The organism is Paenibacillus sp. NPDC058898 (genome assembly GCF_049316025.1).
Taxonomy (GTDB): Bacteria; Bacillota; Bacilli; order Paenibacillales; family Paenibacillaceae; genus Paenibacillus_AQ.
On sequence record NZ_JBMOSM010000008.1, the window covers coordinates 142,421 to 200,091 of the forward strand.

Annotated in this window: 52 protein-coding genes (1 of these 52 cut by a window edge); 25 read left to right on the top strand and 27 right to left on the bottom strand. The window is 50.0% G+C overall.

What is annotated here, in order from left to right; all coding sequences use genetic code 11:
- The first annotated feature begins 443 nt into the window (after positions 1-443).
- Both ACOZB4_RS21725 and ACOZB4_RS21730 read left to right on the top strand, forming a co-directional pair.
- Positions 444-1,457, top strand: a complete 1,014-nt coding sequence (locus tag ACOZB4_RS21725; protein WP_379408610.1) for an ABC transporter ATP-binding protein — start codon at positions 444-446, stop codon at positions 1,455-1,457.
- Positions 1,454-2,458: an ABC transporter ATP-binding protein gene (locus ACOZB4_RS21730; RefSeq protein ID WP_379408606.1), complete on the top strand. Its 1,005-nt coding sequence runs from the start codon at positions 1,454-1,456 to the stop codon at positions 2,456-2,458. The genes ACOZB4_RS21725 and ACOZB4_RS21730 overlap by 4 nt, the downstream gene beginning before the upstream one ends.
- A gap of 130 nt (positions 2,459-2,588) precedes the next feature.
- Here ACOZB4_RS21730 and ACOZB4_RS21735 read toward each other — a convergent pair whose 3' ends face one another.
- The 3 genes from ACOZB4_RS21735 to ACOZB4_RS21745 all read right to left on the bottom strand — a co-directional run bounded on the left by ACOZB4_RS21735 (position 2,589) and on the right by ACOZB4_RS21745 (position 5,235).
- Positions 2,589-3,911, bottom strand: coding sequence for an FtsW/RodA/SpoVE family cell cycle protein (locus ACOZB4_RS21735; RefSeq protein ID WP_379408597.1), 1,323 nt, complete (start codon positions 3,909-3,911; stop codon positions 2,589-2,591).
- A gap of 1 nt (position 3,912) precedes the next feature.
- Positions 3,913-4,242 (bottom strand): PadR family transcriptional regulator, encoded by a 330-nt coding sequence (locus tag ACOZB4_RS21740; protein WP_379408593.1) that lies wholly within the window; start codon positions 4,240-4,242, stop codon positions 3,913-3,915.
- A 468-nt stretch (positions 4,243-4,710) separates the two neighbouring features.
- A complete protein-coding gene (locus ACOZB4_RS21745; protein WP_379408588.1) occupies positions 4,711-5,235 on the bottom strand; it encodes an NAD(P)H-dependent oxidoreductase in 525 nt (174 codons plus the stop codon).
- Positions 5,236-5,398: 163 nt separating this feature from the next.
- Here ACOZB4_RS21745 and ACOZB4_RS21750 point away from each other — a divergent pair, with 163 nt between their 5' ends.
- The 7 genes from ACOZB4_RS21750 (at position 5,399) to ACOZB4_RS21780 (ending at position 12,154) form a co-directional block, all read left to right on the top strand.
- Positions 5,399-6,100 (top strand): dihydroorotate dehydrogenase electron transfer subunit, encoded by a 702-nt coding sequence (locus ACOZB4_RS21750; RefSeq protein ID WP_379408583.1) that lies wholly within the window; start codon positions 5,399-5,401, stop codon positions 6,098-6,100.
- Positions 6,081-7,013, top strand: a complete 933-nt coding sequence (locus tag ACOZB4_RS21755) for a dihydroorotate dehydrogenase (protein WP_379408578.1) — start codon at positions 6,081-6,083, stop codon at positions 7,011-7,013. The genes ACOZB4_RS21750 and ACOZB4_RS21755 overlap by 20 nt, the downstream gene beginning before the upstream one ends.
- 157 nt (positions 7,014-7,170) lie before the next feature.
- Complete coding sequence (locus ACOZB4_RS21760; protein ID WP_339269722.1) at positions 7,171-8,079, top strand: FMN-binding protein; 909 nt, start codon at positions 7,171-7,173, stop codon at positions 8,077-8,079.
- 49 nt (positions 8,080-8,128) lie between these two features.
- Positions 8,129-10,012: an FAD-dependent oxidoreductase gene (locus ACOZB4_RS21765; protein WP_076322467.1), complete on the top strand. Its 1,884-nt coding sequence runs from the start codon at positions 8,129-8,131 to the stop codon at positions 10,010-10,012.
- Between the two features lie 119 nt (positions 10,013-10,131).
- Entirely contained in the window at positions 10,132-10,569 is a 438-nt protein-coding gene (locus tag ACOZB4_RS21770; protein WP_098741555.1) for a hypothetical protein, read from the top strand.
- A 32-nt stretch (positions 10,570-10,601) separates the two neighbouring features.
- Positions 10,602-11,603 (top strand): polyprenyl synthetase family protein, encoded by a 1,002-nt coding sequence (locus ACOZB4_RS21775; protein WP_379408565.1) that lies wholly within the window; start codon positions 10,602-10,604, stop codon positions 11,601-11,603.
- 287 nt (positions 11,604-11,890) lie between these two features.
- Positions 11,891-12,154 carry a hypothetical protein gene (locus ACOZB4_RS21780; protein WP_422759642.1) on the top strand — a complete coding sequence of 88 codons (264 nt, stop codon included), beginning with the start codon at positions 11,891-11,893 and terminating at the stop codon, positions 12,152-12,154.
- 59 nt (positions 12,155-12,213) lie between these two features.
- Here the strand turns inward: ACOZB4_RS21780 and ACOZB4_RS21785 are convergent, their stop codons facing one another.
- Genes ACOZB4_RS21785 through ACOZB4_RS21805 form a run of 5 tightly spaced genes read right to left on the bottom strand, consistent with a single transcriptional unit; the run spans position 12,214 to position 15,649 of the window.
- A complete protein-coding gene (locus ACOZB4_RS21785) occupies positions 12,214-13,005 on the bottom strand; it encodes an energy-coupling factor transporter transmembrane component T family protein (protein ID WP_076322470.1) in 792 nt (263 codons plus the stop codon).
- Positions 13,006-13,041: 36 nt separating this feature from the next.
- Positions 13,042-13,899 (bottom strand): ATP-binding cassette domain-containing protein, encoded by an 858-nt coding sequence (locus ACOZB4_RS21790; RefSeq protein WP_379408556.1) that lies wholly within the window; start codon positions 13,897-13,899, stop codon positions 13,042-13,044.
- Positions 13,848-14,723, bottom strand: coding sequence for an energy-coupling factor transporter ATPase (locus tag ACOZB4_RS21795; protein ID WP_076322472.1), 876 nt, complete (start codon positions 14,721-14,723; stop codon positions 13,848-13,850). The genes ACOZB4_RS21790 and ACOZB4_RS21795 overlap by 52 nt, the downstream gene beginning before the upstream one ends.
- A 16-nt stretch (positions 14,724-14,739) precedes the next feature.
- The gene (locus ACOZB4_RS21800; protein WP_098741549.1) at positions 14,740-15,285 is read right to left on the bottom strand and encodes a Gx transporter family protein; all 546 of its coding nucleotides are present in this window, start codon (positions 15,283-15,285) and stop codon (positions 14,740-14,742) included.
- Positions 15,269-15,649 (bottom strand): NusG domain II-containing protein, encoded by a 381-nt coding sequence (locus tag ACOZB4_RS21805; RefSeq protein WP_127593981.1) that lies wholly within the window; start codon positions 15,647-15,649, stop codon positions 15,269-15,271. Before ACOZB4_RS21805 ends, ACOZB4_RS21800 begins: the two co-directional genes overlap by 17 nt.
- A 159-nt stretch (positions 15,650-15,808) precedes the next feature.
- Here ACOZB4_RS21805 and ACOZB4_RS21810 point away from each other — a divergent pair, with 159 nt between their 5' ends.
- The 6 genes from ACOZB4_RS21810 (at position 15,809) to ACOZB4_RS21835 (ending at position 24,139) form a co-directional block, all read left to right on the top strand.
- Positions 15,809-16,873: an FAD:protein FMN transferase gene (locus ACOZB4_RS21810; RefSeq protein ID WP_379408542.1), complete on the top strand. Its 1,065-nt coding sequence runs from the start codon at positions 15,809-15,811 to the stop codon at positions 16,871-16,873.
- Between the two features lie 22 nt (positions 16,874-16,895).
- The gene (locus tag ACOZB4_RS21815; RefSeq protein WP_379408537.1) at positions 16,896-17,645 is read left to right on the top strand and encodes a Crp/Fnr family transcriptional regulator; all 750 of its coding nucleotides are present in this window, start codon (positions 16,896-16,898) and stop codon (positions 17,643-17,645) included.
- Between the two features lie 586 nt (positions 17,646-18,231).
- On the top strand, positions 18,232-21,036 hold the full coding sequence (locus ACOZB4_RS21820) for a glycoside hydrolase family 3 protein (RefSeq protein WP_379408534.1): 2,805 nt from the start codon (positions 18,232-18,234) through the stop codon (positions 21,034-21,036).
- Between the two features lie 274 nt (positions 21,037-21,310).
- Complete coding sequence (locus ACOZB4_RS21825) at positions 21,311-21,844, top strand: RNA polymerase sigma factor (RefSeq protein WP_098741543.1); 534 nt, start codon at positions 21,311-21,313, stop codon at positions 21,842-21,844.
- Positions 21,831-23,477, top strand: coding sequence for a DUF4179 domain-containing protein (locus ACOZB4_RS21830; protein ID WP_379408527.1), 1,647 nt, complete (start codon positions 21,831-21,833; stop codon positions 23,475-23,477). Before ACOZB4_RS21825 ends, ACOZB4_RS21830 begins: the two co-directional genes overlap by 14 nt.
- 215 nt (positions 23,478-23,692) lie before the next feature.
- The gene (locus ACOZB4_RS21835; RefSeq protein ID WP_379408523.1) at positions 23,693-24,139 is read left to right on the top strand and encodes a carboxymuconolactone decarboxylase family protein; all 447 of its coding nucleotides are present in this window, start codon (positions 23,693-23,695) and stop codon (positions 24,137-24,139) included.
- Here ACOZB4_RS21835 and ACOZB4_RS21840 read toward each other — a convergent pair.
- A complete protein-coding gene (locus ACOZB4_RS21840; protein WP_379408519.1) occupies positions 24,108-25,007 on the bottom strand; it encodes a sigma-70 family RNA polymerase sigma factor in 900 nt (299 codons plus the stop codon). The genes ACOZB4_RS21835 and ACOZB4_RS21840 overlap by 32 nt on opposite strands.
- Before the next feature lie 304 nt (positions 25,008-25,311).
- On the opposite strand from ACOZB4_RS21840, the gene ACOZB4_RS21845 reads away from it, so the two are divergent.
- The 3 genes from ACOZB4_RS21845 to ACOZB4_RS21855 are packed head-to-tail and all read left to right on the top strand — an operon-like array spanning position 25,312 to position 27,663.
- A complete protein-coding gene (locus ACOZB4_RS21845; RefSeq protein WP_076322482.1) occupies positions 25,312-26,187 on the top strand; it encodes a GGDEF domain-containing protein in 876 nt (291 codons plus the stop codon).
- Positions 26,188-26,231: 44 nt separating this feature from the next.
- Entirely contained in the window at positions 26,232-26,375 is a 144-nt protein-coding gene (locus ACOZB4_RS21850; protein WP_379408515.1) for a hypothetical protein, read from the top strand.
- Positions 26,368-27,663 (top strand): glycosyltransferase family 2 protein, encoded by a 1,296-nt coding sequence (locus tag ACOZB4_RS21855; RefSeq protein ID WP_379408512.1) that lies wholly within the window; start codon positions 26,368-26,370, stop codon positions 27,661-27,663. The genes ACOZB4_RS21850 and ACOZB4_RS21855 overlap by 8 nt, the downstream gene beginning before the upstream one ends.
- A 118-nt stretch (positions 27,664-27,781) precedes the next feature.
- On the opposite strand, the gene ACOZB4_RS21860 is transcribed toward ACOZB4_RS21855, so the two are convergent.
- The gene (locus tag ACOZB4_RS21860) at positions 27,782-28,006 is read right to left on the bottom strand and encodes a DUF896 domain-containing protein (protein WP_339269695.1); all 225 of its coding nucleotides are present in this window, start codon (positions 28,004-28,006) and stop codon (positions 27,782-27,784) included.
- A gap of 325 nt (positions 28,007-28,331) precedes the next feature.
- On the opposite strand from ACOZB4_RS21860, the gene ACOZB4_RS21865 reads away from it, so the two are divergent.
- Together ACOZB4_RS21865 and ACOZB4_RS21870 are read left to right on the top strand one after the other, a co-directional pair.
- On the top strand, positions 28,332-29,687 hold the full coding sequence (locus tag ACOZB4_RS21865; RefSeq protein ID WP_379408508.1) for a sodium-dependent transporter: 1,356 nt from the start codon (positions 28,332-28,334) through the stop codon (positions 29,685-29,687).
- Positions 29,688-29,723: 36 nt separating this feature from the next.
- A complete protein-coding gene (locus ACOZB4_RS21870) occupies positions 29,724-31,055 on the top strand; it encodes a glycosyltransferase family 2 protein (protein WP_379408505.1) in 1,332 nt (443 codons plus the stop codon).
- An 889-nt stretch (positions 31,056-31,944) separates the two neighbouring features.
- Here ACOZB4_RS21870 and ACOZB4_RS21875 read toward each other — a convergent pair.
- The 14 genes from ACOZB4_RS21875 to ACOZB4_RS21940 all read right to left on the bottom strand — a co-directional run bounded on the left by ACOZB4_RS21875 (position 31,945) and on the right by ACOZB4_RS21940 (position 51,702).
- Positions 31,945-33,105 (bottom strand): GntR family transcriptional regulator, encoded by a 1,161-nt coding sequence (locus ACOZB4_RS21875; RefSeq protein ID WP_379408501.1) that lies wholly within the window; start codon positions 33,103-33,105, stop codon positions 31,945-31,947.
- A gap of 274 nt (positions 33,106-33,379) precedes the next feature.
- Positions 33,380-34,267 carry a carbohydrate ABC transporter permease gene (locus ACOZB4_RS21880; protein ID WP_379408499.1) on the bottom strand — a complete coding sequence of 296 codons (888 nt, stop codon included), beginning with the start codon at positions 34,265-34,267 and terminating at the stop codon, positions 33,380-33,382.
- Positions 34,268-34,277: 10 nt separating this feature from the next.
- On the bottom strand, positions 34,278-35,228 hold the full coding sequence (locus tag ACOZB4_RS21885; RefSeq protein ID WP_379408494.1) for an ABC transporter permease: 951 nt from the start codon (positions 35,226-35,228) through the stop codon (positions 34,278-34,280).
- 104 nt (positions 35,229-35,332) lie between these two features.
- The gene (locus ACOZB4_RS21890; protein ID WP_379408491.1) at positions 35,333-36,970 is read right to left on the bottom strand and encodes an ABC transporter substrate-binding protein; all 1,638 of its coding nucleotides are present in this window, start codon (positions 36,968-36,970) and stop codon (positions 35,333-35,335) included.
- Positions 36,971-37,163: 193 nt separating this feature from the next.
- A complete protein-coding gene (locus ACOZB4_RS21895) occupies positions 37,164-38,813 on the bottom strand; it encodes a sensor histidine kinase (RefSeq protein WP_379408489.1) in 1,650 nt (549 codons plus the stop codon).
- Entirely contained in the window at positions 38,782-39,534 is a 753-nt protein-coding gene (locus ACOZB4_RS21900) for a response regulator transcription factor (RefSeq protein ID WP_422759643.1), read from the bottom strand. The genes ACOZB4_RS21895 and ACOZB4_RS21900 overlap by 32 nt, the downstream gene beginning before the upstream one ends.
- Positions 39,535-39,797: 263 nt before the next feature.
- Complete coding sequence (locus tag ACOZB4_RS21905) at positions 39,798-42,023, bottom strand: glycogen debranching protein (RefSeq protein ID WP_379408479.1); 2,226 nt, start codon at positions 42,021-42,023, stop codon at positions 39,798-39,800.
- 28 nt (positions 42,024-42,051) lie between these two features.
- Positions 42,052-42,894, bottom strand: a complete 843-nt coding sequence (locus ACOZB4_RS21910; RefSeq protein WP_379408476.1) for a carbohydrate ABC transporter permease — start codon at positions 42,892-42,894, stop codon at positions 42,052-42,054.
- A 14-nt stretch (positions 42,895-42,908) separates the two neighbouring features.
- Positions 42,909-43,805, bottom strand: a complete 897-nt coding sequence (locus ACOZB4_RS21915) for a carbohydrate ABC transporter permease (RefSeq protein ID WP_076322493.1) — start codon at positions 43,803-43,805, stop codon at positions 42,909-42,911.
- A gap of 59 nt (positions 43,806-43,864) precedes the next feature.
- Positions 43,865-45,160 carry an ABC transporter substrate-binding protein gene (locus ACOZB4_RS21920; protein ID WP_076322494.1) on the bottom strand — a complete coding sequence of 432 codons (1,296 nt, stop codon included), beginning with the start codon at positions 45,158-45,160 and terminating at the stop codon, positions 43,865-43,867.
- Positions 45,161-45,180: 20 nt separating this feature from the next.
- Complete coding sequence (locus ACOZB4_RS21925; RefSeq protein ID WP_379408465.1) at positions 45,181-47,511, bottom strand: glycoside hydrolase family 65 protein; 2,331 nt, start codon at positions 47,509-47,511, stop codon at positions 45,181-45,183.
- 148 nt (positions 47,512-47,659) lie between these two features.
- Positions 47,660-48,670 (bottom strand): LacI family DNA-binding transcriptional regulator, encoded by a 1,011-nt coding sequence (locus ACOZB4_RS21930; protein WP_076322496.1) that lies wholly within the window; start codon positions 48,668-48,670, stop codon positions 47,660-47,662.
- A 298-nt stretch (positions 48,671-48,968) separates the two neighbouring features.
- On the bottom strand, positions 48,969-50,987 hold the full coding sequence (locus ACOZB4_RS21935) for a bifunctional diguanylate cyclase/phosphodiesterase (protein WP_379408456.1): 2,019 nt from the start codon (positions 50,985-50,987) through the stop codon (positions 48,969-48,971).
- Positions 50,988-51,363: 376 nt separating this feature from the next.
- On the bottom strand, positions 51,364-51,702 hold the full coding sequence (locus tag ACOZB4_RS21940) for a winged helix-turn-helix transcriptional regulator (protein WP_379408452.1): 339 nt from the start codon (positions 51,700-51,702) through the stop codon (positions 51,364-51,366).
- Positions 51,703-51,906: 204 nt separating this feature from the next.
- Between ACOZB4_RS21940 and ACOZB4_RS21945 the strand changes: the two genes are divergently transcribed.
- Genes ACOZB4_RS21945 through ACOZB4_RS21955 form a run of 3 tightly spaced genes read left to right on the top strand, consistent with a single transcriptional unit; the run spans position 51,907 to position 53,500 of the window.
- Positions 51,907-52,083: a hypothetical protein gene (locus ACOZB4_RS21945; protein WP_379408448.1), complete on the top strand. Its 177-nt coding sequence runs from the start codon at positions 51,907-51,909 to the stop codon at positions 52,081-52,083.
- A gap of 2 nt (positions 52,084-52,085) precedes the next feature.
- Entirely contained in the window at positions 52,086-52,907 is an 822-nt protein-coding gene (locus ACOZB4_RS21950) for a hypothetical protein (RefSeq protein ID WP_379408444.1), read from the top strand.
- Positions 52,907-53,500: an NAD(P)H oxidoreductase gene (locus tag ACOZB4_RS21955; protein WP_379408801.1), complete on the top strand. Its 594-nt coding sequence runs from the start codon at positions 52,907-52,909 to the stop codon at positions 53,498-53,500. The genes ACOZB4_RS21950 and ACOZB4_RS21955 overlap by 1 nt, the downstream gene beginning before the upstream one ends.
- 223 nt (positions 53,501-53,723) lie before the next feature.
- On the opposite strand, the gene ACOZB4_RS21960 is transcribed toward ACOZB4_RS21955, so the two are convergent.
- Complete coding sequence (locus ACOZB4_RS21960) at positions 53,724-55,115, bottom strand: DUF5808 domain-containing protein (protein WP_379408441.1); 1,392 nt, start codon at positions 55,113-55,115, stop codon at positions 53,724-53,726.
- A gap of 9 nt (positions 55,116-55,124) precedes the next feature.
- Positions 55,125-55,508: a GntR family transcriptional regulator gene (locus tag ACOZB4_RS21965; RefSeq protein ID WP_379408437.1), complete on the bottom strand. Its 384-nt coding sequence runs from the start codon at positions 55,506-55,508 to the stop codon at positions 55,125-55,127.
- Between the two features lie 187 nt (positions 55,509-55,695).
- On the opposite strand from ACOZB4_RS21965, the gene ACOZB4_RS21970 reads away from it, so the two are divergent.
- Positions 55,696-56,109: a DUF2500 domain-containing protein gene (locus ACOZB4_RS21970; RefSeq protein ID WP_379408434.1), complete on the top strand. Its 414-nt coding sequence runs from the start codon at positions 55,696-55,698 to the stop codon at positions 56,107-56,109.
- Between the two features lie 357 nt (positions 56,110-56,466).
- Here ACOZB4_RS21970 and ACOZB4_RS21975 read toward each other — a convergent pair whose 3' ends face one another.
- Entirely contained in the window at positions 56,467-57,414 is a 948-nt protein-coding gene (locus ACOZB4_RS21975; protein WP_379408432.1) for a phosphotransferase enzyme family protein, read from the bottom strand.
- A gap of 179 nt (positions 57,415-57,593) precedes the next feature.
- On the opposite strand from ACOZB4_RS21975, the gene ACOZB4_RS21980 reads away from it, so the two are divergent.
- On the top strand, positions 57,594-57,671 hold the beginning of the coding sequence (locus ACOZB4_RS21980; protein WP_127594012.1) for an AbrB family transcriptional regulator. Its footprint extends 186 nt past the window's final position; the window shows 78 of its 264 coding nt (coding positions 1-78); it begins with the start codon at positions 57,594-57,596; its stop codon lies beyond the right edge, outside the window.

Below are 57,671 nucleotides of genomic sequence, written 5' to 3' on the forward strand. Positions count from 1 at the left end.
GCTATTTGGGAGCCAATCCGGACACACGATCCGTTAATGTACCCAAAATCACGATTTTAGCCAACTATTTCTCGCAATAGCGGATCTCATGTCCTTGTACTTCCACTAACATGCAGAAAATAAAGTAATAGCGGAACTACAGTCCTCAAATATCGCTAATCAAGACCAATCTAGCTATTTGAGAAGTGCATGAGGACGCACGCACTCGATTTACTGAAAACAAGCTAGTTTTGTGCCCATGCGGACGTAAGATCTGTAATTTACAGAAATCGAGCTGTTATTGAGACCTTAGGGTCGGAGAATTCACGGTTTGCTGCAAAAACGAGCTGTTTGGGAGTCACGCGGACACACGATAAGCTATTTACCGAAAATCGATCCATTTTGGAGTCCGTACGGACGCATGATTCCAAGACCAAATTGAAAGCGAAGGGAGCTTAGACAAGATGGAACAGCACACATCAAGTTTGCTTACGATCAAGAACCTGCAAACCTCTTTTTTCACCGAACTGGGCGAAGTGAAAGCTGTGGATGATATCAGCCTTACCGTACGCAAGGGGAAGACGCTCGGCATCGTGGGCGAATCCGGTTCAGGCAAAAGCATACTGTCCCTCTCCATCCTGCGGCTGATCTTTCATCCGGGACGAATCGTCGGTGGCCAAATCCTATATAACGGTGTGAATCTGCTCCAACAATCCGACCGGCAGATGCGCAAAATAAGGGGCAATCAGATCTCGATGATATTCCAGGAGCCGATGACATCGCTCAATCCGGTCTTCACCGTCGGCGATCAGATCGCGGAGGCCTACCAAATCCACGAGAATCTGAGCAAAAAACAAGCGATGGACAAAGCCGTCGAGATGTTGAAACTGGTCGGCATTCCATCCCCGGAAAAAAGAGTCCGACAGTACCCCTTCCAGCTGTCCGGCGGTATGCGCCAACGTGTCATGATTGCCATGGCCCTGGCTTGCAATCCGGATCTGCTCATTGCAGATGAGCCGACCACGGCGCTGGACGTGACCATTCAGGCTCAAATTTTGGAGCTGATGAAGGAGCTGCAGCGGAAGCTGCAGATGTCGATTATTTTTATCACCCATGACCTGGGTATCGTTGCGGAAACCTGCGATGAGGTAGCGGTCATGTACTGCGGAAAAGTGGTGGAGTATACCGATGTGCGCACCCTCTTCAAGCATCCGAAGCACCCCTACACCATCGGCCTGATGAACTCGCTGCCACGGCATGATATCGATAAGGAAACGCTGGAGCCGATTAAAGGCTCTGTTCCAAGCCCATATGACCCACAGGAAGGCTGTCGCTTCGCCCCCCGCTGTCCCCATGCAGCCAAGCTGTGCTATGACAAACTGCCGGAGCTTCATGCGCTGGATGATAACCAACAAGTCAGGTGCTGGAAATACACCGATCAATGGGAGCTGGAAAGCGAGGTGAACGTTCTGTCATGAGCAAAGAGTTGTTAACCGTCAAAAACCTCAAGCAGTATTTCCCGATCAAGGGCGGCATCCTGGGCCGTGCCGTCAACGTCGTAAAAGCTGTGGATGATATTTCATTCTCCGTACATGAGGGAGAAACTGTCAGTATCGTGGGCGAATCCGGCTGCGGCAAATCAACCACGGGCCGGGCCATCCTGAGGCTGGACGAACCAACCGCTGGAGAGGTGGTGTTCGAAGGCACCGATCTGCTTTCCCTAAATAAAGCGCAAATGAACCGAAGGCGTAAAGACCTGCAGATGATTTTTCAGGACCCCTATGCTTCGCTGAATCCTAGAAAAACAGCGCTGCAAGTCCTAGAAGAAGCGATGGACATTCAAAACGTCGTTCCCAAAAAGGATCGGCGGGGCCGGGCCATCGAACTTCTGGAAACGGTCGGCCTGGCCGCCTATCAAGCCGATCGGTACCCGCATGAATTCAGTGGCGGACAGCGGCAGCGGATCGGAATTGCTCGCGCCTTGTCCGTGAATCCCAAGCTGATCATCAGCGATGAAGCGGTCTCTGCGCTTGACGTATCTATCCAGGCACAGGTGCTCAATCTGATGAAATCACTGCAAACCGAATTCAAGCTGACCTATCTGTTCATCTCCCATGATCTTGGGGTCGTTCGGCATATTTCCGACCGGATTATCGTGATGTACCTGGGGACGATTGTGGAAATCGCGGATAAGCACTCCCTCTTCCGGCGCCCGCAGCATCCTTACACCCGCGCTCTGCTGTCGGCCATCCCGACGCTGGATCCCGAGCGCAAGAAGGAACGCATCATTCTCAAGGGAGATGTTCCGTCCCCGATCAACCCGCCTTCCGGCTGCCGGTTTCATACCCGCTGCATGTATGCCACGGATTTCTGCCGGTCCGAGGCCCCGCTGCTTCGGGTAGTCGATGAGCGCAGAGGCCATCAGACGGCCTGCCACTATATCGAAGAAATCGCATCCGGTGCGCTGGAGAAGGTGTAACTTATACGCCACCGAACCGGATAACGACACCTCTCTATAAACGAGAAAAAAGCGAGAATCAAACTCTCGCTTTTTCTTTTGCAAAACTTTATCCTGCTAACCGGAATTGAAAGATGATCTTCAGCCTCAACTAGGCCACCTTCATAGGAGCCGCTTCTCCCACATCGCTTGGGATCATGTTTTTGCGTCTGTAGATGGAGAGGAGTAGGCCGACCATGGCAAAATCCAGCATGTTGTTGACGCCGCCATACGAGATAAAAGGAAAGTCCAGGCTGATAACGGGGACCATACCCAATCCCATAATGATCGGCATGAGCAGGCGCAGGCCCAACACAACGATGACACCTGTCACGATATTTTTCCCGTAGGAATCGTGAAGTACATTGGATATACTCCACACTCTGGCTAGGAACAAAAGAACGACCATTCCAACCACAATGCCAAACATCCAGCCGAAGCAATATATCAGATAGGGGTATATGGAGTCGCTATAAACGTACGGGATTCCCGGATTCGCTGCAGCAAAGCCTTGACCGAACCAACCCGCAGAAGAAACGGCATCCGCGATGACCCGCATGAAATAACCACCGTCTCCCTCACGGTCTGCGAGCCCCTCAAATCTCCACATGAGGTATATTCTTTTTGTAAACAAGATATAGGCCAATCCAATGAACGGCAGCAGCGTTAGCATCGCAAATTGTTTAATATTCCTTTTTGTCGTCCAGGTCAGTACCAGGAATCCTAGCAAATAGATGAACATATATACCATCGAACCGCTCATACTGTATAGTACGATCGGCAGCAAACCCCGATACAGGATGTGAAATACACTTTCCCATACCCCCCACTGAGTCGCAGGCTTCATGCCTGCCAAGGCGATAAGGAGAAGAAAAACAGATGCTACACCGAGCATCGGGATCATGATTGGACCGAAATCCAGGAATATCGTTAGTCCATTGACGTCAACACCCCGAATCAACGTAAGTCCCATCAGGCACAGCGTGATAAAAAACAATATCCCGGAGTATTTCTTTAGCTTTCTGTAGTCCAGGAAATAGAAACCGATAAGAAGGATCAGTCCTATACCGAAGAACCACGCTTTTCTAATAAAAAAGTCCGACAATATTTCTGTACCCGAATAATCAACGCTCAGTGCCCCGAACAACCCAATCATCGAGAGCAGGGCCAGCAGGACAAGCAGCTTCCAATCCAACTGAGGCCGATGAGCCAAATGAAGGCTTTTGCCGATATCTCCCGGATCCCCCATTTGTTTCACCGCTTCCTGCACCGCCGGCTCCTCCGCATTGCCCTCCAGCATCAGAAGCTCCGTCCGCTCCTCGATATGGCCGAGCAGCTCTTCGCGGATTTCCGGATGCATGGCTCTTGCGCGTACCTGCCTGCACACCCGGGTCAGGAAGTCTTGAACAACCTTGTATTCTTCAACCGGTCGCACGCTAGCTTCCCTCCCCGATGACCGTATCCACCGCCGTACGGAACTTGACCCACTCCTTGGTCTTCTCTTGGAGCTGCTCCCTGCCGCGCTCGGTAATCCGGTAATATTTCCGTTTGCGTCCATCATGCTGGCTCCAGCAGGAATCCAGCCAACCTTCCGCCTCCAGCGTGTGCAGAATCGGGTATAACGTGCCTTCCTTCATCAGGAACACCCCATCCGAGCTTTGCTCAATCTCCTTGATCAGCTCGTACCCGTACATTTCCCGCTTGTTCAACACGGTAAGCAATAATATGACGGTGCTGCCTTTCAGCAGCTCTTTGTTAATGCCCATTCCTCTATCACTCCAATACCTAGATAATCTATGTATCGTAAATCTATGTATATGAGTATAAAATATGCGTCTCCACAATGCAACGAATGTTTTCGGATCATATAGCGATTCATGCATCTACCTTCTAATCAACAAATCGTAGCGCTCGTCGCACCTACCTTTCTATGAGAACAGCAGCGTAGCCTATAAACAGAAGCACAGCAGTCCCAGAGGAATTACCCTGATCGCTTGGAATATGCCAAAATCTGCGGAAATTTGCCAGTACACCGAAAAGCCCGGCAGCTACTACCGCCAGGCTAATTTAACAGCGATTCAGTTTTCCCTTTTCACGAATGGATAAACACGCTTGAATCGTTCATAATTTCGCGTGGAACAACATGCCTCTGGGAAACGGCCGAATTCGTGAATATTAATTCGAAACATCACTTCAGCAGCTGCACGCTTTAAATAGCAACCCTTACCTGGATCTCACCACTCCGTTACGTGCAACGCAAAATCCTCCGCATGTCGCCGCAGCTCTTCATCCGTCAGTTGCATGGCATTATGAACGGTAAATACCGGTAAGTAAATCGCGCCTACCAGGCTGGCCGTCACCTCATAGGGCCGGGTTAGCTCTTCCACCGTGTAGCGGTTGTATCCTTCGCTGCCGTAGGCCTCCGCGACTCCGCCGGTCGTAATGGCTACGCCCCACTCTTTTCCCTGGAGCTTGTCTCCGCCCGGACCATACGCCCATCCGAAGGTCAGCACCTCGTCGAACCAGTGCTTCAGAAGGGGCGGCGAACTGTACCACCAGAAAGGGAATTGAAACACGATGCGGTCATGCTGGAGCAGCAATTGATGTTCGGCCTCGATATCGATATGTCCATCCGGATAACGCTGATAGAGGTCATGCACCGTCACCTCATGATTATGTCTCACCGTCTCGGTTAGTTCGCGATTGATCCGTGATCCCTCATGCAGACCCGGATGTGCAACGATCACCAGTGTTCTCATGTATGATCCCCATCCCTTTTTGTCTCGTGTATGTATACAAAAGGTATCAAGCCCTGACAACGTCCGAATATGAGAAATGTCACAGGTAGCGTTATCGGTCTGTGATACTGTATCAAGGAACATAGCGGGCGGAAAAAGTACGCCAAGGGAGGAGAATGAGAACGTGGCCCTTGTTATTCAAAATGTCAGACTGGCCCATCACATATATCGACTTACCGTTCAAGGCAGCTATTCGGCACGAATGGGGCAGTTCTTCATGCTTCGCTGCTGGGATACCTATCCCGTGCTGTCACGACCGATCAGCGTTCATAACCTGACGGAGGACTCCGTTTCCTTCTTGTATCGCGTGCATGGAACAGGCACATGGCTGCTATCGGCGCTTCAAGCGGGTGACAAGATTCAGCTGGAGGGACCTTTTGGACAAGGATTCCCTGAGCCCCAAGGCCGGACGGCACTGGTAGGAGGCGGCATTGGAGTAGCCCCGCTGCTGCTGGCAGCTAAGGAAATACCTGATGCCAGCGTATATCTGGGATACACCAGCGTCCCTTTCGGAGTCACCGGATTCCACGAAATAAGCCGCAATGTCACCGTCAAATCCGGCGGCACCATTGTAGATGCAGTGGACCCAAGCCGCTATGACACGATATTCGCATGCGGACCGGTTGGCATGATGCACAGTCTGGCCCAAAAAACGGAGAGTACTAACGCCAAGCTTCACGTCTCCATCGAGAAGCGAATGGGCTGCGGCATCGGGGCATGCAACAGCTGCACGTTAACCTCCGCTGGCGCAAGCCGCAAGGTATGCACCGATGGCCCCGTATTTCCGGCGAAGGAGGTGAACTGGAATGATCTCCATCGATTGTGAACTGGCGGGCGTCCCGCTGGCGAATCCGATTTTGGCGGCATCGGGCACGTTTGGATTCGGCAAACCGTATGCGGATCTGTATCCGCTTCGCAAGCTTGGAGGCATTGTCTCCAAAGGACTGACCCTGACTCCACGAATCGGCAATTCTGGAACAAGGCTTTATGAAACGCCATCCGGCATCATGAACAGCATTGGCCTTGAGAATCCGGGCATCCACGCTTTTCTAGAGCATGAATTATCCGAGATGACCTCACACGGGACTGCAGTCATCGTCAATCTTGGCGGCGGCACCATACGGGAATATACGGAGGGCGCCGAGCTGCTTACCGAAGCCAGCCTCAAGTTACGGTCATCCGGCAAACGAGCTGTCGACATGATTGAGCTCAACATCTCCTGCCCCAACATCAAGGAAGGCGGGCTGGCCTTCGGCGTTGAGAATGAGCAGGCTCAAGAGGTGGTTCGCGCAGTCCGGAAAGCGACCACGCTGCCTCTGCTTGTTAAACTCTCTCCCGGTGCAAGGGATTTAAAGGAAATGGCCCGCATGTGTGAAGCTGAAGGCGCTGATGGTCTTTCGCTCATCAATACGATCCAAGCGATGGCGATTGATATACGGGAGCGACGAAGCGTATTTGACAGAGCCTACGCCGGGCTGTCCGGGCCGGCAATTAAACCGATCGCGCTCCGCATGGTCCATCAGGTGGCACGGTCGGTATCCATCCCGGTCGTTGGAATCGGCGGCATCAGCAGCGCCGAGGATATCCTCGAATTCATCATGGCAGGCGCCGCTGCTGTACAGATCGGGACCTACAATTTCATCAACTTGCGGGCCGGTGATACCCTGGCCGAAGAATTGATTGAATTGATGGAAAGCGAAGGCATCCATTCGCTGGATGACATTCGAGGCATTATCTGACCTATGATCCTTCGTATAAATCAACAGGATCACCTCGAACATGAAGCACCGACACTATTTGTGATTTTTTTCACCGATAACTATTCTTTTTAAGAATAAAATGAACTCAAGAACAATATTTGTGAAGTAATTCACAAAATCATAGGAGGAAATCAGAATGAAAAGGACACTCTCTCTATCCCTCTCCGTCATGTTGATGTTTGCGCTGCTTGTCGGCTGTGGAGGCAACGGTGACAAAGAGCCGGTTAATACGGACAAACCAGCAGAGAGCCAAAACACGGATAACACAAGTAATGCGGAACAGCCTGCACAAGAAGGAACCCTGCAGGACGGCTTATATTACGCTGAAGGCGAGTTTGCCGAAGACTCCGGCTGGAAAGAACTCGTTGCGATTAAGGTCGAAGGCGGCAAGATTGTCAGCGCCAACTGGAACGGGCTTCATAAGGACGGCGGCTTGGACAAGAAGACATTTTCCGAAAAAGGCTTCTACGGTATGAAGGAAAAAGGCGGCGCTCAAGCAGAATGGCATGAGCAGGCAGCCAAAATGGAGGAGTACCTGGTGGCTCAGCAGTCGGTTGAAGGCTTGGCCTTAAACGACGAAGGCCGCACGGATGCGGTATCCGGGGTATCGATCCATGTCAACGGATTTACAGAACTGGCAGCAAAAGCGCTGGCAGCGGGACCTGTTGAAGCAGGACCATACAAAGACGGCAGCTATCACGCAGAAGCGGCTGATTTCGACGCTAAGTCCGGCTGGAAAGAAACCGTCGACGTTACCGTTATTAACGGAAAGATCGCCACGGTCAGTTGGAACGGCATTCATAAAGATGGCGGTACCGATAAAGTTACCCGTTCCAAATCCGGTGAATACGGCATGAAGAACGGCGGAGCTCAATCCGAATGGCATGAACAGGCTTACCAAGCCGAGCAGTATTTGATTGAAAAGCAAGATCCGCAAGCAATCGTAACGGCTGAAGACGGCAAAACCGATGCAATCTCCGGTGTGTCGATCCACGTCAACGGATTGGTAGAGCTGGCAACGAAAGCGCTCGAAGGCGCCAAATAAGAACAAGAGTGATAGATAGAAGACAACTATTCCTTGAGGGGAGATTCGCATGAAACAGATTATCGTGCTGGGCGGCGGATATGGCGGTATACTTACCGCCAAGAAGCTGGCTAAACGACTGCGCAAACAGAAAGATTTGCGGATAACACTCATCGACCGCAAGCCGTATCATACACTGCTGACCGAGCTGCATGAAGTGGCCGCGAATCGGGTCGAAGAAGATTCCATCAAAATCGATCTGAAAAAAGTGTTCTCCGGATTCCGGAATGTAGACGTGGTGCTGGATGAAATCGGCGGCATTGACTTTGACGGTCAAACACTCCGTGGAGAGAAACAAACCTATAACTATGATTATCTGGTCATCGGAACAGGCAGCAAGCCAACCTTCTTCGGCATACCGGGCGCAGATCAACACGCCTTTACCTTATGGTCGTATGATGATGCGGTCCGCTTGAAGGAACATACCCTGAATATGTTCCGAAAAGCAGTACTGGAGCGCGACCCGCAGGTCCGCAAAGAAATGCTGACCTTTGTCGTGGTCGGCGGTGGATTCACCGGGGTCGAAATGATCGGCGAGCTGGCCGAATTCACTCAACAATTATGCAAAGAGTTCTACGTCGATCCAAGCGAGGTTACACTTCATGTCGCCGACATGGTCGACAAGATCCTGCCGATCCTGCCCGAACCGTTAATCCGCAAAGCCGAGAAACGACTGCGTAAAATGGATGTCAATATCATCACAGGCTCGAAGATTACAGAAGTTAAACCGGACGGTGTTACCGTCGGCGGCAATGACATCAAATCCCGTACGGTTATCTGGACCGCGGGGGTTGAGGGTTCCGACGTAGTTGGCAATATGGATGTCGAGCAAAAAGGCCGCAAGCGTATTTTGACCAACGACAAGCTTCAAGTTCCTGCCCATCCGAACGTTTATGTCGTCGGGGACAATATTTTCTACATTCCTGAGGGCGCGGCTGCACCCGTACCTCAAATGGTAGAAAATGCGGAACTCGCAGCCCCAGTCATCGCACATAACATTGTGGCTGAACTATTGAACAAACCGATGAAATCCTACAAACCGACGTTCCACGGAACGATGGTCTGTATCGGCAGCCGCTACGGCGTAGCTAACGTGGGTGTTCCTGGCCACATGTTCAGGCTCAGCGGCTTCATGGCTATGCTGGTCAAACATATGATCAATATGCTCTATCTGTTCCAGGTTTGCGGCTTCAACAAGGTATACCATTACCTGCTGCATGAATTCTTCCATGTTCGGAACAATCGCAGCTTCGTGGGGGGACATTTTGCCAAACGGTCTCCGAATTTCTGGCTCGTTCCGCTGCGGATTTTTGCCGGATGGATGTGGCTCTCTCAGGGATGGGATAAAATCCACAAGATTATTGAGGATCCAAATAAGGTGTTCCTTATTCCTGCCAAAGCAGCCGATGGCGTAAGCGCAGCGTCTGCTGCCGGCGCCGATGCTGCCGGAGCAGCCGGAGCTGGAGCGGCTGACGCGGTCTCCGCCGCCTCCGCTTATACCGCAGAAGCGGTATCCGCCCTGCCGGTTCCGGGTTTCATGAAATCCATTGTCGATTGGTCGATGGACCTGATGTTTTACACCGGCGACGGCGGCTATACTTCGCTCGCCTATGTGTTTCAGACCTCGATGGTCCTGGCTGAGCTGATCGTCGGCATCCTGCTGATCGTCGGATTGTTCACGGCACCTGCAGCCGTAGCTAGCGTTGCCATGGGCGCGATGGTTTGGGTATCAGGTATGGCACCTAACGAAATGCTGTGGTATCTGGCAGCTGGGATCGCCTTAATCGGCGGATCGGGCAGCACGTTCGGACTTGACTACTATGTATATCCTTGGCTGAAGAAGGTATGGAAACGAATTCCGATCGTAAGGCGATGGTACGTGTATACGGACTAATCCTTCACCATTCGAGAGAATCGGCTTGTCATATCATGCTTGCCGATTCGGTTCATAGGCCGTTCTGCCGTCATTCACACTCTTAATCAACACGAGCCTTCCGGAAGGAGTCAATAACGATGGATATGAAGCTATTACAGGATACGATCGACCTGCTTCGGTCGCATATCGATTCCGGAACGGATATCGATTGGATGGAGATGGATAACAGGCCGGTGAGGGACATTGCCGATATGCTCAACGCTTATGAACTGGCCTATTCCCGGAAAATGACGGTGCTGGCATGCTGCATCCTGATTCATTCCGCTCTAAGTAAGCACGGCAAGCTGCAGGCACAGGACAACGAGAGATTGACGCGCATGCTGCTGGACGGCGATTATTTAACCGGGCTTATGTACCGGATTGCCGTCAAACGGAAGGAATGGAAGCTGCTGTCCCGGCTTCTCCCCTTTCATAAACGCATGCAGCTGAATCTAATGAAGAACGTTTCACCCGAAATCCTGCTTAAAGAGCTAAAGCGCGAAATCCGCAGCTATCTGGAGCAACGGAGCGCGTAAGGAGCCATCTGGGAAAGGAGCGATGATGCAAAATGAACATTCATAACCAAATGGGAGTGGATCTCGCTTCCTTCGACAATCTGCTCCGGGAGGTGGTCACCTCAGACCGTGACCTCACTCCTCCCTCTGTTGTGCTGAGCAGCGTCATAGATCTCATTGACGCCGGCGGCAAGCGGCTGCGTCCGCTCATGGTCGTGCTCGGCAGCCGTTTCGGGGAAAGCGGGCATGATCCAGCCGTAATGAAAACCGCCGTGCTGCTTGAATATTTACACATGGCCTCGCTGGTACACGATGACATCATCGATCAATCCGATATGCGGCGAGGGCTACCGACCCTGCATGAAACTACGGATGTCCAGACGGCCGTGCATATCGGCAATTACATGATTGCCCGTGCCATCGAATGGGCCGCAGGTAATCCGAATGACGAGTCAGACAGTAGTGATGGCGTCTCCGAGGAGGATGCTTACCGGTTAGCCGAACTTGCGGCTCTGGTAACCGAGCTCTGTATGGGAGAATACGATCAGTTGCACCACCGCTTTAACTATGAATTGACGCTGGAGCAGTATTTAGAGAAAACGCGCTGCAAAACCGCCCTACTGATGGCCCACTGCCTGAAAGCGGGCGCAGAAGCAGCCAAAGCGGATGCGAGAACCGCTGAACGGCTGTTTCAATTCGGGGAGTCGCTCGGCATGGCATTTCAAATCCGGGATGACCTGCTCGATTTCACGAAGCCCAAGGAGGCCATCGGCAAGCCGGCTGGCGCAGACCTGCGAAACGGCAACATTACGCTGCCGGTGATTTACGCCCTCAACGATCCAGCCCTTGCACCTGGAATCAGACAGCTTGGCCCCCACTCTGTGGCGGCTGACATGGATGAAGTCATCCACCGCATTGCCGCAAGTAGCGCCATTGAGCAAAGCGAGGCGCTTGCCCGATCGTATGCGGAACAGGCTCAGCGAATGATCGGCGACTTTACGGATCATCCGGCCCAGCATGATTTGCAGGTCCTGCTCCATTATTTTCTGCCCTAAAGACATGAATCCATATACTCAAAATGAACAGGGATGCATCCATGATGGATGCATCCCTGTTCGATTATGAAAGGATATTGCAGAACATGTCCTGTATGCGGAAAAGCTTGCAGACCGATCCGACGGAAAAAGCGACTACCTGCTGAATCCCGATACGCCTCTTTCGCATATGTCCAGCATGAAGGGAATCCGGCAGTCCGTGGATCAGGCCTACCAGGGGATCGAGCCGACGAATACGCCGATGCCGATGCATTAATGCGGATGAGGTGATGGAGCTCTATACTGGAGTGAATCAACGTTTCGAAGATGAAGAATACTATAGAGTAGAGAATTACAAGAACGGAAAACTCGTTATCGCAAAAGACATGACGGAGAATGGACGGTTTGCTGGGATCGTTCAAGGGAAAATCAATAACAATAAACATGTCTTGCAACCCTATCTGGGTGAATTCTCAAAACTATTAACAGACATTGGAAACGAATCAGAGCCAACAAGCTGCAGCAACTCGTCCACAAGTGTTTGTGAGGCGTTCCCTATAAAATTCGAGTAAAATAACCGCAGTCAGTCCTTAAGGATTGACTGCGGTTTTCATTTCCTTCAAGCCCCAAACTACAGCAGCGCGGCTGCGGCCACAGGCAGCAGGAACAATGCAACAAACAGCGTGTCCGCCCGCTTCCATACAGATGCCCTGAATCTGCTTCGCGGCGCACCCAGCCGGTAGCCTCTGGCTTCCATGGAATCGGCAAGTCCGATGGCGCGCCGGAACGCGCCTGTCGTTACAGGCACCAGCAGGGCAATGATCAGCCGCGCCTTCTCCTTCAGCGACCGCGACGACAGGTCCAGTCCCCTGGACTGCTGTGCCTTCCACAGCCGCTCCGCTTCTTCGAAAATGGTCGGAATAAACCGGAGGGCAATGCCGAGCATCAGCACCAGCCGATCGGTCGGCACGCCGATATAGGTCAGGGGCCGCAGAAGGCTGCCGAGCCCCTGGGCCAGCTGCTCCGGCTGGGTCGTGAAGGTCAGCACCGCCGCCAACATGATGAAGAGCGCCATCCGTGATGCGGACACGATGCCTTTTTCCAATCCGCCGGTATACACCTTGAACGCGCCCACATCCAGCAGTTTCCCGCCTCCCGCGTCATAGAGAAGATGAAATACCAGGATGAACAATATTAGGAACATCAGCGGCTTCATGGCTCTAATGAAATAACGGTACGGGATTCTCGTAGCCCGGATCACCGCCGCAGTGAACAGCAGCAGCGCGAGCACCCCCATATATCCGTCTACCAGGAACACGGCTACCATAAAGAGCGGCATGGCAGCCGTCTTGGCACGCGGATCCAGACGGTGAACCCATGAATCACCTTCCATATATCGGCCCAGGATGATTTTTCGCTTCATCCATGCTTCCTCCTTTCGCCTCTGCTTCGCTCTGCCTTATATTTCAAGCTGGCTTGCGTACCAATCCGCCAGCGCCGCCGCATCCGGTGGCATCTCCGGAGGCTGTACTCCAAGCTGAGCTGCCAACTTGCCCGCCATCCGCACGGACGACGGAGCCATCAGTCCCGCCTGCTCCAGCACCTCCTGCCGGTGTACCAACTCTTTGGCAGTTCCTTGAAATACGACGCTGCCATCTTTAATTACAACGAACTCGTCCGCGTAGGCCACGACTTCTTCCAGCCGGTGGGTGACGATGAGAACCGTCTTGCCTTGGGTCCTCGTTAATCCATGCAGCCGCCCCATCAAATCCTCACGGCTGACAGGGTCGAGGGAGGCCGTAGGCTCATCCAAAGCCAAAATGTCGGGGTCAGCCGCCAATACGGCAGCCACGGCCGCTTTTCGCATCTGGCCCGAGCTTAACTTGAATGGACTCTGCGCCAGCAGCTCCTCATCTAATCCGACGAAGGAAGCCGCTCTGCGGACCGCCTCGGCAGCTTCGGTTGGACTCCGCCCGAAGTTAAGCGGCCCGAACAGCAGATCTTTCTCCACCGTCTCTTCAAACAGCTGCTGCTCCGGGTATTGGAACACCAGGCCGACGCGCTGCCGCAGACCGGCAGGGACTTTCTTGCTGTCACCCGATTCAAGGCGGAAATCCAATATGCGAATCAAGCCCTCATCTGCCCGTATCAATCCGTTCATATGCTGGAGAAGCGTTGATTTTCCCGAACCCGGCGCACCGAGGACGGCAATCATTCCGCCTTCCTCCAGCTCCAGATTAAGACCGTCGAGTCCAAGAATAGGGCTCATCCCCCGGTCCCGGTAGCGGTAAGAAACCTCTTCGAATGATATGACCATAACGCCTCCAGCACCTCCTTCTCCCTAACCAGCTCACCGATATCAATCCCCCGCGCCTTCAGCTCCCTGCATAGCTGGAGGGCAAAAGGAACCTTTAGCCTGCAACGCTGGAGCAGCTCTTCCTGCAGCAGCAGCTCTCTTGGACTTCCGTCTGCCGTGACCATTCCGCCATCCAACACGATCATCCGGTCTGCTTCGGCCATCTCCTCTACGTCATGGGTGATGGAGATGATGGTATATCGGCCTTCGGCATGCATGGTTCGCATGAAACCCAGCAGCTCATTCTTAGCCTTCTCATCCAGCATGGAAGCTGCCTCGTCCAAGACAATGATAGAAGGCTCCATCGCCAGCACGGCAGCAATGGCAGCGCGCTGCTTCTGTCCACCGGACAAAGTAGCCGGATGGCGGTGGAGCAGATGGACGATATCCAGCCGCTCCGCATAGGTCCGAATCCGCTGCAGCATCTCTTCCCGGCTCAGGCACAGATTTTCCAGGCCAAACGCAATATCATCCTCTACGGTGAGGCCAACAAACTGATCGTCAGGATTAGCAAACACCATGCCAATATGACGGCGAATTTCACCCAGCGTGCGGCCGTTCAATTCCAGCCCATCAATAAGAATCCGTCCCCGACTCATGAGGAGAAGTCCGTTTAACAGGCGAATCAGCGTGGACTTGCCTGCCCCGTTCCTTCCGGCGATGCATACCCATTGCCCATGGGGGATCGCCAGCGAGACGTCTTTGAGCACGTTCGTACAGCCCTGTCCGTAATATACATGCTTGAGTTGGACCGCGTGCTCTGACTTATCGGTTATGTCCACCATGCCTAACGCCTCCTCCTTAACTTTCCGTGTGAAACATGCCAAACGGATCGATACGTCGCAGGGATTCGATCAGATGTTTTGCAGCCCATCCCACAAAGATCCCCGTCACGACACCCGCCCCGAGCAAAAATGGCAAGTAATAATAAATTTTGGTTGTTCCCAATACCAGCGAAGCTGCCGTTAATTGGCCAATATTATGAGCAATGCCACCTGCGATGCTCACGCCGGTTAAACTGAAATTATGGCCCCCGAGCCTAAGCATGACATACATCACCAAAAAACTCGCCAGCGCGCCGAACATACTGAACAGAAAGGTCGAAAAGCTTCCCAGTATAAAGGCAGTCAGCAATGTCTTTAAAACAATAAGCCACAGAGCATCTCTGCCCCCTAGGCAGACTAGACAGGTCAGCACCAAAATATTGCCAAGTCCCAGCTTGGCACCGGGTATCGTGACCGCAAATGGAATCAGGGCTTCCACAATGCCAAGCACCACCGATAAGGAAGCGCAGATGGCGATTACGACCAGCTTGCGGAGTGCATGGGGATCAGGAGACAACGGCATCCGGCTCACTTCCTTCAACTTGATCTCCAGTCACTTCTACAAACACCCGATTGGGCAAACATACTATGGTGCCATGAACATCGTGAACGTGACCGAACCCAATGCAGAGCTGATCCGGACAATCCGACTCCACCATCTCGATCCCCTCGCGGGAGACCCTCAAGAGGTTATATCCCCGTTCTGTCCGGATTTCTATATCTCGGGGCTCTTCCGTAAGCGCCACCGTATCATAATGCTTTCCATTCACCTCGATCATGGCATAGTTTCCCTGCGCCGCTCCGTCTTCTCCCATAAACTTGGATATTCCAAACCAGGCGACAACCGCTATCAGCACGAGCGCTATTCCAATATCTCCGCGTTTCATCAGCATCTCTCCACTTCGCTTTGCTTATCTTCATTATCAGGGCTGCATCAAGTGCCAGAAATGATTTTTCTCACATTCAGCAAGGGAAGGGTCTGATACGCTGAGATCATCGGAACTCGATTGAGAACAGCACCAGAATTGAAAAGAGGAGGCACTGTCATGTATAGGAAGCTTCTTTCCTACAGCAGCCTGTTGATCATGCTCACCCTGTTGATGACGGGATCGATTGGCTGCACAACCACAGCAGATCAGAAGGTAGCCGCCAGCAACGAACCGGCAACCGAACGTTACTTTATATTCGATACCATTGTAAGTCTCCGCGTTTACGATGAACGGATGACGTCCCAGCATTTCGATGAGGTAGGCGCACTGCTGGATCGGATCGACCAACGCATGAACCGGCAGCTGGCGGACAGCGAGATTGATCGGGTCAATCAAGCGGCGGGCAAGTCCCAAGTGAGCGTATCCGAGGAAACCTTCAAGGTTGTCCAAACCGCCATCGATTATGCGGCGGCTTCCGGCGGACATTTCGAACCGACCGTAGGCCCGCTTGTAGACCTCTGGGGCATTGGCGGTGAACACCCCGCTGTGCCGGAAGAGGATGAGCTGAATGCTGCCATGAAGCGAATGAATTACAAGGAAGTCATTTTGAATCCTGCATCCCATGCCATTCTGCTGAAGAAAGAAGGAATGTCGCTGGATCTGGGGGCCATCGCCAAAGGATATGCAGCGGACGTCATCGCGGATTATTTGCAGCAGCAGGATTTTCATTCGGCCATCATCGACCTTGGGGGCAATATCCTTGCCATGGGCTCGAAACCGAACGGTTCACCGTGGAATATCGGCGTCCAGGATCCCGGAGAAAAGCGTGGGCAGCATCTGGGAACACTGGAGGTCGTCAATAAGACGATCGTAACCTCCGGCGTGTACGAGCGCTTCTTCGAAGCAGACGGAAAAGTGTATCACCATATTCTGAGCCCCTTCACCGGTTATCCGGTCGATAATGACCTGCTCAGCGTAACGATTGTGACCGACACGTCCATGGACGCCGACGCCATGTCAACTTCCGTCTTCTCGCTTGGACTAACGGAAGGACGGCAGTTCGTCGAGAGCCGCGACGATGCCGAAGCCATTTTTGTCACCACCGATCATCAAATCTATCTCACCTCAGGTCTGACCCATGCATTTAAGCTGACCAATGACGATTATCAGCTTGCCGAATAAACTTATGGAAGGAGAAGATCGTATGAAACAGAATCGAGCTGCAAGGTCCGAAACATGGAATGGAGGGTTGTTTCCAGCGGGTACTTCCTCTGTCTATTCACAACCGCATCTCGCTCTGATCCGGGAGATGGCTGAGCCTGTCCGTTTGTTTGCCGGCGATTATCTATACCAGGAGAATGATCCTGCGGATCGGCTGTACTTTGTAAACCGTGGAAGCTTAAAGGTATCCAAGCTGCTGGAAGACGGATTGTCGGCCACCTTATCGCTTCACATCCCCGGCGATCTGTTCGGTGAACCCGATCCGTTCGGACGAGCCGTTCATCAATTCGAAGCCAAAGCCTTGGAGGATAGTGAGGTCGGAATTGTGCCGCAGGCCGAACTGGATAAAGTCATCCGCATTAACGGGGACTTTGCCGTGGAATATATGGGCTGGATGGCACTCATGCAGCGCACCGCGCAAAGCAAATTACGCGACCTTCTGCTGCATGGTAAATCTGGCGCTCTGTGCTCACTGCTGCTGCGACTGTACAATATGTACGGCACGAGTGGGACAATCAAGGATGGGCGATCCATCATTGGCAAGCGGATTACGAATTTGGAAATGGCGGAGATGATTGGCTCCACCCGTGAAAGCGTTAACCGGATATTGAACGAGCTTAAGGATCTAGGCGTGATTTCTACCGAACGGGGACGCATCGTTCTCAATGATCCCGACTATTTACGGAATATCTGCCACTGCGAGGACTGCCCCAAAGAGATTTGCAGAATGTAACGGACGAAAGAAAACAGAAACCTCTCACGAAGAAACGGAGACGCTTAAGCATCCCTTTCATCGTAGAGGTTTCATAAATCCTTCGTTCTATTCCGTGATTCATTTCTTTCAGCTTTTAAGTTACTGGCATTCTAACAGCCTTTTCAAACAGCCATGTGGAGAGCTGATCAAAGACCTCCCCTTCCGATCAACCATTTTATATATTTTCTTCCCTCCCCTTAGAACATAACCTTTTTGATTGATATCCAAAAAATAATCATCTATTTCTCCGTCACGATCACGGTAAAAAATAATGAATGCAAACGTTGGCCCCCCATCATTTCTTATGTTTCTGCTGAAAAATGATCTCGACGATCTCGTATACGAAACGGAGTCTAAAATGCTCATCAATTGATTAAGCTCTTCATTTTGGTCTTCGAATTCGAAATTTCCACATGAAAATTGCGCTAATTCTCGGTGTATTACGGCTCCGCTTTGCGCGCTAAGATGGAATTGGACTAACCGTTTTAAGAGAAGCATGAACTTATCGCATGTATAACTGAGAGCGTTTCCATTCCAACTATGCATAGAAATGAGGTTTTGCTCCATGAAATATCCATTCCAGAATTCGGATCTTCCGCTGGAAGAACGGGTTAATGATCTTGTATCCCGATTTACCTTGGACGAAAAAATCGAATTAATGTGCCAATACCAGGCGGAAATCCCCCGCCTCGGCGTGCAAAAATATAAGCATGGCACCGAAGGTGCTCACGGCGTGGCATGGCTTGGCGAAGCGACCGTATTTCCGCAAAATACCGGGCTTGCGTGTACCTGGAATCCCGAGCTGATGCGGGAGATCGGATCGGTCATTGCGGACGAAGCCCGCGTCTATTACCAGCGCGACCGGGCCATTAACGGACTGACCATCTGGGCCCCCACGGTGGATTTGGAACGCGACCCTCGCTGGGGGCGCACGGAAGAAGCCTACGGGGAAGACCCGCACCTGACCGGAGAACTCTCCACCGGGCTTGTGAAGGGCATGCAGGGAGACCATCCCTTCTACTACAAAACGGTAGCTACCCTGAAGCACTTCTACGGCAATAACAACGAAGTTGACCGCGGCAGCGCATCGGTAAGCATCGATCCGAGAAACAAACGCGAGTATTATCTGAAGGCTTTCGAGGCTCCGTTCCGGGAAGGGAAAGCCGGTTCCATGATGACCGCGTATAATGGCATCAACGGCACGCCGTGCAACCTGAACCATGAAGTGAACGACATCGTCAAACAGGAATGGGGCATGGACGGATTCGTGGTAGGAGACGCCGGTGACGTTCTCGGCACCGTCATGGACCATCAATATGTATCCTCCTATGCAGAGGCCGTTGCCGGCTCCGTTAAAGCCGGTATCGACAGCATTACCGATGATCAGGACATCTCCTTCCGTGCTCTTCGCGACGCATTAGAGCAAGGATTGCTTGAGGAGCAGGATCTGGATCATGCCCTGCGCAATACTTTCCGCGTCCGCTTCCGTCTAGGGGAATTCGATCCGGAAAAACGGAATCCTTACAGCCATGTGCCGGAGTCGAAGCTCTGCGCGCCCGAGCATGCCGAATTATCTCTTCGAGCCGCCCGGGAATCGATCGTCCTCCTGAAAAACGATGGATTACTGCCCCTTAAGCGTGATCAGTTGAAGTCCGCTGCTGTCATCGGTCCCCTGGCTAACGAAGCATTTACGGATTGGTACAGCGGTACGCCTCCATACCGGATAACGCCGTTTCAGGGCGTGCAGGAGAAAATGGGGGAACGTAGCGTCCATTTTCATACGGGATTAGACCAGGTGCGTCTTCGTTCTGCTGTTAGCGGCAAATATATCGCCTTATCTTTGGAAGAGAATGGCGGGCTGTTTGCAAGCATGGCTGAGCCCTCCGGAGCGGCGGTGTTCGAGCGGAACGACTGGGGGTGGGGCTCCGTGACGCTTCGGCTCGCCAGCAGCGGCAAATTCGTAACTGAAACCGAGACGGGACTGCAAGCAACGGCCGACGAGGCTCGCGGCTGGTTCGTTAAAGAGGCTTTCAGCTTCGAGGTGTTACCGGATGGAAGCTTTGTAATGAACAATTGGGAGGGCAAACCGATCCTACTGGATGAGCACGGACGGCTTGTGGTAGGCAGCAGCGAAGATGCGGGAACGCCAATAGCCATTGAAACGGTTCAGGACGGCATCGCTAAAGCCGTTGCTGCGGCAGCATCGGCTAAAACCGCCATGGTCTTCGTTGGAAACAGTCCGTTCATTAACGGAAAGGAAACGATCGACCGTCCCGACATCACCCTTCCGCCTGCCCAGCAAGCCTTAATTCAGGCGGTTTACGAAGCTAATCCCAATACGGTGGTTGTCATCGTAGGCGGATATCCGTTCGCGGTGAACTGGGAACAGGAGCATGTGTCCTCCATCCTCTTTACGTCTCACGCCGGGCAGGAGCTGGGCCATGCGGTGGCCGACGTTCTGTACGGAGATTACAATCCGGGCGGCCGCTTAAATATGACGTGGTATAAGTCAACCGAACAGCTTCCGGACTTCATGGATTACGACATTATCAAAGGGAAACGGACCTATCAATATTTCGACGGGGATGTGCTGTACCCGTTCGGTCATGGTCTCAGCTATTCCCGCTTCCAATACAGCGGTCTATCGCTAAGCCAACCGGAAATCACCGCCGATGGCAGCGTCATCGTCACCGTTACCGTGAGGAATGAAGGCCCGTTGGCCGGAGATGAGGTGGTTCAGCTGTACGTGAAGGCTGACTCCTCCCGCGTCATTCGCCCTTCCAAAACGTTGAAAGGCTTCCGTCGCATCCATCTGGCCCCGGGAGCTTCGAAAACGGTAAGCTTTGAGCTCAAAGCGGAGGATCTCGCGTTCTGGGATGTCACCCGGGATCGCTACTGCGTTGAAAAGGGGACTTACACGCTCATGGCTGGACCGTCCTCCAGCCAATTGCCGGAAACCGCAGTCCTTCAAGTCGAAGGTGAGACGATCCCTCCACGCACTCTGCGAGAGCCTGTTCGAGCGGTGAATTATGACGACTACCAGGGTGTCTTCCTGGATGAATGCCGTGAAGGCGGCGAAAGCATTCGTTTAACCGACGAGACGGGATGGATCGCTTTCCATGAAACGGATCTCGGTGATTCCCCGGCAATGTTCGAGGCCAGGGTGAGCGGGCATATCAAGGGCGGCGAAATCGTCATTACGACCGGCAGCCCGGATGGTCCTGCAGCTGGAAGCTGCAAGATTCTGCCGACCGGCGGACGCCAAGCCTGGACTACGGTTCAAGCTCAACTGACAGGATTAACTGGACGAGCCGACGTCTTCCTTATCATTAAAGGCGAAGTGCAAATCAGCTGGTTCCGCATAGCTTAAACCGCCAGCGATCCAGTGATAACCCTCTGTAATATGCTTAATCGATGGTTCTAACGAGCCTGTCGGCGGCTTCTAAACTTACAGATATCCATAGAACATCTGTCCTTCTTTTTATATCGTGGGGCAGATGTTCTTTTTTGTTAGAATGAAATCAATTAACAGTTACGGAGACGGACTCAAACCTTCGCTGCATTACGGTAGCCAAAAAAAAGATGAACCCTTTCTAGGGGTCATTTGTTTATTAAACATAACGCGAAGAAAGGAGTGCCTTGGATTGACGGAACGCGAGTTGTTCGATTCTTATAACAAGGATGTATACCGCACCTGTTACTACATGCTGCGTAACGCGCAAGATGCGGAAGATCTCTGCCACGACGTTTTTGTCACCGTATTTCGTCAGGATTGGAGAAGTGTTGAGCATACACGCGCCTGGATTATGCGCATCGCGATGAACCATTGCTTGAACCTGCTTAGAAGGAATCAGACCCAGCGGGACAAGCAAAGCCAGGTCGAGTGGCTCCACGAGCAGACCACGGCATCGGTTAAATCCGTAGACACCATCGTATTGGAAAAAGCAGCGGCGGCGGAATGGGAGAAATTGCTGCGGCAGCTTCCGGATAAGCTAATGGCCGTTGTCACGCTCCGCTATATCGGTGAGCTGTCGATGGCAGAAATCGCTGAAACGTTGAAGATTCCAGTCGGGACGGTTAAATCAAGGCTTCACAAAGCATTGAAAATCATGCGCAAAAAGCTTGAACACCATAACGGCTTTTGGCTGAAGGGAGAGAACCAATTTGGATCGTTTTGAGAACAATCTGAAAAACCAGATGAAAGAGGCGAATAACGTGTCTTATCCGGATTTTGATCGGATGTGGAGCAGCGTCCAGCAGAACGAATTGAAGGTGGCCGGGGGTGAATCGGTTCCACTTCGTCCGCGAAAACGAAAACGTATTGCAATCATCACGGGGCTATCCGTCGCCTTGATGGCTACACCAGTCTATGCAGCCCTGAACTATGATTGGTCCAATCTTCTATCTTACAGGGCCGGTATCCAGACCGCACTAGAGCAGGGGCTTGGCCAGACGATTGAGCAATCGGTTACAAAGGATGGCATCACCTTAACGGTGCACACGGCGTTTATCGATGAGAACCGGACATTCCTGCTCTATAGTTTGAATCCCGGCTCACGGGCTGGTGAGCAATTAGCCTTTGATCATATTGGGCTTAAAGATAAGGAGGGCCAATCCATCGAGGGCCGTTACTCCCATCAATGGAATGAGGAGCTAGGCGTATTCCAAGGTTATTTTGAGACCGATTGGGTCGCTGACGGCCAGATGGCGGATATTGAGTTTGCCATGGAGAATATCCATTTTACCGGCGATGGAAAACAGTCCATCAACTACGACCCTAGTAACTCCAATACACAGGTATTCCCTATCCAGAAAGATGGCATTGACAGCGTGAGCCTGCAGTCATTCGATCAAACCGATGGAAATGTCCTGCTTCGAACGGCCATTACGTATACGGATCCCGAGATGAGCAGTAGAGGCTGGGTGCGAGTAGAGGCCATCAATGACAAGAGTGAGATTATCAAGGAAACCGAGCCTTCCTTTAATGGAACCCCGAGTGCAACTGGAGAATTTGTAAATCAGCAAATATTCGAGTCCGACCATTTGCTTGCAGAAGGAACTGCTTTCCGGCTTGCTTATGATCGCACGCTTGAAACCGCAGAGGGTACTTGGAGCTTAGATATGGCCCTGTCCAAGAAACAAATGGATAATGGAACGTTTAAGGAAACGCTGAACATCCCTGTTGATCAGCTGCCTGGCGGAACGAAGATCCATGAAATGATCGTTACGCCAACCCAAGTCCGGCTGATCCTGACCCATGAAGAAAAATACACGCAGGTTCCTTACATGGAATACCAACTGGATATAGGCGGAACGCTATTGAACGGAAATATATGGTCTGTTCAGGGACAACACAATAAAACGGAGCTGCGATTTGAAATGACCGGACTGAATGCGGCCTCCCTGGCGAACCAGCCTGTGTCCCTGATCGCCAAGCACCGCGTCGATGCATATGATGGAGACAAGAGTCCGATCCGCTTGACCGATATTTCGGCTAAGCATCAGACCATAACGACCAGCATTGCGGGTTATCCGATCACATGGATCTATTACATGAAGGAGAATAACCTCTATGTGGAATCCTCCAGCGCAGATCCGGCGTTCGGAGGCGTTAACCAAACCTATTATCTTGACGGCAACGACCGGAACTATGGAATGCCAGCCATGACTAGCCTGTTCGGCGATGACAACAATAAACATATGGACGTGTATGAGAATTTCGACAAGACCGAGCTTGAGGTGTATATTTCGAAGTATGCCACTCATAAGCGAGACGATGTCCTGCGCGTCCAGCTTAAGGCCGGAAAATAACATATAAAACGTTATAAATGACAAAGAAACCCTCTGGATAAACATGAATGCTGCCCGGAACGGCGCTTCTGCCAAGAAGCGCCCATCTTTTTCGGTCTTTCGTTCTCCACCTTTGAAGGGTTTCTTTCTTTTTTCCGTTGGACATGTCACAATTCTGCACGGCCAACTGTCATATGGGTGAACATCAAAAATCATACCAAAAAGGGGAACTGAATATGGAACTGCGAATGAATTACCGATCGGCCAATCCCGAAGCCTTCAAAACCCTGCTTGCCCTGGAGCAAGCGGCCCAAAAAAGCAGCCTCGATCACAAGCTGTACGAGATCATTAAGCTCCGGGCATCCCAGATCAACGGCTGCTCCTTCTGCGTGGATATGCATTCCAAGGATCTGCTCTCCATGGGCGAAAGCATGGACCGCCTCCTCCTTCTGCCGATGTGGCGGGAAGTCCCAATATATTCGGACGAGGAACGGGCCGTCATCGAATTGACGGAGTGCGTGACCAAGCTGTCCGAGGCTGGCGTTCCGGCCGAGGTATACGAACGCGTGCGCAAGCATTTTGACGAGAAGCAATTCGTCGACCTGGTCATGGCGATCACAACGATTAATGCCTGGAACCGGATCGGTGTCGCTACAGGTCTGTTCCCGGGCTGTTTTGATTAAACAGCTGCAATTTATCCGGATTCACCACAAGAAAAATCTGACGGATGCGGGATAAGTCGGGTTCCCACTCTACCGTCAGCACCATGGAGACCCGGCCGTCCCGCTTTAGCAATAAGCCGGGTTCTCCGTTTACGGAGACAGGCTCAAAGCCTTCCCGAAACGAGCCTTTGGCAGATAACCCCTCAAAGAAAGCACGTACCCGTTCCACGCCCAGTATCGGATTGATGGCTGCCCTCGCTTTGCCGCCCCCATCCGATAGCAGCGTAACCTCTTCCTTCAGAAATGACAGCAGCGGCTTGAAATTCCCCATATCGGACGCCCGCAGGAATGCTTCAACGAAGCGTTCCTGTGTTTCTGTCCGGGTCCCTTCTCCTATTGACCTCTCCGAATGATGATCCATTTTCCGCTTGGCACGACTGAAGGTCTTGCGGCAGCTGATCTCCGTCTTTCCAAGCATCTCCGCTATGACCTGATATTCAAGACCCAGCGTATCCTTGGCGATATAAATGGCACGTTCCAGTGGCGTTAACCGTTGAAGCAGCACCAGGTAGGCATAACCTATCGTTTCACGGCGCTCCGCAGGATCGGACCGCGTCAGCATGTCATAGTCCGGTATCGGCTCCGGGAGCCAGGGACCGGTATACGTTTCGCGCTGGCGTCTGGACGATTTCAACAGGTTGATGCAGCGATTCGTTGTCATTTTGGCCAAATATGCCTTCTCGTTCAGTACTTCTCCCCGATCCATCTGCACGAATTGGGAAAAAACATCCTGCACAATGTCCTCCGCGTCCGCCACACTCCCCAGCATCCGATAGGCCAGGCCGAACATCATCGGCTTGTATTCGGTATAGATTTGATCCAATAACATCAGGCACACCTTCTTATTCTGTATATTCTCTAGCATGAAAGCTACACCACTTATAAGACAAACGGGATATACCACCTGTGACATCATGAAGACGTTATTCTCTACTCTACCCCATATGCCAAGATTTCCGTAAGGGTCAGTTGAAAGGAGAATTCCAGGTCAGTGGACATTAAATTCGTTATCCAATGTGTAGATTATGTCAACGTTCGATAAATCTATCGACATTTGGGTAATTTTTAAATAACATATGGAATGGCCTAACTACTGCGATAAAAGGTTTAAGAGATTAGAAAGTAGGTAAAACATGAAAAAGTCCACCCCTTTACGTCGCGTCGAACTCGGTTATTTTCTGCTGATTGCTCTCGCCATGGTCCAGCAGTTGTTCATATTCTGGAACATCTATGTAAACCAAAGTTTTACTTTTACGGAATTCCTGTTCAGCGTCGGTACACTGGGCGCCTTATTGATCGGCTTCTTTCTTCCGGTAGGCGTTTCGACGGTTACGGTGTTTGTGTATTTGGTCACTTATTTCGTATGGTTGTCCACTCTGGCCCCGGTCAATGCACTCACACTCTCCTGGATTCTGCTGCTGCCCGCCAATACCACCATTGCTGTCTTCATCAAGCTGGCTCTGGTACGAAGCCGAAGGTTCATAAGGCGTCTCGAGCAATTGAGGAAAACCAACCCGGATATCGACATCGACACCTCTCTTGGCAGCAAGGATGCTTTCGAAGATACGCTGGTGAAACAAGCCAATCTGGCCAATCGATATTCGGATCAGTACAGCTTCTGCATCATGATGTTTAAGCTCGACTTCCTCCCCCTGACCAGGGAAAACGTCGGAGCCCACCGCTTTGCCAAGCTGATTATGGAACTGTCAAGCACGATTCAGCAGCAGATTCGTTATGAGGACTATAAATTCTCCATTGGAGAAGGACGCTTTATCATTCTGTGCCCGCTCACCAAGCCGGAATATCTCAAAAGCCTTATGGAGCGCATCAAAGTCGCCATGATGAACGTCCCCTTCCGTGACAAGAAAGGCATGTCCCTCAAGCTTGTGGTCCGCGCCGGCGGCCTCGTATTTCAGAAGGAGCAATTTAGCCGATATGAAAATATCGATGACGTCATCTCTGCATTAGAACGGAATACCGAAACCGACCTCATCGGGGAATATATTTAATCAAGTTAAGTTATCATCATCAATCAAAAGGAGGCTTGCAGCCGATGTCGTATACCAACTGGTTTATCCCTCTGTGCATCGGGGTCAGCATCGTGTTCTCCATAGCCATCGTTATTCTGACGATTGCCACCTTAAGCTTCCGTTCGAAAGTCAAACGAAAATACGATCGGGGGAGGTTCAGTGACTGACTTTTTCCTGGTCATCTCTATTATCAGTATATGGATTGCCGTGCTGGAATCGATCATTATTATGGCCGGGGCCATCGTGTTCATTCATAAACAAAACCGGCAGAAGCTGGTGAATCCGAGCAATCTGGAGGATTTCCCCACCGTGACGGTCATGGTGCCCGCGCATAACGAGGAATTGGTCATCCAGGCAACGGTAGAGCATATTCTGCAGATGAATTACCCGCATCACAAGATGCAGGTGATTGTCATCGCTGACAATTGCAAGGATCATACGGCCGAACGCTTAAGGGCGCTGAAAGCCAATGAACGTTACCTGGACCGCGACTTTCTTATACTGGAGAGAACCGGAACTGGGGGCAAATCAGGCGCCCTGAACGACGCGCTTAAGCAGGCAACTGGTGAATGGATCTGTGTCTATGACGCGGATGCCGCACCTGAAAAAAACGCGCTGTTATTCCTGACGCAGAAGGCGATGGAGCAGCCTGAACGCTACGGGGCTGTTTTCGGACGCAACAAGGCCCGAAACCGTGGACAGAATTTCCTGTCCCGCTGCATCAATCTGGAGCTGGTGACCATTCAGCGCGTGCATCATACCGGGTTATGGCAGCTGTTTAAACTGGGGACCATTCCGGGCACGAACTTTATCGTGAAAACCGCGCTCATTCAGGACATCGGCGGATGGGATGAGCATGCCATCACCGAAGATACCGCAATTTCATTCGAGATCCTGACGAGAGGGCAGTTGATTGCGCTGGCTCCCCAAGCTGAAGCTTATCAGCAGGAGCCCGAGGATCTGAAGGTGTACATGAAGCAGCGCGAACGCTGGGCCAAAGGCAACTACAGCGTTGTCACGGACAATATTCATCATCTGTTTGACCGGACCAGCTGGCGGATTAAGCTGCATGTGCTGTATTACGCGGCCAGTTACTTCTGGTTTATGATTGCCATCATCATCTCGGATATCATTTTTGTCGCCAACATCGTGTATCAGATCATCGCGCTGTTTAATCCTGCCGTCGTCTCACCTTTCCGGTTTGAGGGCGATGTATATATGTATCTCATCATTGCTTGGGCCTTAATGTATTACATTTACGTCCTGCAGATTAACCTGGCGCTCGCAACGGACATTGGCCAGAGCAACACGCGCAACTTCATTCTCTCCTGCGTGTCGTACTTCACCTACGCCCAGCTGTTCCTCGTCATATCCATTAAAGCCTTCTACTCCTTGATCGTGGATAAAATCACGGGCAGGGAATCCAAGTGGTACAAGACGGAGCGGTTTGGATAGAGTCACCCTCAGGCAACTGTGTTTAATACAAAGAAGGGATCACCATGACGTGGCGATCCCTTCTTTGTATTATTATGCTCACCATACTGTGTAGTCGTTACACAGTCACGGCAATTTACTATTCTCTCAGCTTCTTCTGCTCATGACGAAGTTTTTCAGGTGTCACGTCATTTCCGTTGGGATCCACGATGCTTAATCCCGAAAAGGTGCTTAGCACCTGTCCGCGAATTTCACGCAGATAGTCCGTGCGCAAAACTTGCTGCTCGGCTTTTTCCGCGGCAGTAAGTACACCCTCCCGCTGTTTTTTAGCCAATTCATTAATCCGGGTTAAGCTTTTGATCATGATATCCCTCTTTTCCATTTGATTTTCATTTATCTTAATATAAAGATATAACAACATAAGATATTTGTCAACCCCGCCAACTTTCGCTTCCGGAAGGGTTGAATTTGTGATTTTTTCCCTACCCAAAGCCTCTTCATTTCCTTAAACTTGGTGTTTAAGGTTTATTTATTTACAAATCGTGGTTATTGTTAGTATTGAAACCTTTGTGTTCGCAGCATAATAAAAAAAGCAGGTCCTCATCCCTTAGGAAAAATTACTTATGCCTTTCTGGCAGAACTTGAAATATAATAGAGGAACTTAACTTTAATCAACTGGGGGAACATCTATGAAATCTCAGCTCAACAACCCAGCTTCAACGGGGAAAAATGATCGTTTTTCCTCTGCTGGATTTATTCTGGCCGCGATCGGGAGTTCTGTCGGCCTCGGAAACATGTGGAAGTTTCCTTACATTACGGGAGAACACGGCGGCGCAGCTTTCTTCCTGCTCTTTATTATCTGTCTCATCGTGATCGGTCTGCCCGTCCTGTTGGCCGAGCTTGCCATCGGACGAGCTGGCCGCGGGAGTGCTGCAACTTCCTTCGTTAAAGCGGGCGGACCGAAAGTCTTCGGTCATCTTGGATTGCTCCAGGTCATTGCACCGTTTCTCATTCTGACCTTCTATGTTATTGTGGCAGGCTGGACGCTACATTATGCGGTCATGTCGTTTAGCGGAAATCTGTACAACAATACCGATTTCGGTGGTCAATTTACTACGTTTACGGAAGGCTACATGCCGATTATATGGCAATTCGCCGCTATTATTATTACCGGATGGGTTGTAGCCAAAGGAATTTCCGGAGGGATCGAGAAATTCAACAAGGTTCTGATTCCGGGCCTAATCATTCTGTTGATCGTACTAATGATCCGTGCGGTAACCTTGCCAGGAGCTGGCGCGGGCGTTTCCTTCTTCTTGAATCCTGACTTCTCGAAGCTGAGCCCGGAAGCAGCGCTGGTCGCGCTGGGGCATGCCTTCTTCTCCCTCTCGCTGGGGATGGGGATTCTGTTGACCTACGGCGCTTATGTGGATAAGCGACAATCGCTAGGTCCAGCAACCCTTGCCATCGGCGCGGGTGACCTGATTTATGCGTTTATTGCCGGGCTCATTATATTCCCGACAACCGCTTCTTTCGGTATTGAACCGAATGCCGGACCTTCTCTTGTTTTCATTGCCTTGCCAGCTGCCTTCTCGGCCATGCCGCTGGGTTCTTTTTTCGGGGGATTGTTCTTTATTCTTCTAGCCATCGCCGCATTAACATCTTCCGTCTCATTGCTGGAGGTCCCAACCTCGTATGTCATGGACCGCTGGCATTGGGGACGGACTAAAGCCGTAATCGCCATTAGCGTACTGGTTATGCTGATCGGTCTACCCTCCGCGTTGTCATTCGGCATCGTACCTGGGCTTTCCGATATCGGCGGCAAAAACTTCTTCGATTGGCTGGATTTCATCACATCCAATATTCTGCTTCCGGTCGGGGGTCTGATCACCACTCTCTTTGCAGGATACTTCTGGAAGAAGGCGGCAGATGCCGCTGGCCTGAAAGCCGGCTGGTTCCGGGTATGGCTATTCATGATCCGTTATATCGCGCCAGTACTCGTATTTTTGGTGCTGCTTCATACCACGGGTGTGATCAAGTTCGATTAATTGTAGCCAAGGCAATCTCATCGTCACACAGGGCGAATGGGGTTGCCTTTTTTATCCGGATTTAATTGTGCTCCCGCATCACCATCTAGAAAAATTTCAGTTAAAAGGGTTGAGCAAGTAATGAGTTTTGAGTATGTATTTGGTGTTGGATTAACCTTCATTCAATGCCTCCTACTGTTTTTCTGGGCATATTGGATGCTCATCAGTCTCTTTGGTTTTGGAAAACCAAAGAGACTCAAGGAATATAAACCTTTGAAAAGATTTCTTCTCATGATTCCTGCGCACAACGAAGAAGCGGTTATCGGACACCTTGTCGAGAACCTTCATAAAATGGACTACCCGAGGGAGCTCTATGAAGTGTGCGTTATTGCTGATGGATGTAAGGATAATACAAGTGAAATCGCTAGAAAACTTGGTGCTATCGTTATTGATCATACCTACCTGCCAGGTGAACAAAAGGGGAAGCCTTATGGAATCAAATACGCCATTGAGCAGTATGGAGATAGGTTAATCGATGATTTTGACGGTATCGCCTTCTTCGATGCCGACAACTTGGTCTCGTTGAACTATTTAAGGGAAATGAATAACCACTTGTTGAACGGGGATCAATTAATACAATGTTACCTGGATTCTAAGAATCCCAATGACAACTGGGTGACAATAGGTTACTCCGTAAGCTACATTTTCATGAACCGCTCTTGGCAGCTGGCTAAGTCCAGATTAGGCTTAGGTAACGCGATCGGTGGAACTGGGTTCTGCGTAGACACGACTCTGTTCAAAACCATCGGTTGGACTGCTCGTTCCTTAACAGAAGACCTTGAGTTCACGATGCAGTGTTTGCTTGAAGGGGTACCCGCTAAATGGTGTCATTTTGCGCGCGTGTACGATGAGAAGCCGGAAAGTTTCAAGTCTTCCTGCATTCAACGTCTCCGATGGGCAAGAGGGCATTGGGATGTTTGCTTTAAATACGCTCACCGATTAATTTGGAGATTCATTAGCAAGCTAGACCTCAAAGCTTTTGATGGTTTTATGTACCTTATTAATCCTGGCAAGATTGTTTTAAGTGCTGCAACAGGTCTCCTTATTTTCATGTCCATTGCTACTGACTTATTAGAGGCTCATCATTTGACTCCTTGGCAAGTTTGGATGATATGCTTGTTATTCCAATTCATTTACGTAGGGTACGCACAGTTTCTTGATTCGAAAAACAAAGTAAGCATCTTCCGGAACTATGTGTACCTGTACTTCTTCAATCTAACTTACGTACCACTGTTCCTTTGGTCACTCATTACAATGAAGAACGTAAATTGGAATCCTACAAAGCATACACGAGCTATACATTTGAGCGATATTGAAGTAGAAGACTAGAAATGGAAGTACCAATGGTGCTATAAGTGCGTGTTCAAAAAGGTAGATTTTCAGCACCGAAGCTTATGCTTCCGATGTGCGTTTTTTCAAAACGCTTCAGTTGGATGAAGCTAGGACGTCAGGAGCGGAGCGTACGTTTTGGGTACGTGAGCACCTGAAATGTTTCCGCAGGAAACATGCTTCGGAAGCTTCTACTTAGGCCCGGCTGAATTCAAGATTCGATGCCGAGCTGCTTCCTGATTCGCTTCGTGATCAAAAGCGGACTTTTTGAACAACCTCTATAAGAATGAGTTCCTAAAAGAAATGTGAAGCGATCAGGGTTCATGGGTGTCCCCCTAGAATGTCGATCCAACAGTCCCATTTGGTGGAATTATTTAACGGAGCTACGATTTATTTCGGTTATTTCGCTAACAGCTGCTATTTCCCGAGAAATAATGACATATGATTTAGACGAACGCTTGAGATTTATATGGATAGTTCTGCAAAACAAAATAGTTTACGCGCAATTAAGTGGATAGTATAACCTACAGTCGTTTAATTCCTTTTAACCCTCTAGTTAATATGTCAATATATAAAATAATTATAAATGTTATATCGGATTCCTGCAGTCTCCACATCATGTCTAATCCATTCATTCAGAAGATCAAACAAACCATGCACTCACCTATTCATTGAGCGCATGGTTTGTATTTGTTCTTCTATAGTGGAATAAGCATAAGAATACTTTTATTACTAAATCCGGTTCGATTCCGTGTTCGGCTACGCACCATCTTCGAAATCAAAATTCAATTCCGCGATATAGCGGTATCAGGTGGATTACGTTATATCGTGCTATACATGCATATGTGGCTGCGCGTCACCGCACAGAAGTTTAGACAAAGTTTGCTGGTTATTTCTTTACAGGCCCGGTAGATGCTCCAGCCACCAATTCTGCCGGCAATCGCTTCTCAACGGCTACATCATCGTGATTCATGATGCCCAATACCGTCTCGATCGCCAGCCTGCCCATCTCTTCCTCGTTCTGCCGCATATGGGTAAACAAATAACCCTCGCCGATATTTAGCTGCGGACTGTCGAAGCATATGATGGATACGTCCTCCGGCACCCGCAGACCGAGGCGCTCTGCCGCAACCTTGGCTAGCAAAGCAATGTTATATTCGATCGCAAAAAAGGCAGTAATCGACGGGTGATCCTGCAAATGCTGCACGATCCGCTGGATTTCGCGTTCAATATTGCTCTCGTGGAAGGCATTGGGCAAAGTGGCCGTCACGTCGCTAATCCAGATTTCCTTATCAAACGCGATGCCCCGGGCGGCATGAGCCTGCACGAACCCTTCAATCCGTTCTTCAACCGCTGTCGTATCTCTCGGTGGAGGAGACAGCAGAGAAATATGACGGTGACCCAAATCGAATAAATACTCCACCGCCTGCACGGCTGCCCCAAGATTATCTGTACTGATGGAAGCCGCTGCGACTCCCTTCAGCTTGCGATCAATCAGAACAAGCGGGAAACGGGCAATAACCATCTTCAATATTTCGGCATTGAAATATTCCCCCTGGGCGGGAAATACGATGAGTCCGTTCACGCCAAGATTACGCAGCTTCTGAATGGATAATTCCTCATTATCCTGGTCTCCAAATGTTCTGCGCAGTACCAGAAAACAGTCATTGTCCCTGGAGTACTGCTCCATGCTGTAGATAAGACGCGTTCCATAGCTTGAAGAAAAGTCTGTAATGACGAGGCCGATCATCTTCTCCCGACTGGCCGCTGCAGCATCTGTGCTCTCTGAGGAGAGAAGTTCCCTGTGTACCACAGGCTCATCCGGATCAGCTACGAACGATCCCTTGCCCGGCTTGCGTACAATCACGCCTTCGGCCGCCAGCAGATCCAATGCTTTTTTGCTTGTGATTCGACTAACTCCGTATTCATCCGCGAGTTCCTTCTCCGAAGGGACTTTATCGCCTATCCGAAAAATATGGGTTGAGATCTTTCGCTTCATCTCATTAAAAATTTGTTCATACATCGGCTTCGTGGAAGCTGCATCTTTCAAATTGATATCCCTCCAACGGTACTCCAAAACCTACTAATTTATATAACAATATAACATGATATATTTAAATTGTCCATGTTGAACGAATACCGTTTACAAATTAAATACAATCTGAACAGTCCCAACCATGACAAAACAGCGCCGCAGGATAGTCTTTCACCGGAAAGACTCATGCTGGAGGCGCTGTTCTCTGTCGACTACCTATTCCATTTGCCGGTACTGGATGTACCCGCTCAAGCAGAGCACGCTAATAAGCCTGACCGGCTGAGCTGTTCTATTCCTTCACGGCCCCCAGAACGATTCCGTGGATTAAGTAACGCTGCAGAAACGGATAGATGAGCAGAATTGGAATCATGGAAACCAGAATTTTGGCTGAGTTCAGGGTCGTGTTGGAAATTTTATTGAATTGCTGCAGCTGTTCGACCGAGAGATTCTGCATCTGGTCGCGCGTCAGACTGAGCTGCTGCAGATAGGTTTGAAGCGGTATTTTTTCGCTGTCATTGATCAGGATGATTCCGTCAAAGAAGTTGTTCCAGTGACCGACGATGACAAACAGGGTAAAGGTTGCCAGACTGGGCATGGAAATCGGGATAAAGATCTTGAGCAGGATTTTCAACGGACCGGCACCATCAATGAATGCGGCCTCCTCCAGCTCCTTCGGAATGCCCTTGAAGAAGTTCATCAGGAGAATCACGTTGAAGACAGGAACCGCACCCGGCAGAACCAGTGCCCAGATGCTGTTGATCAACCCCAGCTTGCTGATCACCATATACCAGGGAACGATCCCGCCGCTGAAGAGCATCGTAAACACGATAATCCACATATATTTATTTCTCGATCGGAACTGCGTGACGCTCCGCGACAATGGATAGGCCATGAGGATGGTCAATATCATGTTGATCGCGCCCCCAAGCAGCACCCGTTCCACGGATATTAGAAACGCCTTCCAAAACTTCGTGTCATTCAGTATCTGCCCGTAGGATGAGAAATTCAGCTCCACCGGAAAAAAGTAGACCTTGCCAGCATTAACAGCCGTGCTGCTGCTGACAGACACCATAATCGTATTGACGATGGGGGCCAGCGACACAAATGTAATCAGAACGAGCGCGAGCATAATCATCAGGCGGGATAGCCTTGAGCCCAGCGTTTTGGATTGAATCATGCTAACCCTCCTAGAAAATCCTGTACCCCGCATACCTCGAGGCCAGCCTGTAGGATATAACGATCAGAATAAAGCTAATGACCGATTTCATCAGTCCGATCGCCGTTGCGAACGAATACTGCATATTGATCAGACCCATGCGGTACACAAACGTATCGATAATATCACCCGTCTCATATACCAGCGGATTATACAGGTTGAACACCTGGTCAAATCCCGCATTCAGCACATTGCCGAGACTCAGCGTGCCCAGCAGGATGATCGTCGGAAACATGCCCGGCAGCGTGATATTCAGCGTCTGCTTCCAGCGGCTTGCGCCGTCCATTGCGGCCGATTCATACAAAGCCGGGTTAATCGCCGTCAACGCAGCCAAATACACAATCGTCCCGTATCCGAATTCCTTCCAGGTATCCGTCACGATGAGCAGCGGCCTGAACCAGTCGTTGCTTGCCAGAAACATGATCCGCTCCAGCCCCAGAAACTCAAGGAAATTGTTAATCATGCCGTCAAAGGAAAAGATCATGGTCAGCATCGTACCCAAGACCACCCATGACATAAAATGCGGCAAATACACGATGGTTTGAATCGTGCTTTTGAAGAGCTTCAGACGCACCTCATTAAGCAGCAGGGCGAACACGATCGGTACAATCAATCCGAGAACAATCTTCCCGACCGCGATGACCAGCGTATTCACAAAAATCTGTTTGGCATCCTGCAGTTGAAACATATACGTGAAATTGTCGAGTCCTGCCCATGCGGAGCCGAGTATCCCTTTTGCTGGGATGAACTTCTGAAAAGCCATAACCACCCCGGAGATCGGCACAATCGAGAAAATGAACAGCATGGCCATGCCGGGCAGCAGCATCGCATGATAGGTCATTTCGTCAAAGGTTCTTCGTTTCTTTTTCCTCCGGTATCGTACTTCCCGCTCTGAATTGACGGTTGTTTCCACTTGCGCCATCGTCCGCTCCACCTCCATCATGTCCCTGTCAGGACAGGCCTTATCGAATGAAAAGCCCCGCGGATGACCACCAATAGCCCTCCGCGCCAAGGCTCCTGCTTTCCTTATCTGTTGCTCATCTGGTTGACCTCTTCCGTAATCTCATCGCCGCCGGTACGCTTCCAGGTGTCCACAAACTTATCGAATTCATCAACGGGGGCTTGGCCCATGATGATTTTCAATATCGTCTCTTCTTCGAGCTTTTGGAGGTTGGCCCACTTCAGCTTCATCGTCTCGGTGGTTCCGTAGAAGCCTGCAGGAATCACTTCCAGATTCGGATTGTTCGCTTCGCGTTGACCCTCGATACGGGAGAGGTATTCGCCATAGGTGTTCACATCGACGGTATTGCCTTTCTCCTTAAACTCCTGATATGCCTTGAAGGATACCACCCTGTCCTCCTGAACGGCCGAAGCATCCCCGGATTGATCCGCCTTCATCAGATCGTCGTAATAACGCTTCAACACGTCGTCATAATCCACTTGCATCGGAATTTGCGTCGGATCATTGTTCCAACGGCTGGCATCAGTCAGCATCTCGTCCGGATGCTCTTTCTTGTAGTTAATTGCATCATCCGTTAAGGAGTACAGGAAATCTGTTGTCAGATTGACCGACTTCATGATCGCTTCAGGATGGGCAAAATCCTTCTTCACAACAACGATACCGCCGCCTACCGGATCCTGACGGATCGTTTTGAATTTGCCATTCTCGTCTACCGGTGCCGATACGGCAACCCAGACAGCATCGGGATCTTGCTTGATCGAGTCCTTGTAGTTGGTGTAGCCGATCCACCATGGATTAAACAGCATGCCTACCTGACCGTTGATCACAAGCGCTTCCTTCTCTTCATTCGACCGGACGGCGAACTGTTTATCAATCAAACCTTCCTTGTACATGGCGCTCAGCTCCGTCAGCGCTTGCTTCATCTCGGGCTGGACCGAACCATATACAACCTGGCCGTCCTCCTCGATCCAGTTCATCGGAAAGGCGCCATGCGCAGCGAATACCGGCGTAAAGTTCATGGCATTGGAATCCATCACCATTCCGACCGTCTTGCCTGTTCCCGAGGCGTCCTTTTCCACGAATGTTCTGGCGAGGTTCCATACATCCTCGACGGATTCCGGCATCTTCGCGCCGACTTTATCCACCCAGTCCTTCCGAACCCACAGCAGCTGGTGCTGGTTGCCGATATTCGTCATCGGAAGGCCCATGATTTTACCGTCGACCTTCACTTGGTTCAGCAGCAAGTCGCCATAGGAAGCGTAGATATTCTTGACCCCGTCGGATGCGGTCTTCTCGTACACCTCCGTCATATCGGCAATCAGGTCATTATCCACCAGTTGGTTGAAAATATCGCGGCTGACCAGCATAACGTCCGGCAGATCGCCCGTTGTCATCGATAGCGAGAGCTTCTGATCCATATCATCCGTCTCCCAAGTCACCTTGGCTTTCACATTCACCCGGTCCTCCACGTAACGGGTAGCCAAATTGTCCTCAATCGTATCGCCTGATGGCAGGTTGTTCACATGATTGGTATTCCGGCCGATCGTAAATTCCACCGGCGTCTCATATTTTCCGTAAGGCTCATAATCCTGCTCTAAAATTTCCGGCTGCGCGTTATCACTCTTGCCCCCGCCGCAGCCGCTGAATACGGCCAGCATCATACAGCTGAGCAGCAGAGAAGCCATCTTTCTGCGTTTGTTCATCCTGTCATCCCCTTTTTCTCGTTTTGGTTGATAATCAAATTGTATGCGGTTTCAAAATTGGCGTATATGCAACATTTTTCGGATATGTATCACTTTGTTCATGACCTTCTTTTCCGACCTAAACACAAAAAAAGCGGCCGCTGCAGCACCGCTTTCATTACCAACGCTATGGCCGGAATAGCATCCACTCTGTTCATGAGGCAGGAATGACCATCGATACTTCCGTTCCGCTGCCTGGCTCGCTATGAATATCGAGTCCGTAATCCAGACCGTAGTACAGCTTGATCCGGTCATTCACGTTCCGAACACCGCACCCGCCATTCTCCCCGGTTAACAAGCGTGCCGCCTGTACTGGAGTCATGCCCACCCCGTTATCGCTAACGGTGAACCTAATGCCCTCTCCGACCCGGCTGACCCCAATGTGAATTCGACAATCGACCGCACCTGCCTCCACGAATCCGTGCTTGATGGCATTCTCCACGATCGGCTGCAAAATAAAATGAATGACCTCGGTATGTAACACTCCCTCGTCAATATGGTAATCCACGTCAAACCGGCCATCGTTCATGATGAGCTGCAAGTCCAGGTAGGCCTTGATATGCTGCATCTCATCATTGATCGTGGCCATTTGCCTCCCCTGATTCAATGTCGTTCTATAGAAACGGGCCAATGCCGATACCATATAACTCGTTTCGATATCTGCCTTCTTCTCGGACCTCCAACGGATAAAGGAGAGCGTATTGTACAAGAAGTGCGGATTGATCTGATTGACCAGCTTGTTATACTCGCTTTCCCTTTTGGCGATTTCGGCTTGATACACCTGGGAAATGAGGCTGTTGATTCGTTTCAGCATTTTGCCGATGCCATTGGTCAGCTCGCCGAATTCGTCCCTCGATGAGCTCTGGATGATCACATCGAGATTGTTCTGTTCCACCTTGTCCACCTTGTTCTTGATATGGATAATTCGGCGCGTAAAGTTGTTGGAGATCACATAAATGAGCAGGAAAGTAATGATCAAGCTGAGGATAATGACAAACAACGTAATTTGAAAAATACCCAGCGCATTTGCATACGCATTCGTATTCAGCAGATTGTAGTGAATCGTCCACCCATTGTTGGCAAGCGACCGACTTAGGATCAGACCGCTCGGCTCTCCACTCTCCAAACCGGCTGAAGCATCCGCCTCCTTGCTCACCTTGAATATCACACGATGCTCAGCATCCTCGATATGAACCGCCACATGCTCCGACAGCTTGTCCAGGTCCGCAAAAATGCTGTCATGCTGAATGGAAATCACCATGAAATTGCTGTCCTTCGGATTGCTGATCAGTTCCTGAACGAGATAAAGCTTCTGCCCGTCCACAATCCAGCGCCTGCCCCGAAATCCATCGTACCAAGACTTGCTCTTGAGATCCCCGATCGGCAAAATATTATCGCGAATCCCCAGCAGCTCTCCGGATGTATAAAAGGTGATGGCCTCAATATCATCATCCATCAGCCGGATATTCGAGATTAACGGCTCCAGAATGTCACGGAAATCCAGGTACATGTTAAAATAGTTCTCTTCGTAATCCTTAATAAATATCTGCGACAACTCCCGATTTAGCACCATGAACTCGCTCAGCGTATTGTACCGGTTGATCTTGTAATCCATAATGTTAGCCACCTGCTCCAGGCTGGCTTTAGCCTCGCTCCGCAGTTCTTTCATCTGAATGCGGTAGGACTGAATGAAGGAAAGCAGCCCGAGCAGAAGAATGGGAATGAGTGCAATCACCAGATGGGACAGCAGCAGCTTGTTGCGGAACCTGATATCATTGAACTTGTTCTTGATCCATCCGATCATGGAGCACCCCGCACTCTCTGTACTGTAAGGGACTGACGCCGAACTTGCTTTTGAACAGCTTGGCAAAATACGAATGGTTATCGATGCCAACCGCTCCGGCGATATCATTTACCTTCATATTGGAGTTCAGGAGCAGATGGCTTGCCCGTCGCAAGCGGTAATCGGTTAAATACTTCGAGAAGTTCTCGCCGGTCTCTTTCTTGAACAAAATACTCAAATACCCCGGGGACAGGTATACATCGTGGGCTGCATCCGACAACGAAATATCCCGCTGGTAATGATCCTTCACATAATCCTTGACCTGAAGGATGACCTTGGATTCCAACGTCTCCTGCTCAAGATCCCCACCATAAGGACTGATCTGCGTAATATCCTCCATCACCTCCAGAAACTCCTCCCTGACCAGCGGCTTCAGCAAGTAATTTACCACGCCCAGCCGGATGGCGCTGCGGGCATATTCAAATTCGTCATAGCCGCTGCAAATGACGATCTTTAGATCCTGCTGCATCTTTCGGGCTTGTTTGCTTAGCGCAAGTCCGTCCATCAGAGGCATTCTGACATCGGTGATGAGGATATCAATCGCGTTCTGAACCAGAATCCGCTCCGCGCTCATTCCGTTCTCGGCTTCCAGTACTTGAAAGGGAAAGCGGTACTGAGAGATCAAATCCTTAATGCCTTCTCTTTGAACGGACTCATCGTCAACAACAAGAACATTAAACATCATGAAATCTCCTTTGCTTGTGAAAGTATGAGGCTAATATAGGAAAATATAGGTTGTTATAAATGGTATGCCTGTTATGTCGTAGTATATCACAGATTTCCGAAAGGGCTTTCAATTTAAACCTCAAATTCAACGAATGGATCTTCCTGATCACTCGACACGAAAAAAGATCCCTCCTCCGTTTTACACGGATTGAGGGACCTTTATTTTAGATGAGAAATCGTCGAAATGCCCCTCGTTCAAGGGGCATTTCTCTTGCTGGCTTACACCTGGACTGATTCCACTGCCCAGATTATATGCGTTTTTGTGCTCTCCAGGCGTTGACCGTCCAGCTCGATAACAATGTTCCACCCCTGAGGGTTGCGAACGATTACTGTCCGTCCATTCCCCGCTTGTTGCGGCGCTATGGAAATATCCAGCTCGGCTTCGCCTACCCGAAGATTGCTCAGGCTGCATTCACGATCATGCCACGAGGTTGGAAGCTGCGGCTTGATATAAACCGTCTTCTCAAACGCGTTTGGTGTCACACCGAAGAAATGGCGGATAACCGGAACCGTGAGGGCATATAATGTCCACGCCTGCACCACGCAGCCGTAATCCGGCGACATCTCGGAAAAAGAACCCGGAAGCACCTTCGAGAAGGTCCCCAGCATTCTGCGCAGCAGCGCCAGCGCCTCGTCCGGATGGCCGTTGGCCGCTTCCGCTACCGCGTGAACCCCCGTCGAGATGGTCATCGTGCCCTGCTTGTAGATCCCCCCAAGATAGGTGCCATGCTCCCCGATAAACACATCGGAACGCATGGTTTGAAGCGCCCTCTCGGCCTTCTCCGGATCGGCAATGCCCGTCTCCATCGGCGTCACGATGACCCAGTTCTTGTTAAGCAGCCAGCCCCGGTCAGCCCTCGCATCTTTAGCTTCGGCCAGCATTTGCTCCAGGTATTCGCGATACCCCTGAATGCCTTCCTTCTCCGAGAGGGATACCATATAGTCCACATTCGGCTCAATATCGCCTCTGGTCGCAACGGCGTCAGCGTATAATCCCTCCGACTCGCACCAATACACTTCATTGATCGCGCGTACTGCCCGGTCCGCGAGCTGACCATACTTCTCCGCGTTTTCTTCCTCGCCGAGATGCCTGCTCATATCGACCATCGCCCGCAGAGCCTGGGCGGTGTACACGGCACTGTCGATCAGTTCCATGTTCAGACCGCCAATCTCAATGATGCCGTAACCTGACGGGAACAGATCGCCGTCCGGATCCATTTCATGCAATAGCCAGTCTACGCCCTTTACGCAATAGCGGTAATGACGGCGCAGCAGTTCTTCATCTCCTGTCCAGCGGAACAGCTCCCATACAAAAGCGATGTAATGGGCCGTTTCCTGGGTGTTGCCCGGATTCGACACCGCCCCCATGGTCGTGATCTCGTGCACGATTCTGCCATTGCCATTGGCTTCCTCCGATTTTTCAAGCAAAAGGTTCAGCGTATCCTTTGCAAGCTGCGCATCCCCGATGGCAAGCACCCCTTGAAGGGAATAGGTATTGTCACAGCCGAACCACCACGGATAGGTAGGTCCGCCGGCAGTCAAGCCGCGTCCGATCCCGTCCACCTTTTGCACAAGCCACTGATTGTTCAATTTGGCCCACGTAAAGGCTTCATTCAGCAAGTCCTCGCCGGCGATTTTCAGTTTGGCCCGGTTAGCGACCTCTTCATATATAACTTTTTTCTCGTCAAAAAGAGCCTCATGCGAAGAGACAAGCTTGTCATATACCGCTTCGCTCTCTTCCTGGGATTGATAGGAGCCGGCCACAAATAAGCGGAATTGCAATGTCTCCTTCTCCCGGAGCTCAATCACTTCGCTCCGGAAGGCTACACCCGTCCCGTTTCCAGCGGTGAACTCGGGCCCATATAGAGACGGCCCCGTCTCAACCACGCTGCCCGGCAGATCCGAACCGATCTGGACATACCAGTCATGTGCACTGTCTTTCACGGTGACTTTCCGATCCGAGCTGAGGATCACCTCATCCTGCTCGCCATTGGTTATGCCGATTTCATCGGAGAACCAGACGGGGCGAAGATCGGTGCGAGCCAGCAGCTCCAGCTTCAGGCGGGTCGTACCTTTTCCATAGGACAGCAGTTTATAATCCGCCACGAATCCTTTTTCCAGCTCGGGTGCGAATTGCGTGCGCTCCAATTGAACCGGAATATGGCCCAGCCCGTGATCGTATTGAAACCGGCTGCCCCAAGGCTCATTCGTAAAGCCGTCCGATCTCGACCAAACCGAGATATTCCGGTCCAGATCCGTAATTCTCAGCCAGAAGCCGTCCAGCAGCTTGATCGGGTGCAGCCACACCCCGCCCATCTCATTGGCAATATGATGTCCGAAATCCGGGAAATATCCGTCCTGGGTTCCACAGATTTTAATATACTCACCGGCATTATAGTATAAATTGAAAGGATGTCTGCTACTTAATCCTGTAGTTTTTGGCATGTTAGCCTCCTAACGCATCGTCAACTGATCAGCCCTTGATGGCTGAAGAGATGGAAATGCCTTCGATGAAATATTTTTGTGCCAAGAAAAATACGATTAATGCCGGCAGCATAATCAGAATCGTTGCCGCCATCAGCATGTTCCATTCGACATTGTACAATCCCTTGAACATGGAAAGTCCCAGAGCCAGCGTATATTTATCGCTGGAATTCAGGTAAATGAGCGGTCCCTGGAAATCATTCCATACGCCCATGAAGGTAAAGATTGATACCGCAATCAGCGGTGCCACGGACAGCGGCAGAACGATGCGCGTAAAGATCTGGAACCGGTTGGCACCATCTACGAAGGCCGACTCATCCAGGTCCCTCGGTATGCCGCGCATGAACTGGCGAATAAGGAATATATTAAATGCGCCGCCGCCAAAAAACGCAGGGATGATGAGTGGCAGGAAAGTATCCACCCAGCCGATTTCCTTGAACATGATGAACATTGGAATCATCGTAACCTGGGAAGGCAGCATCATAGTTGCAAGCAATACCAGAAACAGCAAACGCTTCCCTTTGAAATTAAATCTTGCGAATCCGTAAGCACAGATGGCCGAAGATAATACGGTTCCGATCAAAACCGGAATCAGAATAATGAGGGTATTGCCCAGAAATTTGAAAAACGGAACAGCTTGTACGGCATCTCTGTAATTGGTCCAATGCCACACGGTGGGGAAGAAATTATCTTTAAACACCTCAGCCGGTGACTTCAGCGACGTGAAGAAGGTCCACAGTAAAGGCACAATGACGATAAGAGCCCCGGCAATGAGCGCCAGCATGGATAGGATATGCGGCACGTTGATACGACGCTTGGCAGATTGATTCATGAATGACGCCTCCTTTAATCCTTATCATCGTCGCCCTGATAATACACCCACATGGACGAGCTTCGAATGACAATCAGTGTGAATACAAGAATGATGACAAACAAGATCCAGGACAAGGCGGAGGCATAACCCATCTCGTAATCCTGAAAGGCCTTATTATAGAGATACAGATTATAGAACAAAGTAGAATTCAGCGGTCCGCCGTTGGTCATGACAAAAGCCTGGGTGAAGTATTGGAACCCGCCGATAATCCCCATGATCAAATTGAAAAATACCGTTGGCGATATCATCGGCAGCGTAATGCTGAAGAACCGGCGGAAACGGCCGGCACCGTCCAGCTCAGCCGCTTCATGCATGTCCTCCGGTACGCTTTGCAGACCCGACAGATAAATAATGATCGTGTTGCCGACGCCCCAGATCCCCATGACGATGAGCGCTCCGAGAGCATAGGATGGATCTTGAAGCCAAGCGGGTCCCTGGATGCCAAACCAGCCAAGCGCTTTGTTCAGAATCCCGTACTCGGGGTTGAATATCATCACCCACATCATCGATACCGCAACCGCAGGAATGACGGACGGCATGAAATAGATCAATCGGAACACTTTCATGCCGCGGCTGCGCATATTGAGCAGTACCGCAATCAAGAGGGACACAATCTGGTAGAGTGGCACAGATACCAAAGCAAAGATAAAAGTTACTTTTAATGATTGATAGAACAATTCGTCATGGAAAATCGCCTTGAAGTTGTCCAGCCCAACCCACTCGATCGATTGCACTCCCGTTATAATGTCCCATTTGCTGAAGGCTAGCAGCAACGAGAACAGCATCGGTCCAATCGTAAACAGCAGAAGTCCCAGAAGCCATGGCATGATGTATAAGTAGCCGGCCCAATCCGATTTAGACTTTCGCATAACAAGCCTCCTTGATGAAGCAGGTGAAGCGCATTCGTCATACGCTTCACCTGTCGTTTTTACTTGATTTTGCTATCGACGTTTTTCGCAGCTTCATCCAGGGCGCCCTTCACGTCCTGTTGTTTCAGCAAAATCTTCTCTATGGCTTTGTTGAATTCCTCAACAAAAATGGGGCCATGGGTAGAGCGCAATGTGACCGGTTTCTTCGCATAATCCATCATCTCGATAACCGGCTTGTCTGACACTTCCTTTGCTTTCACTTCTTCAAGTTCCACTACGGTTGCAGGAAGAACCTTGCCATTCTCGGAGCGAAGCTTCTGTGCTTCCGTTCCGGACAACCATTTCAACAGCTCATACGCTTCCTGCTTGTGTTTGCCGTTTGCATTGATAGCCCAGCCTGCACTTGCGATAATGCTGCTCCGTGTACCATCCTCGCCTGTCGGAATCAGGGCTGATCCGTATTCCACATCCGATTTATCCAGATCGCCCTTCACCCAGCGGCCGGTGACCATCATGGCCAGTTTGTCCGTCATGAACATGGAGGAGTCTCCACCAAGGGTCTCGGCATCCTGAGGCGTAGGCGATACGCGGTCTTCGCCTTGGGACAGGGATACGTATTTTTCAATAGCGGCTACCGTCTTCTCACCATTCATGAATCCTTCGGCTTGCGTTCCGTCTTCATTCGCTATATCCGTGCCATGATCCCACAGATACGTGTAAATCGGATATTCCCATTTGCCGGCATTGAAACCGAATTCGGTATACTTATTGCCTTCCTTCTTGGTCAGCTTCTTGGAAGTTTCGATCAGTTGGTCCCAAGTCCAATTATCGGACGGATACTCCATGCCCGCTTCATCAAACATGCGCTTGTTGTACCAGAGCGCAAGCGGATTGAAATCCTTCGGCAGGTAGTACTGTTTGCCATTGATATTCATGTTGTCGATCAGATCCTTCTGGAAGATATCCAGACTGAAACCACTGTCCTTGCTCAAGTATTCATCCAGCGGCTCAACAACGCCTTTTTCAACATATTTGAAATAATCGCCTTCACCGATCAGGAATACGTCGGGTGCTTGCCCGGCTGCAAGCGAAGTCGTCAATTTGGTGCCGTAACCTTCACTCGGAATCGGCTCGAATTTCACCTGGATATCCGGGTGTGCTTTATTGAATTCATCAGCGAGCTGCTGTTCGTTCGCACCGGAGCTCACATCGCCCCAGACGGTGAATGTAAGGTTAACTTTCTCTCCGGCCGCGCCTTTGTCCGAGCTGCCACCGTTACCGCCGCAAGCGGATAATGCCAACGCAGCGATGATGACCATGCTGAGCATGGTTGACCATTTCCAATTCTTTTTCATTGAATGACCCTCCTGAATATTCAATATTGGATTTGAAGCTCTTTCGAGAATTTGATGGTGTTGCCGTGGAACACCAGCTGCAGTTCCTGCTCCGAATTCGTAGTCAGCGTCAGCGTCTCACGGTCGATGTGCACTTCCAGCCGCTGCCCCTGCCAGTATAGCGGGAAGGAAAGCTTCTCCCAGGCTTCAGGCAGATTTGGATTCATATGCAGCTCCCCGCCCAGCATGCGGACGCCTGCGAACCCGAGCACCACACATTCCCATATGCCGCCAAGCGACGCGGAGTGTATGCCGGCATCTGAGGAGTACATGTACGGCCCCAAGTCAATCTTTGAAGCTCGTTCGAACAATTGATATGCCAGATCCCCATCGCCAAAATCGTTCGCCAGAATGCTATGTGTAGACATCGACAGCGAGGAATCATGCAACGTCTTCGGCTCGTAATAATCGTAATTGGCTTTCTTCACTTCTGGAGAGAACTGATCCTCCAGCAAGAAGAAAAGCATCATAATATCAGCCTGTTTGGATACCTGCATTTCTCCAACCTGATCCAGGTTGTAATCGTCAAAGATGCTGCCTACCTTGCTCTGTTGTTTATAAGGAGTTAAATCAATGAGTTTCTTCTGCAAGTAGGTGTCATCCTGCGGGATAATGCCATCTTGGTTCGGCTGTGGCAAGTAGATCTGATGGAACTTATTCTGCCACTCATTCATAGCCTGCTCCAGCCCCAGCTTCCCGTTCAGCGACTGGAATAACTTCGCATCCGATGTTTGTAGACTCTCGTAGTATTCCATGGCCAACCGGATATTAAAGGAAGCCATGTAATTGGTGAACGCATTGTTATCCACATGCTCCTTGTATTCATCCGGCCCCACAACCTCATTGATTTCATATACCGCCTTGCTTTCATTCCATTCCAGACGGCTCGCCCAGAATTTAGCGGTATCAAATATCATTTCGTAGCCGCAACGATCCATAAAGTCCTGATCACCGGTCGCTTTGTAATAGTGCCACACGGCGTAAGCGACATCGGACGTAATATGCTGTTCAATAAATCCGGACCATATCTTGATCTGTTTGCCTGTGACAATATCCACCTGACCCCACTCCGGCGTGACCTCGCCATCGCTTGGCCATGCTGCTTCCCATGGATACATCGCGCCTGCAAAGCCATTTTCAACTGCCTTTGCCCTAGCGCCTTCCAGACCGAGATATCGATATTCAAGCAAGGATCGCGCAACCTCGGGTTTCGTATAAATATAGAATGGCAAAATAAAAATTTCCGTATCCCAGAAAGAGTGACCCTTATATCCCTCTCCGCTGAGCCCCTTGGCGCCGATTCCCATCCGCCGGTCATGTGCCGGAGTCATGATAACCAGATGGTATATGGCAAACCGGACTGCCAACTGATCAAAGGAATTGGAGGATTGGATCGAGATGTTGTATTGCTCCCACACCTTGCTCCAGGCCAACCGATGCTCTTCAAAAAGCCGGTCGTATCCGGCAGAATGGAACGCTTTCAATTCAGCGAGTGCATGCTGCCGAATGTCGTCCAGGCTTGTTCCTTCTGCAAATTCACTGTCACGGCTAGTGAATACCGTCGCCATTTTCTCAAATTCAAAGCACTCCCCTGCTGCAACATCAAGTGCATAGGAGACGGCAACCTTACGTCGGTCGATATCCATTTTGGGAGCAACATCCATCACTTGCTGGTTTAACTTAAGACGATGGGCCACACCATGGATGAAATCCACCTTGGACTCGGTTGTCGTCTGAATCAGCTCCAGGAAGGTCTTATCGAAAATCCGCTTCTCTCCTTCGTGAAAATGCTGACTTCCGCTGTTGCTCACCTGGCCGTCAATCCCGGAGTTAATAACCAGTGTTATGCCCTCGTTCAGAGGAGTTATGCTTACCTTCAGGCCGATCTGATGCAGCTTGGCCAGCGATACATAGCGCTTGAACTCAAATCGAATTCTTTTCCCTTGGTATTCCCAGATAAAGCTCCGAACGAGCTCGGCATCGCGAATGTTCAGCATTCTCTCGTATTCGGCAACCGTTCCACGCTCCAAGGAGAACCTTGTACCGTCAATCCGAATATCCAGACGCGTCATATCGGCCGTATTCGGAAGCTCCGTCACTTCGAATTCATCGAATTTATTGAAGGTTCCGTTCACAAACAGATTTCTCTTCTCCCCGATATACGACTCCTCTGCAGCTGATCGAAGACCCATATATCCATTCCCTAGCGACATGATCGCTTCACACTTGCCTAAAGCCAGCGGATTGAATTGCACTTCGGAAAATGACCATTTCTTCAACTCTTCAGACTGTACCTCGTTGTAGCTCAGCATGTTGTTATCCTCTCCATTTGTTGTATTTTTCTCTATTTTTGTAAGCGATACCTAAATCGTTTTCGATCTTTTCAAAAAAGAACCGAAAACGATTTCGGAATCAGCCTAAAATAAAAGCCTTCCTAATGCGAAAACGTTTTCGATAACATTATTGCACCATTATTGTCTCCCTGTCAACAATTTCGAATGAAAGAATTTTATGATAGCCGGGAGTCTGATTCTCCAGCATCTTGATCACTTCCTCAAATGCCGAATAGCCGATTTTTGTAAAATCTTGTCGAACCGTGGACAATCTAGGTGTCGTATAACTGGAGAGCACAATATCATCAAAGCCCATGATGGAGATGTCCTCAGGAATTCGGATGTTCAGTTCACGGCAGCGCGTCATAAATCCGATTGCCATCAGATCACTGGATATAAAAACAGCCGATAAATTCGGATGACGCTGCAAATAAGGTTCGGCCGCTTCGTACGCCACCTGCTCGCTAAAATCCGCTTCAATGACCCTGTTCAAATCATAAATCAGGCCTGCTCCTTCCAGTGCTTCCCTGAACCCCTGAAGTCGCTGAATGCTGACAGCCGCAAAGCTATGTCCGTTAATCATGCCGATCTCACGGTGCCCTTTGCCGATTAAATATTCCACCGCTTTTCTGGCAGCACCCACGTTATCCGTTATCACCGAACCGGTATGGGGACCGACAATATCAGCATCTATCACCATGCATGGAAATTCACTGTTTACCAATTCTTCAAAATAGGGGTCCGTGGTACGAAGCCCGGAAATTACGACGCCAGCGATCTTATTCTCCTTGCAGAACTGCCAATACGATTTATCCTGCTGTTCGGACAAGCTCCGCGTATATATGACCACCTCATATTGATAATGCTGGGCTGCAGCATAGACGCCGGTCATGATTTGGAACATGACACCGTCCTTGCCGTTCGCCTGTTCAAAGTTCGATATGATAAGCGCAATAGTCTTGGTGACCTTGTGCTTTAGGTTTTTGGCCAGACGGTTCGGAAAATAGTTCAATTCCTGCGCGGCCTTCATGACCTTTTGTTTCGTGGTTTCGCTTACATCCGAATAGCCATTCAGCGTCTTGGAAACGGCTGATATCGAAACGTTCGCCAGCTTGGCCACATCTTTGATTGACACCATATATATCACCACTACCATTCATTAGATTCACATACTATTGTATCCGTTACCAGTAAAATAGCAACAAAACTCCTGCAACAAAGAAGAAATAAGCTATTGAGTATCATACAAAAAGTGTAAAGAACTCCGACCTTCTTGGAGGCAGGTATCATGCATTGATCACCACGACCATTGCCAATCCTATACTCATATTCTGAATTCAGTGGGGTGGGATGTGAGAATATGTACCTTCAACAACATAACGGACACCTTCACGGTGCCCGTTATTCTTATGATCTGTATCTATTCCATTTATTTTTCATCGAAGGGTCACGATCTCTTCTGTTTTGTGATTATGTTCGTACATCCAGACCTTAATCTCATCGATATCCATCGGCTTTCCGTAATAATAACCTTGCATGACGTGGCAGCCAAGTCCGGTCAAAAAGTCGATATGCTCCTTGTTCTCTACACCTTCCGCGATTACATCCAGATTCAAATTCTCTGCCATAAGAACGATGGCGTTGACAATGGCGCGTTTACTGGGCGTGTCCAAATCATTGGTGAACTGGCGGTCCAGCTTTAAAGCATCAATCGGAATCCGGTCCAATAGACCAATCGAGGAATAACCGGTTCCGAAATCATCCATGGAGACCTTAACCCCCAAGGACCTGATATTCCCAAGCTGGCGGATAATATCATTCACATCATGCAGCACCATGGACTCTGCTATTTCCAGTTCTAACAAGCGAGGCTCCAAATCCGCCTGATCCAGAACGTTTTGAATAAGCTCAAGCAGATTGTCACCATGAAATAAACGAATCGATAAATTTACCGAAACCGGCTGGACAATTCCTCTCTCCTGCCAAATTCTGCACTGTTTGCATGCTTCCTCAAGCGTCCATCGGGTCATTGGTATAATCAGCCCCGTCTCTTCGGCAATCGGAATGAATTCAAGTGGCGATATCACGCCTAATCTGGGATGCTTCCAGCGAAGCAGCGCCTCGAATCCGACCAAGCGATCACTTTGCACATTCCATTTGGGCTGATATACAATGAAGAACTCCTTCAGCTCAAGCGCTCGTTGCAGGTCCTTCTCCAATTCCATTTTGCGAACCTCTTGAAGACCCATCTCCTCGTCATAGAGGCATTGCTGGTTCTTGCCCAGTCCCTTCGCTTTATACATTGCGGTATCCGCATTCTTCAGCAGCGTCGTACGATCAGAGCTATGGACGGAACCGATGCTGATTCCGATGCTTGCCGTCACGTACAATTCGTTGCCGTCGATATGGTACACGTTTTTTATTTGTTGAAGTATATCGTCGGCTAAGCGCTGGGCATAATTCGGGTCGCTTTGCTTCAAAATAACCAGAAATTCGTCCCCGCCGATCCGGAATACCTGCTGGCCGCCTCGAATGAATTGACGCAGTCGCTTACCCACTTCCTGGACCAGCAAATCCCCAACATTATGGCCCAGCGTATCGTTGATGGCCTTAAATTGGTCCAAATCCAGAAACAGGATCGTAATCTTCTCTGTTTCGGGATTCGCCTCAAAGAACCGGTTCATCTCATTGCGGTTAGGCAATCCCGTGATCGTATCCTGATAGGCCAGCTTTTCCAGCACATGCCGATCAAAGAACATCGCTCCCCAGGATATCAGCAGGATGGCAAAAATCGTGACCGTCACACAGTACAGAAGAAAGGAATCAACAGACTGCGGTTGATGCGCCATCATGCCGGCATGAGCCTCGAACCGCGCGGCTTTCATGCCTGTATAATGCATCCCGCACACGGCAAATCCCATGACGACCGCCGAGCCCCACTTAAGAAAGCTGGACTTGGAATGGTTGCGAAAACGGAGAAACAATAATAAGGCCGCATAGGAAGCTGCCAGCGCAATGATGGCGGACAATGCCCACATGCCGGGATCATAACGGATTTCGGCGTGTACAATCATGGCCTCCATTCCCATGTAATGCATCGTTACGATGCCGCTTCCCATAATGAAACCGCCAATGGCGATCTTGGACCAGTTAATGCTTTTGGGCATGGTGATATAAAACGCGATGAAGGAGGAAATCACGCTGGCCAGCATCGACATGATGGTCAGAAAGGCATCATACTTCACGTTCATATTCATGTGCATCGCCAGCATGCCGACAAAATGCATGGACCAAATGCCGCTTCCCATGACCATGGCGCCACCGCAAAGCCAATAAAACTTGGATTTGCCGTTCGCATCCGAAATTTTAGAGGTAATATTCAAAGCCGAGTATGAAGCAAGTATAGCAATCGCAATTGAAAGCCCAACAATATATAAGTTATAATTGCCTTCCATCTGAGCTGTACACACTCCTTTTGTGAGTAATCCTTAGGTCCTATGAAGATCATACGTTTCCTAATGGACAAACGTTTCTATTAATTCATGGGTGACTCATCCCGCTGCATATCAGAAATTGATAATCCTTATATTCACGGCCTCCCCAGCCCTACACCCTATCCATTATTATATCTATAGTAACTATTCAATTTCTCGACAAACATAGAAATTGCTCAAATCGCCCGGATTTTAATGAGTCTAAAGAACTAAATATTCTGCGGATATCTAGGCTTTTCCTCTGCCCTATGGAAATTATGAGCGACAACAATCTATTTCAAAAAATAAAAAAAGCTACGGACCCTTATTAGGTCAGCAGCTTTTATTTTGTCTGTCCTCAAGGTGTAATTACCTTCGATTTCCCATTCAAGTACTTCTCGCCCCATTCACAGATTTGATCAAGGATCGGTTGTAGCGAAACGCCCATTTCACTCAGCTCGTACACGACCTTAGGCGGCACTTGATTAAAGACCGTTCGCGTGATAATCCCATCCTCCTCCAGCTCCCGCAGCGTCTGGGTTAACATTTTCTGCGTAATATCCGGCATCTGCTTCTTAATTTCACTCGTTCGCTTGGGGCCATAACTTAAATGGCACAGCACAATGACCTTCAACTTGCCGCCGATTACATCCATAGTTGCCTCGGACGGAATATTGTATTGTCGCTCCCCATTCATAAGATCTTCTCTCCTTTTCGAACGTAAGTCGCATAGGACGGATAACAGGCACCTTGGGGTACTAATGATACTTTTAGGTACCTATAGAACAATTAAGTGCGTACTTCCTTCCAGACATTATATGATACATAATCCCCTTATACCAGTGCTTCAGCAAGAAAAACATCGGCATTCTATAATCTAAAAGTTGGAGGTGGAGTTATCATGACGCGTATTTATATTGCCGGCGGGTATGGCGTAGTCGGTAGCGCTGTTGCACGGCATATTAGATCCATAAACCAAGATGTTGAAATGATTCTTGCCGGACGCAATCCTGAAAAAGGGGCGTCATTGGCGCACAGCTGGGAAATGCACGCACAGCCTTTCTCGATATTAACCTAGGCTTGTCTCCCGAGGACCTGGATCAGGTTGATCTTATCGTGTCCACGATCCAGGATCCAGCTGACATCCTCATTCGGGAGGCGCTTACCAAGGGAATTGCACACATTGGAATTACGAAACTTGCGGACAAATTGACGCCTACCCTATTTGCCATACAGAAACATCCCCCTACAGCACCGATTATTCCACTGGGCCACTCCCAAGCAGGAATTCTAACATGGGTCGCGCATAAGGAGGCGCAATCCTTTCGAAGCATCCATTCGATCCATTTGGCTGGTCTCTATGATGAACGAGACCCCATGGGTCCCATGACGCTGGAGGATACAGAGGGTTTCATCAACCGGGCACTCCTTCGGGAAGACGGGAAATGGAAATGGGCCTGGGCCCCTGAGCATCCGAGAAGCATCAGGCTGCAAGATGGTGCGTTTGTCGAAGGTCATCCAATAAGTCTGCTGGATGTTCCGAGCCTGGCAGCCGCTACGGACGCACGTAACATACGCTTTGATTTCGCTGTGGGTGATTCGATAGGCACCCGAGCGGGCGGTAAGGCTTCCCAGGACCTCTATATTGAACTGGAGGGCGTTCTTCATGACGGGCGCTTCATGAAACGGCGTATTACGATCACCGATCCGGAGGGACAGGCGCATTTCACTGCACTGGGTGTATTGCTATCCGTTGAGCGCATATTAGGACTGGACGGCTTACCCCCTGCTCCAGGAGGCTTTTACCTTCCTGAAACGTTAGTGCTTGCGGATTCCGTGATGGCACGTTTAGAACAGTTCCGCATTCAAATCATTGTAGAAGAAAGCGAAGGTGATTCATGATGAAAGTGCTGACCATTGTCACCCATCCCAGAGTTAACTCCTTTACATTTGCTGTCACGGAGCGATTTGTGCAGGGTCTTCAAGATGCCGGACATGAAGCGGAGATTCTGGACCTCCACCGCATCGGTTTCGATCCGGTCCTGTGGGAGGCAGACGAACCTGATTGGTCTAATCCTACCAAGATCTATTCTCCTGAAGTAGAAGCCGAAATTGCACGAATGAAGGAACACGACGCGCTGGCCTATATCTTCCCGGTGTGGTGGTACGGAATCCCGGCCATGCTGAAAGGGTATATCGACCGTGTCTGGAATCATGGCTTCGCTTACGGCGGCGGCTCAAAGCTTCATCACCAACAGGTATTATGGCTGGCGCTCGCGGGAGCTTCGGAAGATCATTTTGCCAAGCGGGGCTATGATCAGATGTTATCCCTTTCCCTCAATATTGGGATGGCCGACTACTCCGGAATCAAGAATTCCCGTGTGGAATTCTTCTATGATACGCTAGAGGGTAGACCGGAGCATATGGAAAGTTTGCTCGAACGAGCTTATCAGCTGGGATTGCATTATGCGGACTCTGGAGTAAGCGTAAAATGATTACTTTATAATAGAAGCAGAGCTTAATTTATAAATTATAAATAAATCGACCTCAGAGAGGTCGATTTTTATTTACTGTCTTTACTTTGAATGGAAACCAGAAACTTGACTTTAATTCTCCATTAAATTCTCCTAAAATAGGATGTCCCTCAAATCCAGGTCTATCGACAGTCATAATTTCTAACCATAGCTTCCTTCTCCAATTATATTTTTGGAACCCCCATTACTCCCCCACCATCTCTCGCAGCTCCTCGAACAGCTCCTTGGTCTTCACTGGATCTTCTTCGTTATAGAAAATATACAACTCATCCAGCTTGAACTGGATATAAGGGGGATCGTTCTTGAAAATGTACAGCCTCGTTTTCCCGATGTCCTTCAGCCGAAAATGCCCACGGGCGTACTTATCGGTCGATTCACCATTTGTTTTGGAGCCGGAGGGCACGCTTTCCACAAGCGTTAACTGCTGAATGTCTGAAATGGGGAAATCATAAGAATACATCGGGTAACTAATCTCGATCCGTTGATCCGACGTGACGGTTAACTCTGGCGAAGTCATCTCGGAGCGGATGAGCATAAACGAAGTTCCGAAGATGACTACCGCCAAGAGAGCGCCGGTACCCCATACGATCATTTTTCCTATCGGAGTCGCTGTGTTTACGGTCTCTCCGACTCCCACTCGCTTCGTTACAAAGATACTTTTATCGTTCGGATTGTGGTAGATGAAGCCATTCGCCCAATATTCATCATCGTCCGTGTAGACGGTTTTGCCGTCACTTTCCAGGATCTCCCGCTCTTGGGTGTGGATTCTACGATAAACATAGATCGCCAACCCTACCGGAATAGCCGTGAACAAGAGCATTATTGTAACCCATACACCGTTCATGGTTGCATTCTCGTTCATAACCAACAAAAAGAGAATCAGGAAAAAGATATTTTCAAGAATCGCCACGAGCAGCCACAGATACGAAACGGCTCGACGCCTTGCCTGATTCAATACGAGATTGACTTCACTGTTCAAACTGTACACCCTGGCCTTCGTTCTCCGCATCAAAAGGGAGTTCAGGAACAGAATGACCGTCACCACCAATCCGCCAACCGTAACGCCCCACAACTGCGGGTCCTTGGACACGGCCCACAGCATCATTCCGATCGACATAGCCCCTGGAATGAGAAACAGCCATGGAGAGGCTGATCGTTGATTCTTCCATTGCGTTACGCGCAGATCACCCAGGATCAAGCGTTTGGTCCCGACAAACCATTCTTCCTCGCGTTTTAGTCCCAGCGTTTCGCGGAATGCCGTTCTGAACGGAAGCACCATCACGACCATAAAGACCATAAGCCATATAAAAAAATAAATCGTCTGGTACGCGAACCATGGGCGGAGAATGACAAAGGGGATATAGGCAGCCAGCATCCACATGCTCGTAAGGTTCATCCTTCTATTAAATCTCGCTTGAATGGCACGGATACCGTCGTGCTCCATCGCATGCGGCGGAAGGGTAACCGCAAATAACATGCCGTTCTTATATTTGGCCTGCGGTTTATATGTGGCAAGCAATGCAACGTAACAGATAATGACGGTAATGGAAAGGATTACGGTTAGCAGGGAGATCACCTCTTTTCATTAGGGTTGCAGATACGTCATTTTGGAAAAGATGCGGGAGCACAACTCCTGAAACCGGGCGCGATCAATTCCCTGAATCGCTGCTTGCGCAATGATCAATTGAAGCTCTTCCTCCAATTGCGGGGAAGGCTCGGGGTTGTGAGGCTTAGGTGGGCTCACCTTGGCCCCATGCCGACGGTCAATCACGATATAACCCTCCTGTTTCAGAAGCGAATACGCTTTGTTCACCGTCATCGTGTTGATTCCGAGTTCATCCGCCAGCTGGCGGACGGTTGGCAGCTTCTCTTCCCGCGCAAGCTCGCCTGTAGCAATGCCGACGACAATCTGATTGCGCAGCTGCTCGTACAGAGGAATGTCACTATCCAGTTGTAAAGAAATCATCATCTTCAGGCACGCTCCTCTGCAAAATATTCACTCGAGGGAGTATTGTCTCATTGTATATTAAGTATTGTTCATTATAATACAATCAATACTTAAATCGGAAGAGTAATCCCAAAATTTGAAACATTTTGATTCTTATTGCCGTACATATAACCAATGGAAAAATAACGGACAGAGAGGAGCGCCGTCGATGATGCCTCAAGGACCGTCTTTTGGCGGAGGATTTGATTTTATGTTTACGCTGGTTCCCATTCTGATTGGAATTGTATTCGTGATTGTGATTGTGGGCTTCATTTCCAATGGCGCCCGTTATGTTAAGAACGCCAAGTCGCCTCGCACGTCCGAGTTTGCCCGGGTTGTCTCCAAACGCATGGACATCCGTCATCACAGCAATCATCACAACGGGGATAACGGCATGATGCATTCCAGCAATTCTTCCCGAACATATTACTACATCACCCTCGAATTTGATAATGGGGAGCGGAAGGAATATCTCGATGTCAAGAATCTGTACGGTCTTGTTGTGGAGGGAGACACCGGCTATGCCGCCATTCAGGGCGATTGGATCGTCGCTTTTGAGCGGGATGTGCAGCCGCAGTCGTAACTAAACGCCATAAGGCATACGGCGAAAATAGATGCAGCACGTACTCATAATATTGCATTGTATGATCCCTTAAGAACAGAACAGCCTTAGTCCGCGATGAATCCTGGACTAAGGCTGTTGTTGGATTCGCTTAAAAGATTAACATAAAAGCGTACCCATTACGCATTGCTGCTCGTTTCGATGGGTTCATTCACTTCGATCAGTTCAACAAAAGCCTCATCCTTCAGCGTATTGCCGATGGTGCAGGCACATAGTTCCTTCTTACAAGAGCTTCGCCTTCACGATAGAATCAACCGCGGCAGGTTTTTACAAAATAAAAAAGCCTTGGCTCCATCTTTCTAACCAAGGCTGCGTTTATTAAATAGCCGGGAAACTTCGCAAAATCTTTTCCTTGCGTCCCCTCATATACCATTGCCCCCACGGATGGAGTTTATCAAGCTTCCCGCTACAAGCATGGAATAGCTTGATATAACGCCCCATTTCTCGCAGCTTCATGAAATACGGAATTTCTCGAAACCACTTATCCTCCAGATGATGCTCCAGACGGTATCCTTCTAGAAACGGGGTCAGAAACTGATCCGGCTCCGCATCTGCCCCTTCGGTTAAACTCGAGAAAAACGCGGCGACCGCAATATCATCAATGAACCATGAATACCGGCTTGCATCAAAATCAATCAGACACAACGTATCCCCATTTACAAAAAAATTGCCGTAATGAAAATCCGCATGGATCAGTCCATAAGCGTCCGCAGCAATCGGAAGCTCCGAAATATAATGGAGCAAAACCCCGTAACGACGGGTGACGCCTTTCTCGGTTAGCGGTAAATCGATATGCTGAACCTTTTCCGCCTCATCCGACCAATCAGGGCGTCTTGTAACGGGATCCAGATGGGTGTACCCTTTGGTGATGCGGTGCATGGAGCCCATGAATTGGCCCATTCGCTTGTATAATCGCTCATTGGCATCGTTCTCTCCGACCGGACGCCCCTTGGCCTCCTCGTAACACACCGCCGTATATTCACGGTCCTCCATCCGGATACGTTCCGCCAGATTCCCTTCCACTGAATAAAGCGGTCTCGAAACGCATACTCCCTTACTTCCAAGAAACTCGGCCCACTGCACCTCGCCCTCAATTTTCGCATATGGTTTATGGGACTCGTCGGTCAAGCGTACATACACGGTCTCCGCACCCCTTCGATAAGAACAGACAAGGCTGTGTTCGGAAAAATGCGTCTGGAGTCTATCCCTCTCCAAGAGTCCGAACCTGCTTACAGCGGTGGCCATAAGTTCCCTTCTTCGTTCCAATTGCATCGCCTCCCTTCACCATCCGGATGATCAAGCATTCACTGAGCATTGATTTCTGCATATGGATAGCCGGCTCCTGCATTTAACCACTACTATAAGAATCGAGATTTATCTTATTTCTCAATCAATGTATAATTGTTATAACAGTTGAATAATATAATAAAGGAGGCAAACTTTATATGAGCAGGGTGAACGAAATGGAACGGAAAGTCACTAAGTTCGGCAACAGCCTGGGAATTACAATGACGGATGCCCTC

Coding starts and splice junctions, on each gene's coding strand:
- ACOZB4_RS21725 (WP_379408610.1), top strand. CDS start 444: ATGGAACAGCACACATCAAGTTTGCTTACGATCAAGAACCTGCAAACC.
- ACOZB4_RS21730 (WP_379408606.1), top strand. CDS start 1,454: ATGAGCAAAGAGTTGTTAACCGTCAAAAACCTCAAGCAGTATTTCCCG.
- ACOZB4_RS21740 (WP_379408593.1), bottom strand. CDS start 4,242: ATGGGCATTAACAAAGAGCTGCTGAAAGGCAGCACCGTCATATTATTG.
- ACOZB4_RS21745 (WP_379408588.1), bottom strand. CDS start 5,235: ATGAGAACACTGGTGATCGTTGCACATCCGGGTCTGCATGAGGGATCA.
- ACOZB4_RS21755 (WP_379408578.1), top strand. CDS start 6,081: ATGATCTCCATCGATTGTGAACTGGCGGGCGTCCCGCTGGCGAATCCG.
- ACOZB4_RS21760 (WP_339269722.1), top strand. CDS start 7,171: ATGAAAAGGACACTCTCTCTATCCCTCTCCGTCATGTTGATGTTTGCG.
- ACOZB4_RS21765 (WP_076322467.1), top strand. CDS start 8,129: ATGAAACAGATTATCGTGCTGGGCGGCGGATATGGCGGTATACTTACC.
- ACOZB4_RS21770 (WP_098741555.1), top strand. CDS start 10,132: ATGGATATGAAGCTATTACAGGATACGATCGACCTGCTTCGGTCGCAT.
- ACOZB4_RS21775 (WP_379408565.1), top strand. CDS start 10,602: ATGAACATTCATAACCAAATGGGAGTGGATCTCGCTTCCTTCGACAAT.
- ACOZB4_RS21785 (WP_076322470.1), bottom strand. CDS start 13,005: ATGAAGCGAAAAATCATCCTGGGCCGATATATGGAAGGTGATTCATGG.
- ACOZB4_RS21790 (WP_379408556.1), bottom strand. CDS start 13,899: ATGGTCATATCATTCGAAGAGGTTTCTTACCGCTACCGGGACCGGGGG.
- ACOZB4_RS21795 (WP_076322472.1), bottom strand. CDS start 14,723: ATGGTGGACATAACCGATAAGTCAGAGCACGCGGTCCAACTCAAGCAT.
- ACOZB4_RS21800 (WP_098741549.1), bottom strand. CDS start 15,285: ATGCCGTTGTCTCCTGATCCCCATGCACTCCGCAAGCTGGTCGTAATC.
- ACOZB4_RS21805 (WP_127593981.1), bottom strand. CDS start 15,649: ATGAAACGCGGAGATATTGGAATAGCGCTCGTGCTGATAGCGGTTGTC.
- ACOZB4_RS21810 (WP_379408542.1), top strand. CDS start 15,809: ATGTATAGGAAGCTTCTTTCCTACAGCAGCCTGTTGATCATGCTCACC.
- ACOZB4_RS21815 (WP_379408537.1), top strand. CDS start 16,896: ATGAAACAGAATCGAGCTGCAAGGTCCGAAACATGGAATGGAGGGTTG.
- ACOZB4_RS21820 (WP_379408534.1), top strand. CDS start 18,232: ATGAAATATCCATTCCAGAATTCGGATCTTCCGCTGGAAGAACGGGTT.
- ACOZB4_RS21835 (WP_379408523.1), top strand. CDS start 23,693: ATGGAACTGCGAATGAATTACCGATCGGCCAATCCCGAAGCCTTCAAA.
- ACOZB4_RS21840 (WP_379408519.1), bottom strand. CDS start 25,007: ATGTTATTGGATCAAATCTATACCGAATACAAGCCGATGATGTTCGGC.
- ACOZB4_RS21845 (WP_076322482.1), top strand. CDS start 25,312: ATGAAAAAGTCCACCCCTTTACGTCGCGTCGAACTCGGTTATTTTCTG.
- ACOZB4_RS21850 (WP_379408515.1), top strand. CDS start 26,232: ATGTCGTATACCAACTGGTTTATCCCTCTGTGCATCGGGGTCAGCATC.
- ACOZB4_RS21860 (WP_339269695.1), bottom strand. CDS start 28,006: ATGATCAAAAGCTTAACCCGGATTAATGAATTGGCTAAAAAACAGCGG.
- ACOZB4_RS21865 (WP_379408508.1), top strand. CDS start 28,332: ATGAAATCTCAGCTCAACAACCCAGCTTCAACGGGGAAAAATGATCGT.
- ACOZB4_RS21870 (WP_379408505.1), top strand. CDS start 29,724: ATGGGGTTGCCTTTTTTATCCGGATTTAATTGTGCTCCCGCATCACCA.
- ACOZB4_RS21880 (WP_379408499.1), bottom strand. CDS start 34,267: ATGATTCAATCCAAAACGCTGGGCTCAAGGCTATCCCGCCTGATGATT.
- ACOZB4_RS21885 (WP_379408494.1), bottom strand. CDS start 35,228: ATGGCGCAAGTGGAAACAACCGTCAATTCAGAGCGGGAAGTACGATAC.
- ACOZB4_RS21890 (WP_379408491.1), bottom strand. CDS start 36,970: ATGAACAAACGCAGAAAGATGGCTTCTCTGCTGCTCAGCTGTATGATG.
- ACOZB4_RS21895 (WP_379408489.1), bottom strand. CDS start 38,813: ATGATCGGATGGATCAAGAACAAGTTCAATGATATCAGGTTCCGCAAC.
- ACOZB4_RS21900 (WP_422759643.1), bottom strand. CDS start 39,534: ATGTTTAATGTTCTTGTTGTTGACGATGAGTCCGTTCAAAGAGAAGGC.
- ACOZB4_RS21905 (WP_379408479.1), bottom strand. CDS start 42,023: ATGCCAAAAACTACAGGATTAAGTAGCAGACATCCTTTCAATTTATAC.
- ACOZB4_RS21910 (WP_379408476.1), bottom strand. CDS start 42,894: ATGAATCAATCTGCCAAGCGTCGTATCAACGTGCCGCATATCCTATCC.
- ACOZB4_RS21915 (WP_076322493.1), bottom strand. CDS start 43,805: ATGCGAAAGTCTAAATCGGATTGGGCCGGCTACTTATACATCATGCCA.
- ACOZB4_RS21920 (WP_076322494.1), bottom strand. CDS start 45,160: ATGAAAAAGAATTGGAAATGGTCAACCATGCTCAGCATGGTCATCATC.
- ACOZB4_RS21925 (WP_379408465.1), bottom strand. CDS start 47,511: ATGCTGAGCTACAACGAGGTACAGTCTGAAGAGTTGAAGAAATGGTCA.
- ACOZB4_RS21930 (WP_076322496.1), bottom strand. CDS start 48,670: ATGGTGTCAATCAAAGATGTGGCCAAGCTGGCGAACGTTTCGATATCA.
- ACOZB4_RS21935 (WP_379408456.1), bottom strand. CDS start 50,987: ATGGAAGGCAATTATAACTTATATATTGTTGGGCTTTCAATTGCGATT.
- ACOZB4_RS21940 (WP_379408452.1), bottom strand. CDS start 51,702: ATGAATGGGGAGCGACAATACAATATTCCGTCCGAGGCAACTATGGAT.
- ACOZB4_RS21945 (WP_379408448.1), top strand. CDS start 51,907: ATGACGCGTATTTATATTGCCGGCGGGTATGGCGTAGTCGGTAGCGCT.
- ACOZB4_RS21955 (WP_379408801.1), top strand. CDS start 52,907: ATGAAAGTGCTGACCATTGTCACCCATCCCAGAGTTAACTCCTTTACA.
- ACOZB4_RS21965 (WP_379408437.1), bottom strand. CDS start 55,508: ATGATGATTTCTTTACAACTGGATAGTGACATTCCTCTGTACGAGCAG.
- ACOZB4_RS21970 (WP_379408434.1), top strand. CDS start 55,696: ATGATGCCTCAAGGACCGTCTTTTGGCGGAGGATTTGATTTTATGTTT.